The organism is Bradyrhizobium sp. Cp5.3, from assembly GCF_000426265.1.
GTDB classification, from domain to species: domain Bacteria; phylum Pseudomonadota; class Alphaproteobacteria; order Rhizobiales; family Xanthobacteraceae; genus Bradyrhizobium; species Bradyrhizobium neotropicale.
In genome coordinates this window covers 1-50,629 of record NZ_AUFA01000046.1, presented here as the reverse complement: position 1 = coordinate 50,629, position 50,629 = coordinate 1, and the positions used below count along the sequence as shown (strand labels likewise).

At 65.6% G+C, this 50,629-nt stretch carries 46 protein-coding genes and 1 pseudogene; 25 read left to right on the top strand and 22 right to left on the bottom strand.

What is annotated here, in order from left to right; all coding sequences use genetic code 11:
• Together K289_RS49380 and ubiA are read left to right on the top strand one after the other, a co-directional pair.
• Positions 1-309 (top strand): transposase (locus K289_RS49380; protein WP_198024828.1); only part of this gene is annotated, 309 nt, incomplete at its 5' end.
• Positions 310-662: 353 nt separating this feature from the next.
• The gene (ubiA, locus tag K289_RS0135220; RefSeq protein ID WP_027555746.1) at positions 663-1,577 is read left to right on the top strand and encodes a 4-hydroxybenzoate octaprenyltransferase; all 915 of its coding nucleotides are present in this window, start codon (positions 663-665) and stop codon (positions 1,575-1,577) included.
• Positions 1,578-1,609: 32 nt separating this feature from the next.
• Here the strand turns inward: ubiA and K289_RS0135215 are convergent, their stop codons facing one another.
• The 3 genes from K289_RS0135215 to K289_RS0135205 all read right to left on the bottom strand — a co-directional run bounded on the left by K289_RS0135215 (position 1,610) and on the right by K289_RS0135205 (position 2,870).
• Positions 1,610-2,005 carry a GFA family protein gene (locus K289_RS0135215; RefSeq protein ID WP_027555745.1) on the bottom strand — a complete coding sequence of 132 codons (396 nt, stop codon included), beginning with the start codon at positions 2,003-2,005 and terminating at the stop codon, positions 1,610-1,612.
• 1 nt (position 2,006) lies between these two features.
• Positions 2,007-2,375 (bottom strand): hypothetical protein, encoded by a 369-nt coding sequence (locus K289_RS0135210; protein WP_027555744.1) that lies wholly within the window; start codon positions 2,373-2,375, stop codon positions 2,007-2,009.
• A gap of 117 nt (positions 2,376-2,492) precedes the next feature.
• The gene (locus K289_RS0135205; RefSeq protein ID WP_027555743.1) at positions 2,493-2,870 is read right to left on the bottom strand and encodes a tautomerase family protein; all 378 of its coding nucleotides are present in this window, start codon (positions 2,868-2,870) and stop codon (positions 2,493-2,495) included.
• A gap of 190 nt (positions 2,871-3,060) precedes the next feature.
• Here K289_RS0135205 and K289_RS0135200 point away from each other — a divergent pair, with 190 nt between their 5' ends.
• The 5 genes from K289_RS0135200 to K289_RS0135180 all read left to right on the top strand — a co-directional run bounded on the left by K289_RS0135200 (position 3,061) and on the right by K289_RS0135180 (position 12,716).
• Entirely contained in the window at positions 3,061-3,660 is a 600-nt protein-coding gene (locus K289_RS0135200) for a TetR/AcrR family transcriptional regulator (protein WP_027555742.1), read from the top strand.
• A gap of 117 nt (positions 3,661-3,777) precedes the next feature.
• The gene (locus K289_RS0135195; RefSeq protein WP_027555741.1) at positions 3,778-5,460 is read left to right on the top strand and encodes a methyl-accepting chemotaxis protein; all 1,683 of its coding nucleotides are present in this window, start codon (positions 3,778-3,780) and stop codon (positions 5,458-5,460) included.
• A 167-nt stretch (positions 5,461-5,627) separates the two neighbouring features.
• The gene (locus K289_RS0135190; RefSeq protein WP_027555740.1) at positions 5,628-7,349 is read left to right on the top strand and encodes an AMP-binding protein; all 1,722 of its coding nucleotides are present in this window, start codon (positions 5,628-5,630) and stop codon (positions 7,347-7,349) included.
• An 11-nt stretch (positions 7,350-7,360) separates the two neighbouring features.
• Positions 7,361-10,663 carry a carboxyl transferase domain-containing protein gene (locus K289_RS0135185; RefSeq protein ID WP_027555739.1) on the top strand — a complete coding sequence of 1,101 codons (3,303 nt, stop codon included), beginning with the start codon at positions 7,361-7,363 and terminating at the stop codon, positions 10,661-10,663.
• A gap of 184 nt (positions 10,664-10,847) precedes the next feature.
• Positions 10,848-12,716 carry a sigma-54-dependent Fis family transcriptional regulator gene (locus K289_RS0135180; protein WP_027555738.1) on the top strand — a complete coding sequence of 623 codons (1,869 nt, stop codon included), beginning with the start codon at positions 10,848-10,850 and terminating at the stop codon, positions 12,714-12,716.
• A 181-nt stretch (positions 12,717-12,897) separates the two neighbouring features.
• Here the strand turns inward: K289_RS0135180 and K289_RS0135175 are convergent, their stop codons facing one another.
• The gene (locus K289_RS0135175; protein WP_027555737.1) at positions 12,898-13,452 is read right to left on the bottom strand and encodes a flavin reductase family protein; all 555 of its coding nucleotides are present in this window, start codon (positions 13,450-13,452) and stop codon (positions 12,898-12,900) included.
• Between the two features lie 57 nt (positions 13,453-13,509).
• Entirely contained in the window at positions 13,510-14,607 is a 1,098-nt protein-coding gene (locus K289_RS0135170) for an LLM class flavin-dependent oxidoreductase (RefSeq protein ID WP_027555736.1), read from the bottom strand.
• Between the two features lie 215 nt (positions 14,608-14,822).
• On the opposite strand from K289_RS0135170, the gene K289_RS0135165 reads away from it, so the two are divergent.
• The 3 genes from K289_RS0135165 to poxB all read left to right on the top strand — a co-directional run bounded on the left by K289_RS0135165 (position 14,823) and on the right by poxB (position 18,200).
• Positions 14,823-15,737 (top strand): 2-dehydro-3-deoxygalactonokinase, encoded by a 915-nt coding sequence (locus K289_RS0135165; RefSeq protein WP_027555735.1) that lies wholly within the window; start codon positions 14,823-14,825, stop codon positions 15,735-15,737.
• A gap of 13 nt (positions 15,738-15,750) precedes the next feature.
• Complete coding sequence (locus tag K289_RS0135160; RefSeq protein ID WP_027555734.1) at positions 15,751-16,383, top strand: 2-dehydro-3-deoxy-6-phosphogalactonate aldolase; 633 nt, start codon at positions 15,751-15,753, stop codon at positions 16,381-16,383.
• Between the two features lie 80 nt (positions 16,384-16,463).
• A complete protein-coding gene (gene poxB, locus K289_RS0135155) occupies positions 16,464-18,200 on the top strand; it encodes a ubiquinone-dependent pyruvate dehydrogenase (protein WP_027555733.1) in 1,737 nt (578 codons plus the stop codon).
• Here poxB and K289_RS0135150 read toward each other — a convergent pair.
• Entirely contained in the window at positions 18,197-18,562 is a 366-nt protein-coding gene (locus K289_RS0135150; protein WP_027555732.1) for a hypothetical protein, read from the bottom strand. The genes poxB and K289_RS0135150 overlap by 4 nt on opposite strands.
• Positions 18,563-18,668: 106 nt before the next feature.
• Complete coding sequence (locus K289_RS0135145; RefSeq protein WP_027555731.1) at positions 18,669-19,580, bottom strand: PaaI family thioesterase; 912 nt, start codon at positions 19,578-19,580, stop codon at positions 18,669-18,671.
• Between the two features lie 147 nt (positions 19,581-19,727).
• On the opposite strand from K289_RS0135145, the gene K289_RS0135140 reads away from it, so the two are divergent.
• Positions 19,728-20,045: a hypothetical protein gene (locus K289_RS0135140; protein ID WP_027555730.1), complete on the top strand. Its 318-nt coding sequence runs from the start codon at positions 19,728-19,730 to the stop codon at positions 20,043-20,045.
• 40 nt (positions 20,046-20,085) lie between these two features.
• Here K289_RS0135140 and K289_RS0135135 read toward each other — a convergent pair whose 3' ends face one another.
• On the bottom strand, positions 20,086-21,555 hold the full coding sequence (locus tag K289_RS0135135) for an amidase (protein ID WP_027555729.1): 1,470 nt from the start codon (positions 21,553-21,555) through the stop codon (positions 20,086-20,088).
• Between the two features lie 485 nt (positions 21,556-22,040).
• On the opposite strand from K289_RS0135135, the gene K289_RS0135130 reads away from it, so the two are divergent.
• The 4 genes from K289_RS0135130 to K289_RS0135115 all read left to right on the top strand — a co-directional run bounded on the left by K289_RS0135130 (position 22,041) and on the right by K289_RS0135115 (position 27,150).
• Positions 22,041-24,377 carry a Tex family protein gene (locus K289_RS0135130; RefSeq protein WP_027555728.1) on the top strand — a complete coding sequence of 779 codons (2,337 nt, stop codon included), beginning with the start codon at positions 22,041-22,043 and terminating at the stop codon, positions 24,375-24,377.
• Positions 24,378-24,724: 347 nt separating this feature from the next.
• The gene (locus K289_RS0135125) at positions 24,725-25,297 is read left to right on the top strand and encodes a hypothetical protein (protein WP_027555727.1); all 573 of its coding nucleotides are present in this window, start codon (positions 24,725-24,727) and stop codon (positions 25,295-25,297) included.
• Positions 25,298-25,394: 97 nt separating this feature from the next.
• Complete coding sequence (locus tag K289_RS0135120; RefSeq protein WP_027555726.1) at positions 25,395-26,087, top strand: response regulator transcription factor; 693 nt, start codon at positions 25,395-25,397, stop codon at positions 26,085-26,087.
• Positions 26,074-27,150 (top strand): HAMP domain-containing sensor histidine kinase, encoded by a 1,077-nt coding sequence (locus tag K289_RS0135115; RefSeq protein ID WP_027555725.1) that lies wholly within the window; start codon positions 26,074-26,076, stop codon positions 27,148-27,150. The genes K289_RS0135120 and K289_RS0135115 overlap by 14 nt, the downstream gene beginning before the upstream one ends.
• 12 nt (positions 27,151-27,162) lie before the next feature.
• Here K289_RS0135115 and K289_RS0135110 read toward each other — a convergent pair whose 3' ends face one another.
• Both K289_RS0135110 and K289_RS0135105 read right to left on the bottom strand, forming a co-directional pair.
• Positions 27,163-27,534 (bottom strand): response regulator transcription factor, encoded by a 372-nt coding sequence (locus K289_RS0135110; protein WP_027555724.1) that lies wholly within the window; start codon positions 27,532-27,534, stop codon positions 27,163-27,165.
• On the bottom strand, positions 27,531-28,397 hold the full coding sequence (locus tag K289_RS0135105; RefSeq protein ID WP_027555723.1) for a S1C family serine protease: 867 nt from the start codon (positions 28,395-28,397) through the stop codon (positions 27,531-27,533). The genes K289_RS0135110 and K289_RS0135105 overlap by 4 nt, the downstream gene beginning before the upstream one ends.
• Before the next feature lie 197 nt (positions 28,398-28,594).
• On the opposite strand from K289_RS0135105, the gene K289_RS0135100 reads away from it, so the two are divergent.
• From K289_RS0135100 to K289_RS0135090, 3 genes are all read left to right on the top strand, one after another.
• On the top strand, positions 28,595-29,560 hold the full coding sequence (locus K289_RS0135100) for a VOC family protein (RefSeq protein ID WP_027555722.1): 966 nt from the start codon (positions 28,595-28,597) through the stop codon (positions 29,558-29,560).
• Between the two features lie 63 nt (positions 29,561-29,623).
• Complete coding sequence (locus K289_RS0135095) at positions 29,624-30,499, top strand: dihydrodipicolinate synthase family protein (RefSeq protein ID WP_027555721.1); 876 nt, start codon at positions 29,624-29,626, stop codon at positions 30,497-30,499.
• A gap of 216 nt (positions 30,500-30,715) precedes the next feature.
• Entirely contained in the window at positions 30,716-33,037 is a 2,322-nt protein-coding gene (locus K289_RS0135090; RefSeq protein WP_027555720.1) for a xanthine dehydrogenase family protein molybdopterin-binding subunit, read from the top strand.
• Positions 33,038-33,117: 80 nt separating this feature from the next.
• On the opposite strand, the gene K289_RS0135085 is transcribed toward K289_RS0135090, so the two are convergent.
• The 4 genes from K289_RS0135085 to K289_RS0135070 form a co-directional block, all read right to left on the bottom strand.
• Positions 33,118-34,314 carry an acyl-CoA dehydrogenase family protein gene (locus K289_RS0135085; protein WP_027555719.1) on the bottom strand — a complete coding sequence of 399 codons (1,197 nt, stop codon included), beginning with the start codon at positions 34,312-34,314 and terminating at the stop codon, positions 33,118-33,120.
• Between the two features lie 12 nt (positions 34,315-34,326).
• Positions 34,327-34,551, bottom strand: a complete 225-nt coding sequence (locus tag K289_RS0135080) for a hypothetical protein (protein WP_035686967.1) — start codon at positions 34,549-34,551, stop codon at positions 34,327-34,329.
• A 109-nt stretch (positions 34,552-34,660) separates the two neighbouring features.
• Complete coding sequence (locus K289_RS0135075; RefSeq protein ID WP_027555717.1) at positions 34,661-35,821, bottom strand: acyl-CoA dehydrogenase family protein; 1,161 nt, start codon at positions 35,819-35,821, stop codon at positions 34,661-34,663.
• A gap of 5 nt (positions 35,822-35,826) precedes the next feature.
• On the bottom strand, positions 35,827-36,681 hold the full coding sequence (locus K289_RS0135070; RefSeq protein ID WP_027555716.1) for an enoyl-CoA hydratase: 855 nt from the start codon (positions 36,679-36,681) through the stop codon (positions 35,827-35,829).
• Between the two features lie 168 nt (positions 36,682-36,849).
• Between K289_RS0135070 and K289_RS0135065 the strand changes: the two genes are divergently transcribed.
• The 3 genes from K289_RS0135065 to K289_RS0135055 all read left to right on the top strand — a co-directional run bounded on the left by K289_RS0135065 (position 36,850) and on the right by K289_RS0135055 (position 39,020).
• Positions 36,850-37,458: a LemA family protein gene (locus tag K289_RS0135065; RefSeq protein ID WP_027555715.1), complete on the top strand. Its 609-nt coding sequence runs from the start codon at positions 36,850-36,852 to the stop codon at positions 37,456-37,458.
• Positions 37,459-37,596: 138 nt separating this feature from the next.
• Positions 37,597-38,520, top strand: a complete 924-nt coding sequence (locus tag K289_RS0135060) for a YgcG family protein (protein WP_035686964.1) — start codon at positions 37,597-37,599, stop codon at positions 38,518-38,520.
• A 2-nt stretch (positions 38,521-38,522) separates the two neighbouring features.
• Entirely contained in the window at positions 38,523-39,020 is a 498-nt protein-coding gene (locus K289_RS0135055; RefSeq protein WP_027555713.1) for a TPM domain-containing protein, read from the top strand.
• Positions 39,021-39,134: 114 nt separating this feature from the next.
• Here K289_RS0135055 and K289_RS0135050 read toward each other — a convergent pair whose 3' ends face one another.
• Entirely contained in the window at positions 39,135-39,947 is an 813-nt protein-coding gene (locus tag K289_RS0135050) for an MBL fold metallo-hydrolase (RefSeq protein WP_027555712.1), read from the bottom strand.
• Entirely contained in the window at positions 39,944-40,315 is a 372-nt protein-coding gene (locus K289_RS0135045; protein WP_027555711.1) for a Crp/Fnr family transcriptional regulator, read from the bottom strand. Before K289_RS0135045 ends, K289_RS0135050 begins: the two co-directional genes overlap by 4 nt.
• Before the next feature lie 290 nt (positions 40,316-40,605).
• Here K289_RS0135045 and K289_RS0135035 point away from each other — a divergent pair, with 290 nt between their 5' ends.
• The 3 genes from K289_RS0135035 (at position 40,606) to K289_RS51875 (ending at position 43,433) form a co-directional block, all read left to right on the top strand.
• Positions 40,606-41,595 carry a hypothetical protein gene (locus tag K289_RS0135035; RefSeq protein ID WP_027555710.1) on the top strand — a complete coding sequence of 330 codons (990 nt, stop codon included), beginning with the start codon at positions 40,606-40,608 and terminating at the stop codon, positions 41,593-41,595.
• 93 nt (positions 41,596-41,688) lie between these two features.
• On the top strand, positions 41,689-43,239 hold the full coding sequence (locus K289_RS0135030; RefSeq protein WP_027555709.1) for a hypothetical protein: 1,551 nt from the start codon (positions 41,689-41,691) through the stop codon (positions 43,237-43,239).
• 26 nt (positions 43,240-43,265) lie between these two features.
• A complete protein-coding gene (locus K289_RS51875; protein WP_198024827.1) occupies positions 43,266-43,433 on the top strand; it encodes a hypothetical protein in 168 nt (55 codons plus the stop codon).
• Positions 43,434-43,628: 195 nt separating this feature from the next.
• On the opposite strand, the gene K289_RS0135020 is transcribed toward K289_RS51875, so the two are convergent.
• From K289_RS0135020 to putA, 3 genes are all read right to left on the bottom strand, one after another.
• Positions 43,629-44,276, bottom strand: a complete 648-nt coding sequence (locus K289_RS0135020; RefSeq protein WP_027555708.1) for a glutathione S-transferase family protein — start codon at positions 44,274-44,276, stop codon at positions 43,629-43,631.
• 225 nt (positions 44,277-44,501) lie between these two features.
• Entirely contained in the window at positions 44,502-45,707 is a 1,206-nt protein-coding gene (locus tag K289_RS0135015) for a CaiB/BaiF CoA-transferase family protein (protein WP_027555707.1), read from the bottom strand.
• Between the two features lie 111 nt (positions 45,708-45,818).
• Positions 45,819-48,818, bottom strand: a complete 3,000-nt coding sequence (gene putA, locus K289_RS0135010) for a bifunctional proline dehydrogenase/L-glutamate gamma-semialdehyde dehydrogenase PutA (protein ID WP_027555706.1) — start codon at positions 48,816-48,818, stop codon at positions 45,819-45,821.
• A gap of 113 nt (positions 48,819-48,931) precedes the next feature.
• On the opposite strand from putA, the gene K289_RS0135005 reads away from it, so the two are divergent.
• A complete protein-coding gene (locus tag K289_RS0135005; protein ID WP_027555705.1) occupies positions 48,932-49,393 on the top strand; it encodes an Lrp/AsnC ligand binding domain-containing protein in 462 nt (153 codons plus the stop codon).
• 171 nt (positions 49,394-49,564) lie between these two features.
• On the opposite strand, the gene K289_RS0135000 is transcribed toward K289_RS0135005, so the two are convergent.
• From K289_RS0135000 to K289_RS46220, 3 genes and pseudogenes are all read right to left on the bottom strand, one after another.
• A complete protein-coding gene (locus K289_RS0135000) occupies positions 49,565-49,765 on the bottom strand; it encodes a cold-shock protein (protein ID WP_027527932.1) in 201 nt (66 codons plus the stop codon).
• 208 nt (positions 49,766-49,973) lie between these two features.
• The gene (locus K289_RS0134995; protein WP_027555704.1) at positions 49,974-50,297 is read right to left on the bottom strand and encodes a cytochrome c; all 324 of its coding nucleotides are present in this window, start codon (positions 50,295-50,297) and stop codon (positions 49,974-49,976) included.
• A gap of 12 nt (positions 50,298-50,309) precedes the next feature.
• Positions 50,310-50,629: pseudogene (locus K289_RS46220) on the bottom strand (oxidase); the annotation flags it as partial.

Here is a 50,629-nt window from a genome sequence, read left to right as displayed (position 1 = left end):
CCCGGCGCCCTCTACCAGGCCTTTGCGCCCGCTGAGGCCCGCCGTATCCTGCGTCGCCTCGAGTTCCACTACACCCCGAAACATGCCAGTTGGCTTAACATGGTCGAGATCGAGATCGGCGTTCTCCAAGGGCAGTGTCTCAGCCGCCGAATCGACGATCCAAAACACCTCAGAAATGAGATCGCAGCATGGGAGCGGCAGCGAAACAAAGCTCGCGCCCGCATCAACTGGATGTTCACAACAGACAAAGCTCGCGCCAAACTGGGCCGCGCCTATCCAGATACGTCCAAAGAGTCAAAATCACGGTGACGAGCCACTAGTGGGTAATCCACGATCTCAACGTCGGCACCTGCGTCAGTCCATCTGAACGCGATCTGCCATTGATCGTTGATACGGATCGAGTGCTTGCGTGCCAAACGCCCTTGAAAGCTTCAGGGACAGCGCATTGTTAGCGGCGATGCGCTCCCCAATCTCCACCCGCAACCCATTCCCGTGCACCGCCGCGCGACGGCCACTGTGCATGCCTGTCTGGCGTCATGCCGAGCGTTTGGCGATCGTGCTGCTGCGCTGTAAGCTCGTCCCCGAGACCAAGCGCCGTGTCACGTCGGCAAGGCGGGCATCGCATGCGCCCTGATTTGCGTCCGTATTCCGGAATTCGTCCCATGACCGCATTGAGCCGCCCCGATCTCAGCGACATCCATCCCGGCGACTGGGTGGACCGGCGCTTACCACTGCCATGGCGCCCCTACGCAAGGCTTGCGCGCCTCGACCGGCCCGTCGGGATATGGCTCACGCTGTTTCCGTGCCTCGCCGCGCTGATCCAGGCCTCGCATGGATTTCCTGCGGTCTGGCAATTGATCGTCTTCTCGCTCGGTGCGCTTTTGATGAGGAGCGCGGGTTCGACTGTCAACGATATCGCGGATCGCAAGTTTGATGCGCATGTCGAGCGGACGCGCTTTCGACCGCTCGCCAGCAGTCAGCTCGAACTCCATCAAGCCATCGCTTTCCTGATTGCCGAACTCGGGCTTGCGGCGTCACTCCTGATCTTCTTGAACTCCTACACGCGCCAGATGGCAATAGGCGTGCTGCCGCTCGTGTTCATCTATCCGTTCTGCAAGCGCTTCACCTACTGGCCGCAGGCCGTGCTGGGCGCGGCCTTCAATTGGGGAATGCTGATGGTTTGGGCCGAGGCGGCCGGTCACATCCCGCCCGGCGCCATCGTGATGTGGATCGGCGCCATCACATGGCAGATCGGCTATGACACCGTCTACGCTTATGTCGACGTCAAGGACGACGTTCGTCTCGGCCTGAAGTCGACGGCAATCCTGTTCGGCGAGAAGGGACAAGCCTGTATCGGCCTGTTCTACGCCCTTACGGTCGCATCCTGGTCGCTGGGTGGCTGGCTGCTGGGCATGTCGTCGTCTTACGCCGTCGGAATGGTGGTGATCGCCGCACATCTTGGCTGGCAGGCCTGGCGCATCGACCTCGCGCGTCCGCAGTTGAGCTTCAGCCTGTTCTTGTCGAATGTTCTGACCGGCGCGCTCCTGACAATCGCGGCGCTCATCGGGACCTGGTGAGCGCTCGCGTCGCACGCGTGCCCGTCTGCGCCTCAGTCCTTCACCGGCAGTCCGTCCCCATGCACATACCATTGCGCGCGTGACGACCACTGTGCGTGCCGATCCGGCGTCGCGCCGAGCGGCTCGTCGAACGCACCGGCATGCACGATTGCCTCGCGGCCGCTGCGGGTGAGGTGAGGCATGGGGCTGCCGCAGACCTTGCAGAACGCGGTGGCAAAGCTCCGCGCCGTCGGCAGGTCGTATCGCGCGACCGAGGCCTCGCCACGCAGCCATCGCAGCGCCGCGGCCCGCACGATCACCTCGCATGAATGCGACGACCCCGATGCCTTCCGGCAGCGCGAGCAGTGGCAGTTCAGGAAGCGATCGAACGGGCCCTCGATCTCGAAGGCGACTTCGCCGCACAGGCAGCTTCCGCGGAATGCAGTCACTTCACTCCCCCTCTGGCTCGGCCGGTCTCTCGGCAGTCTCTTCCGCCTGCACCTGCGGAGCGCCTTGCGCGCCGCGCAGACGGATCATCGTGTCGATCACGTCGACGTCGATCTTGAGCATGTCGAGATCGCGGGTCATCTCGCGCACTTCCTGGCCCTTGCGCGCCAGCTCCTCCGAGACATCGACCGCCTTGCGCTCGGTCACGTTGCCCGGCGTGTTGACGAACAGTTTGGCGCGCATCCATTCGAGCCGTGCCCGCTGGGTGTCGCGCTCGAATTTCTTCTCGGCATAGCGGCGGCGGGCCTCGGCATAGGCGCCGATCAGCGCGGTTTCCGGCAGGCTCCACAATTGCTCGACCGACATGGTCATGCCGCTTCGGGTCCCAGGGCTTCGGAGGGTTTACTCTACCTCCGCCATCAGAGCCTTCCAGCGGTCAATTCTCAAGGGGGCACGTCGGACGTACGGTGGCATAGTGCGATAGGGGCCTCACGCGAACTGTGCCAGTCCGTGTCCGACGGACCAGTTCTCCTTGGGAGCATCGAGAACGTTCACGAACACGTCCTCGGAGCGGATGCCCGGCCTTTCGCCGAGCAGGTCCGCGATCCGCCGGTACAGCGCTTTCTTCTGCTCGGCGGTGCGGGTGTCGAACACGGTGATCTGGATCAGCACCGCGTCGTCGCTGCGCGTGACACCGTAGGCGTTGCCGCAGCGGAAGTTCGCTGGCTCGAGCTCGGTGATGGTCATGAACTCGTCGCCCTCGGGCACTTGAAGTGCTTCGCGCATGGCGCGGTAGAGGCTGTCGAGGATCGCCTGCCGGTAGGCCGCCGGTTTTCCGGCACGCAGCGAGATGTGAAGGAGAGGCATCGGTGGATTCCTTTCCATACCGGCCTGAACCGCCGCGGCGCTGGCCGAATGGCCGCCGAGCGTATTGACGAAACCGGTTATCGGGTCCAATTAGTTTTCGACACGCTGTCAAGAAATCACGTTGTTGACATCGCGTCAAATACTTTTGTGCCGCCCCGGCGAAGCGGGCGACATCGAGGAGAAGACAGACTTGAGGCCGCGCGAGTTCAACCATGACGATGTCCTGCGCATCGCCTTCGATCAGTTCTGGCGCAAGGGAGTGCGGGGCACGTCGCTGTCGGACATCGCGCGCGATGCCGGCGTTCAGCGCGGCAGTCTCTACAATGCCTTCGGCAGCAAGGAAGCCCTGTTTCTCCTCGCTTACGAGCGCTACGCGGGCGACTATCTCGGCGCCGTGCAGACGGCGCTCGGTACCGGCACCTTGCGCAAGCGCCTCACGGCCTTCTTCGATCTGACCATCACGAACTTCCGTTCCGGGACGCCGCCTCGAGGATGTCCGACCACGCGCGGGCTGATGGAGCTTGGGTCAGCTCAAGGCGAGGGGCTGGACGAGGATGCACGCCGGGCTTTTGCGGACCTGGTGATGCGCATCACCATCCTGGTTGAGGACGCGCTGTCGGCCGGCGCCAAAAGGGGTGAGTTCAGCGGTGCGTCCGGGGCCGCAGCATTGCACATCATCACGGTGACGCGCGGCCTTGCCGTGCTCGAACGCGCCTTCGGCGACGAGGCTCAGCTTCGCAAGATCGCCGCCCACACCATCGATCTCGTGCTCGGTGCGACCAAGCGCTAGGCGGGCCGTGCCGACTCGCCTTGCGCGCAGAGGCGCGGCCGAACCCGAATTCTTAATTCTCTGCTAAGGCGTTCGGGATAAGTTGGCATATCAGCATTGCCAATTTTGCGAGCACCGATGATCTTCTCCCGCATCAGTTTCAAGCTGGTTCTGATCGTTGCCATCAGTCTCCTCGGCATGATCGCGCTGGCGCCGATCGCGCTCTCGACGCTGCGCGCGCAGATGGTCGCCGACCGCCAGGCCAAGACACAGCAGATGGTCGACGTCGGCTACGGCATCCTGGCGCATTACCAGAAGCTCGAAGGCGAGGGAAAGCTGACGCGCGAGCAGGCGCAAGCGGCGGCTCAGGCGGAGATCAAGAGCCTGCGCTACGACAAGGTCGAGTACTTCTGGATCAACGACATGACCCCCAAGATGGTCATGCATCCGATCAAGCCCGAGCTGGACGGCAAGGATCTCTCCGCGATGAAGGATCCCGCAGGCAATGCGCTATTCGTGGGCTTCGTCAATGTCGTGAACAAGCAGGGCGCCGGCTTCTACGGCTATCTCTGGCCGAAGCCCGGCTTCGAGCAGCCCGTGCCGAAGATTTCCTACGTGAGGGGCTTTGCGCCCTGGGGCTGGATCATCGGTACCGGCATCTATCTCGATGACGTCGACGCCGTGTTCCGTCAGAACGCCGTGACATTCGGCCTCGTGTGCCTCGTGGTGCTGGTGCTGGTGCTCGGTGCGTCCTTCGTGATCGGCCGCAGCGTCACCCGGCCGCTCGCCGGGATCACGGCGCTGACCGAGCGCCTCGCTTCCGGCGACAGCGCATTCGAGGTGCCCTACATCAGCCGCCGCGATGAGGTCGGCGGGCTCGCCAAGGCGCTCGCGGTGTTCAAGGACAACGCCTCGGCGGTGCGCCAGATGCATGCCGAGCAGCAGGAGCTGAAGCACAAGGCCGACGACGAGAAGCGCAAGGCGATGGCCGATCTCGCCGGCAAGTTCGAGGCGAGCGTCCAGGCCGTCGTGCGCGAGGTCTTCAACGAGGCTCGCGAGATGCAGCAGGCCGCCCAGGGCATGTCGGAGACCGCCAACCGCGCCAGCGAGCGCGCCTCCTTCGTCGCGACCGCCTGCCAGCAGGCCTCGAGCAACGTGCAAACGGTGGCCTCCGCAGCCGGCCAGCTATCCTCCTCGATCACCGAAATCAGCCAGCGCGTCGCACAGGCGGCCCACGTCGCCGACCAGGCCGCTGCCGACGGCCAGCGCACCAACGACACCGTGCAGGGGCTTGCGTCCGCCGCGCACAAGATCGGCGAGGTCATCGACCTCATCAACCAGATCGCCTCCCAGACCAACCTGCTCGCGCTCAACGCCACGATCGAAGCGGCGCGCGCCGGCGAAGCCGGCAAGGGCTTTGCGGTGGTCGCAAGCGAGGTGAAGTCGCTGGCGAGCCAGACCGCCAAGGCCACCGACGAGATCGGCGCGCAGATCTCGGCGATCCAGGCCGAGACCCATCAGGTCGTCGGCAACATCGAGAGCATCCGCACGACCATCATGGAGGTCAACGAGATCTCCTCGTCGATCGCGGCCGCCGTCGAGGAGCAGGGCGCGGCCACGCAGGCGATCGCGCACAGCGTGCAGGAGGCGGCGTCCGGCACCAATCAGGTCTCGCAGAACATCTCCGGCGTCACCGACGCAACCTCGGAGACCGGCCATGCCGCCGGCCTCGTGCTGCAATCGAGCGGCCGGCTCACGCACAAGCTGCAGTCGCTGCAGGACGAAGTCAGCGCCTTCGTCGCCGGCGTGCGCGCGGCATAACAGAGGCGCTTGCCGCAACTCGTTGCTTTTTCCGCGTCACGGCATCGGCCGTGATGCGGAAACACTGTTTTTCTTGACATGAAGTCTGCCGTGCTCGACCTGTAACGACGTCTATCGAGGGTGCGCGCGTGCCTTCGCGAAAAGAAAAACAGCACGGGAAAAACGTCATGAGCGCAGGCCTCAACGAGAAGGACTACCTCGCCACCTTGCGCGGTCTGTGGGACAAGGCCTGGCCGAAGGGTATGCCGCGTTCGCCGGACTATCTGCACGGCGAAGTTCCCCTGACGGAATATCTGCGCGCCTGGGCGAAGCGCAGCCCCGAGCGTCCTGCGGTGATCTTCTATGGTCATGTCACGACCTATGCGGACCTCGACCGGCAGAGCGACCGCTTTGCTGCCCTGTTGCAGGCGAGGGGCGTGCGCAAGGGCGACCGCGTCGCCGTCTTCCTGCCGAACTGCCCGCAGTTCCATATCGTCTTCTTCGGCATCCTGAAGCTCGGCGCAATCCATGTGCCCGTGAGCCCGCTGTCGCGTGCGTTCGAGCTGTCCTACGAGCTTAACGATACCCAGGCCGAAGTGATCGTGGCGCTCGACCAGCTCATGCCAGTCGTCGAGCAGGTGAGGAGCGAGGTGCGCCTGCGCGAGATCATCGTCACGAGCTTTGCCGATGTCGTGCCGGCAATGCCGTCGTTCCCCACACCGGACTCGATCCGCACGCCGCGCGTCGCGGTGCCCGGCGCCACTGATCTGCTACCTGCGCTTGCCGCGATGCCCGCGCCGACGCCGTTGCCATCGCCGGGCCTCGATGAGGTCGCGGCGCTCAACTACACCGGCGGCACGACGGGCATGCCCAAAGGCTGCGTTCACACCCATCGCGACATGGTCTACACGGCTGCCGCCAATTACGGCATCTCCGTCCTGTCGGACGAGAGCAGCGTGTTCCTGTCGTTCTTCCCGGAATTCTGGATCGCCGGCGAGAATTTCGGCCTGATCTTCCCGCTGTTCTCCGGCGCGACGCTGGTTTTGCTGGCGCGCTGGGATGCCGTCGGCGCGATGGCGGCGATCGACAAGTACAAGGTCACGATCACGGCGATGCCGGTCGACGGCGCGGTCGAGCTAATGGATCATCCGCGCTGGAGCGAGTTCGACCTGTCGTCGCTGAAGCAGGTGCGCGTCGTTTCCTTCGTCAAGAAGCTCAACGCGGATTATCGCAAGCGCTGGAAGGATCTCACCGGCACCATCCTGATGGAGGCGGCCTGGGGCATGACGGAGACCCACACCTCCAACACCTTCACCGCCGGCTTCCAGGACGGCGATTTCGATCTCAACAATCAGCCGATCTTCGTCGGGCTGCCGGTCCCCGGTGCCGAGTTCAAGATCACAGATTTCGAGACCGGCGCGCTGTTGCCGCTCGGCGCGGAAGGCGAGATCCGCGTGCGCACGCCGTCGCTACTCAAGAGCTACTGGAACAAGCCGGAGGCGACCGCGGAGTCGCTGATCGATGGCTGGCTGCGCACCGGCGACATCGGCACCATCGACCGGGACGGCTTCCTCCACTTCCTCGGTCGCCGCAAGGAGATGCTGAAGGTCAAGGGCATGAGCGTGTTTCCGCCGGAGATCGAGGCACTGCTCGGACAGCATCCGAAGGTGCTGGGCTCCGGCGTGGTCGGGCGCGATGATCCCGACAAGGGGCAGGTGCCGGTGGCCTATATCCAGCTCAAGCCGGAGGCGGTCGGCACCATCTCCGCTGAGGACCTGCGTGCCTGGTGCGCCGAGCGCATGGCCGTCTACAAGATTCCGGAGGTCCGCATCATCGAAGCTTTGCCCCTGACGGCGACGGGCAAGGTGAAGAAGCAGGACCTCGATCCCAACTTGCCTGCTGCAGTCTGAGTGAGAGATCGATGTCGTTCAAAAAGCTCCTGATCGCCAATCGCGGCGAGATCGCCATTCGCATCGCGCGCGCCGCGGCCGACGCCGGCATCGCAACGGTCGCGATCCATCCCGCCGACGACGCGCTGTCGTTGCATGTCCGCGTCGTCGACGAGGCGATCGAAATTCCGGGCCGCGGCGCTCGGGCCTATCTCGATATCGACGGCGTAGTGAAAGCGGCCAAAGCGGCCGGCTGCGATGCGGTGCATCCCGGCTACGGCTTCCTCAGCGAGAACGCCGCGTTCGCGAAGGCCTGCGCTGACGCCGGCATCACCTTCGTCGGACCGAAGATCGCTGCGCTCGAACTGTTCGGCGACAAGGTTGCGGCGCGCCAGCTCGCCAAACGCTGCGGCGTGCCGATCATCGCCGGCACCAGCGGCCCATCGTCGCTGGAGGAGATCACGGCGTTCTTTGCGTCGCTCGGCAGCAATGCGGCGATCGTGATCAAGGCGATGGCCGGCGGCGGTGGCCGCGGCATGCGGGTCGTGGAGAAAGCCGACGATCTCGCGGAAGCCTATGCGCGCTGTCAGTCCGAGGCCAAGGCCGCCTTCGGCTTCGACGGTGTCTATGCCGAGCGGCTGATCCGGCAGGCACGCCATATCGAGGTGCAGATCATCGGCGACCGCCACGGCGCCATCTCCCATCTCTGGGAGCGCGAATGCACGATCCAGCGCCGGCACCAGAAGCTGATCGAGGTGGCGCCGAGCCCCTCGCTGAGCGAGCCCCTGCGCGGCCGCATCATCGAGGCGGCGAAGCAGCTCGCGGCCGCTGCTTCCTACGACAATCTCGGCACGTTCGAATTCCTGGTCGACGGCAGCGCCGACGACAGTTTTGCTTTCATCGAGGCCAATCCGCGGCTCCAGGTCGAGCACACCGTGACGGAAGAGGTGCTCGGGATCGACCTCGTCCGCGCCCAGCTCGCGGTCGCCGCCGGCGCCTCACTGGCCTCGCTCGGCCTGTTGCAAGATGCGATCCCGAAGCCGCGCGGCCATGCCATGCAGCTTCGCGTCAACATGGAGACGCTGGACGAGACTGGCGCGACGCATCCGACCGGCGGCGTGCTCGCGGTGTTCGAGCCGCCGTCAGGCCCGGGCGTCCGTGTCGATAGCTTTGGCTATGCCGGCTACAAGACCAGCGCCGCCTTCGACTCGCTACTGGCAAAGGTCATCGTGCACACGCCGGGCGAGGCCTGGCACGACGTGGTCGCAAAAGCCTCGCGGAGCTTGCGCGAGTTTCGGATCGATGGCGTTGTCACCAACATCGCCTTCCTTCAGGCGGTGCTGGCGCATCCCGATTTCAGGACCAACCGCATCGCGACCGATTTCATCGATCGCAATATCGGCAAGCTCGTCGAAGAGGCCGATGGCGCGGCAAGGCCGCTCTACTTCGCTGCAACCGAGCGAAGCGGCGCCGGCACTGAGGCGCACATCGCGCAGGAGGTGCCCGAAGGGACGGTCATGGTCGCCGCGCCCTTGCAGGGCACGATCGTCACCATCCAGGTGAAGCAAGGCGAGGTCGTACGCCCCGGCCAGCAGCTCGCCGTGATCGAATCCATGAAGATGGAGCATCTGGTGATGGCCGAGCAGGGCGGCCGCGTCATGACGCTCGTCGCCGGCGATGGCGTCACGCTGCTGCATGGCGAGCCGATCATGTATCTCGAGCCGCTCGACGTCGCGGCCGACGCGTCGTCGGCGGAAGCCGATGTCGATCTCGACCACATCCGCCCTGATCTCGCCGAGCTGATCGCGCGCCAGGCCAACACGCTCGATGAAAATCGCCCGGCCTCGGTCGAGCGTCGTCGCAACACCAACCAGCGCTCCGCGCGCGAGAACGTCGCCCAGCTCGTCGATGATGGCTCGTTCATGGAATATGGCAGCCTTGCCATCGCAGCCCAGCGCCGCCGCCGCAAGCTCGACGACCTCATCAAGAACACCCCGGCCGACGGCCTGATCATGGGCGTTGCCACCGTCAATGCCGAAAAGTTCGGTGCGGACGGCGGGCGCTGCATCGTCGTGGCCTATGACTACACCGTGCTCGCGGGCACGCAGGGCCACATGAACCACAAGAAGATCGACCGCATGCTGACGCTGGCGGAAGACTGGCGCGTCCCGCTGGTGTTTTATGCCGAAGGCGGCGGCGGTCGGCCCGGCGACACCGACCGGCTCGGCATGACCGGGCTCGATGGTCCGTCCTTCGTGCAGTTCGCAAGGCTCTCCGGCCTCGTGCCTGTCATCGGCGTCGTCTCGGGCTATTGCTTCGCCGGCAACGCCGCGATGCTCGGCTGCTGCGACGTCATCATCGCGACGAAAAACGCCTCGATCGGCATGGGCGGCCCCGCGATGATCGAAGGCGGCGGCCTCGGCGTCTATCATCCCGCCGAAGTCGGCCCGGTCTCGTTCCAGGCGCAGAACGGCGTCATCGACGTCCTCGTCGAGGACGAGGAGGAGGCGACGCGGGTCGCGCAGAAATACCTGTCCTATTTCCAGGGCGCGGTGACGGACTGGCAGGCGGCCGACCAGCGCCTCTTGCGCCGGGCGATCCCGGAGAACCGCCTGCGCGTCTACGACATTCGCAGCGTGATCGATCTCGTCGCGGACAAGGATTCCGTGCTGGAACTGCGCCGCGACTACGGCGTCGGCATGATCACGGCGCTGATCCGCATCGAGGGCAGGCCGTTCGGCCTGATCGCCAACAATCCGCGCCATCTCGGTGGCGCGATCGATGCCGACGCCGGCGACAAGGCCGCGCGCTTCCTCCAGCTCTGCGACGCCTTCGATCTGCCCATCGTCTCGCTCTGCGATACGCCCGGCTTCATGGTCGGCCCGGAAGCGGAGAAGACCGCGATCGTGCGCCACGTCTCGCGCATGTTCGTCACTGGTGCAAGCCTCACTGTGCCGCTGTTCGGCATCGTGTTGCGCAAGGGCTATGGGCTAGGCGCGCAGTCGATGATCGGCGGCGGCTTCCATGCCTCGTTCTTCACCGCGGCCTGGCCGACTGGCGAGTTCGGCGGCATGGGCTTAGAGGGCTATGTCCGCCTCGGCTTCCGCAAGGAGATGGAGGCGATCGCCGATCCGGCCGAGCGCGAGACCTATTATCGCAACAAGGTCGCTGAGCTCTATGCCAACGGCAAGGCGGTCTCGATCGCCTCCGTGTTCGAGATCGACAACGTCATCGACCCCGCCGAGACGCGCCGCTGGATCATGGCGGGCCTGCGCTCCGTACCGAAGCCGCCGCAGCGGACGGAGAAGAAGCGGCCGTGCATCGATACGTGGTGAGGGCGGTGCAGCAATTCAGGCGCTGAGTAGCAGGCAATCTGCTTCCGCATCGTCATGCCCGGGACAAGCCCGGCCACGATGGCGCTGAGTAGCGCGCGCTCCCCACCGTGTTCCCGGTTCCCGATTGACATCCCCGCCTGCGGTGCCAGACTTTGCACAATAATACAGGGTGGAGACGTCCGCGATGGCCAGCCTTTCGGCCTCGAACCATGTCGCCCGTGTCTTGTCCGTCGCCAATCATGTGGCCGACGTCGATGCCTCCTCGCGCATCGCCAACTCCTGGCGGCGCTGCCTGATCAGCCACAAGCTCGACCCCGCCCGGCAGGGCCCGCCGCAGACCCTCACCGAAGCCGAGGTCCGCCACGTCGCCGAGCCGATGGAGAAGACGATCCGGCTCCTTACCCCCGAGCTCGACGACCTCGCTCGCGTGCTGCGCGACGCGGGCTATTGTGTCAATCTGGCTGACACGAACGCGACCATGCTGTTCAGCCGTCTGCCGGGCGAGGCCGACGCAAGGATGTTCCTGGACTGGAAGATCTACACCGGCTCGAACTTCGCCGAAGCCTTTGAGGGCACCAACGGTCTCGGCACCGCGCTTGCCGAGGAGAAGCCGATCCTGGTGCACCGCGACGAGCATTTTCGCGAGCAGTGGCACATGTTCTCCTGCGCCGTGGCGCCGCTGTTCGACCAGGCCGGGCGCCTCGCCGGTGCCGTCAACATCACCTCCTGCCGGCGAGATATCGAGCGCGCGGCGCATCAGCTCGCGCTCGCGGTGACGATGGAGGCGACGCGGCGGATGGAGGGCGCGATCTTCCGCGATCATTTCCGCAACGCCTGGATCGCGACCGTGCCGGGTGACGGCGGCAGCGGCCTCATCGCCTATGACGAGGACCGCCGCATCGTCGGCGCCTGCCGGTCGGCGCGCGCGATGCTGAGCCTCACCGATGGCATGATCGCATCCGGCATCGACGCAACGCGCTACATCAAGTTCGATCATCAGGCGGCGCGCAGCGCCGACGAGATCGTCGCGCTGCGCCGCGCCGATGGCAGCCTGTTGGGACAGGCCCATGTCGCGCCGCCGCTGCGCGCAAGGTCATCCGCGCGTGCGCCGGTCAAGGGCCGCGGGACTCCTGTCGACCGGTTCGATACGCTGTACCGGCTTGCCGGTCGCGATCCCGGCCTGGTCAAGAGCGTGAAACGGCTCAGAAGGATCGGCGATCACAATCTTCCAGTGCTGCTGCATGGCGAGACCGGCGTCGGCAAGGACGTGTTCGCGCGCGCCATTCATGCCGCGAGCAGCCGCGCGCGCAACAACTATGTCGCGCTGAACTGCGCGGCGATGCCGGAGAGCCTGATCGATGCCGAGCTGTTCGGCTACGAGGCCGGCGCCTTCACCGGCGCGCGGCGTGAAGGCTCGAAGGGCCTGATCGTGCAGGCCGATGGCGGCACGCTGTTCCTCGACGAGATCGGCGACATGCCGATCGCGCTGCAGACGCGTCTGCTGCGCGTCCTGGAAAACCGCGAGGTCTGGCCGCTCGGTGCGCTCAGGCCGGTGCCCGTCGACATCCGCCTGATCATTGCCACCCATCGCGATCTCGGCCGCATGGCGGAGGAGGGCGCCTTCCGCGCCGACCTCTACTTCCGACTGCGCGGCATCGAGGTGCGGCTGCCGGCCCTGCGCGAGCGCGCCGACCGGGACGATGTCATCCGCCAGATCGCGCGCGAGGAGGCGCCGAACTGCCGCTTGTCGGAGGAGGCTTGGTCGCTGCTGTCGGCGTATCTGTTCCCCGGCAACATGCGCCAGCTCCGCCACGTGCTGCGGCTCGCCGGCTGCACGGCGGAGGACGGGGTCATCACAGACGCCGACCTCGATCTGCCGCCGTTTGGCGGCCGGGCGGCCGAGCCCGATCTCGCCGCGGCCGAGCGCGCGACGATCGTCGAGGCGCTGCGCAAGCACGGCGGTCGCGTCACCGAAGCCGCGCGTGCGCTGAAACTCAGCCGCGCCACGCTCTATCGCAAGATCAAGGCGATGAAGATCGAGACAGCGCAGTAGTCGTTGTCGATGTGTTGAGGAGCGAGCCGCTGGTTTCGCCTCTCCCCGCGTGCGGGGAGAGGCCGACGCGCGAAGCGCGGCGGGTGAGGGGGAGCCTCCGCGAGTCCAGCTGTTATCGTGATTGCGGCGCCAGCCCCTCACCCCAATCCTCTCCCCGTAAGAACGGGGAGAGGGAACGGCCTTACGAAAAATCCGTCCAGCTCAGATGCCGTGCATCGAGGTCGCCGAGCGAAATCGTTTCGCGGATCTCCTGCGGGGTATGGAAATGGCCGCGCAGATACACCAGCGGAGCGGCCGTCGCCGCATGCGACACGCCGCGCACCTCGCCGACGAAGATCGAATGCGTCCTGGTCTCGAATTCCTGCGCCAGCACGCAGTCGAACGCGGCGACCGCATCAATCAGCACCGGCGCGCCGGTCGCTCCGCGCTTCCATTCGCCGAAGGCGAAACGATCATCACCATTGACGCCCTTTTGACCGCTGAAGGTCAGCGCCAGCAGCGCGTGCCCCTCGTGCAGGAAGTTGATCGCGAAGGCGCCTTCCTCGCGGATGCGGGTATGCGCGCTGGCATTGCGGTTGACGCAGACGATCAGGGAGGGCGGTGAGTCCGACAGCGAGCAGGCCGAGGTCACCGTCAGCCCCGTGCGCGTGCCGTGCTCGGCGCCCACCGTGACCAGCGCAACGGCGCCGGCGCATTGCCGCATCGCCTGCTTGAAGTCCGTTGCGTCGACGCTCACGCCGAAATCTCCGAAATTGAGGCGGGTGCGGCACGATCGCGCCGCACCCGCTGCCGGTCAAGCCGCCTTCTTCGCGGAGCCGAGATGCGTCAGGCGCGGCATTACCTCGTTCTTGAGCAGCGAGAGCGAGTGGTGCCAGGCTTCAGCCTTGTGTTTGTAGTCGAAGCCGAACACCAGGAGCACGCCGAAGCCGCCGACCTCGTCGTAGATCTTCTCGATCTTCTCGGCCACGGTCGACGGCGAGCCGACGATCCAGTTCCGCTTGGCGCAATATTCGACGGTGACGTCGCTGTCGGGTACGTCGGGCGCGTGCTTCAGATAATCCTTGAAGCCGAAATGGCCGAGCAGCGGCAGGAAGTACTCGTGCATCATCCGGCCCATCATGTCGCCGGTCGAGAGCTTCCAGGCTTCCTCATCGGTATCCGCGACGAACACCTCGCGCACCAGCCGCCAGTCCTGCCGGTTCGGCTTGCGACCGGTTTTGGCCGCGCCGATCTCGACCGAGTCCCAATGGCTGCCGACATAAGCCGGATTGAGGTTGAGGCTCATCGGAATGAAGCCGCGCTCGCCGGCAAGCTTCAGCGTGTCCGAGTTCTTCGACAGGCCGGCGACGCCGATCGGCGGATGCGGCGCCTGCAACGGCTTGATGTGCGGTTTCAGGAAGTCGAACATCGTGTCCGGCTTGGTCACCGTCCAGTACTTGCCCTTGTGGGTGAAGGGCGCCGGCTCCATCCATAGCTTCAGGATGATCTCCAGCGCCTCGCGGGTCATGTCGCGGTTCTGCCCGCTCATGCCGTCGACGTTGAACATCGCCCAGTCGCTCGGCAGACCTGAGGCGGCGACGCCGAAATTGAGCCGGCCCTCGGACATGTGGTCGAGCATCGCGACGCGGTTGGCGAGCTCGGCCGGGTGGTGATAGGGGAGCAGGAAGCCGCCCGGCCCGATGCGCAGCTTCTTGGTCTGCATCAGCGCCTGCGCGATTAGGAGATCCGGCGTGGGATTGGGTTCCCAGGGCGCGGTGTGATGCTCGCCGACCCAGGCCTCCTGGTAGCCGAGCTCGTCGAGCCAGCGCATGACCTGGAGGTCCCAGTCGTTCCCTTCCTTCAGGCCGCACTCCGGCGGATGCGAAGGCATCGTGAAATAGCCGATCTCCATGTGTTTCCTCATCTGATGTTGACGCGTCTTGTTGCGCGTTGATGGACTCCAGTAGCGAAGTATCAGCAAGCGGTGTGCCAGCGCACAGGAGACTTGGATCAGTGAAAAAAGGCTGGTTTGCCCGCGCAATAGCCGGTATCTCGACGCAGATGCGCAAGGCGTCGTCTCATTGTCGTGAGACAGCGTCTTGCCGGTGAGACGAGGACAGATTCGATATGAACGAGCCCGCCTATGTCGCGGTGGACTGGGGCACCAGCAGCTTCCGGCTCTGGCTGATCGACCGCACCGGCACGGTTCTGGCCGAACGTCGCAGCGGCGAGGGCATGCTGGCGGCAGCCAAGGCCGGGTTCGCGTCCGTGCTGCAATCGCATCTCGCCGCGATCGAGGCGCCCGATCATCTCCCGGTTCTCGTCTGCGGCATGGCGGGTGCGCGGCAAGGCTGGGTCGAGGCTGGCTATGTCGACACGCCGGCGCCGCTGCCTGCGATTTTGAAGCAGGCCGCGCCCGTGCCCGGCGAGGCCCGCGACATCCGGATCCTGCCGGGCATCGCGCAGCGCGACGCGAAGTCGCCGGACGTGATGCGCGGCGAGGAGACCCAATTGCTCGGCGCGCTCAGTCTCGACGCCGCAGGCGAGGCGCTGGTCTGCATGCCCGGCACGCATTCGAAATGGGTGCGGGTGAAAGACGGCACCGTCGAACATTTCTCCACCTTCATGACCGGCGAGCTCTTCAGCGTGGTCTCGCGCGAGACGATCCTGTCGCTCGCGGTCGCCGGCGCCGAAGACGCCGAGGACGTCGCGAGCTTCAAGGCGGCCGTTATCGCTGCGTACAAGGCGCCGGCCTTCGCTGCCAATCTTCTGTTCGGTGTGCGGTCGCGCCAGCTCTTGTTCGGCGGCACGCCGGCCGCGGCGCGCGAGACACTTTCCGGCACGTTGATCGGCGTCGAGTTGGCGGCGGGACTCTCCGGTGCCGCGCCAAAGCAGGGCATCACGCTGATTGCCTCGGGACGGCTCGCGATGCTGTATCGGCTTGCCTTCGACGCGCTGTCGGTGTCCGTTGCGCCGGTCGATGCGGACGAGGCGGTCCGCCGCGGCTTGTCGATGGCGGCCGCCGCGATCTGGACGAAGTAGAAGGAATCTTGAGATGAGCGTTCCCTTTCCCTCGATGAAGCGACCGCTGGTCGCGATCTTGCGTGGTGTGAAGCCCGAGGAGACAGAAGCCATCGTCGGCGTTCTGATCGAGGCCGGCATGACCGCGATCGAGATTCCCCTGAACTCGCCGGATCCGTTCCGCTCCATCGCCACCGCGGTAAAGCTCGCGCCTGCCGGCGTGCTGATCGGCGCGGGCACGGTGTTGACGCCCGAGAATGTCGACCGCCTCCATGACGTCGGTGGCAAGCTGATGGTCTCGCCGAATGTCGACACCGAGGTGCTGGCGCGCGCGCATCAGCACGGCATGGTGACGATGCCCGGCGTGTTCTCGCCGACCGAAGCGCTGCTCGCGGCGCGGTCGGGCGCATCGAGCCTGAAATTCTTCCCCGCGAGCGTGCTCGGCGCGTCCGGCATTGCCGCGATCCGCGCCGTGCTGCCGGCCGGCGTCATGATCGCCGCGGTCGGCGGCGTCTCCGACCAGAATTTCGCGGAGTACATCAAAGGCGGCGTGACCGCATTCGGGCTCGGCAGCAACCTCTACAAGCCCGGCATGACCGCGGCCGATGTCGCGGTTCGCGCCAAGGCGACGGTCACGGCCTACGATCGGGCGATTTCGAAAGGCTGAGCCGGCAATAAACCAGCCGTGATCCCGTCACAGCCGGTTTGTATCCTATCCTGCTGCACCAGCGAGATCAGGAGGCCGACATGGCGATCAACAACGTAGCCGACCTGTTCGTGGCAACGCTCGAGCAGGCGGCCGTCAAGCGGATCTATGGCATCGTCGGCGACAGCTTGAACGGTCTGACCGAAGCGCTGCGGCGCCGTGGCACCATTGAATGGGTGCATGTCCGGCACGAGGAGGTTGCGGCGTTCGCCGCCGCCGGCGAAGCCGAGATGACCGGCAGCCTCGCCGTGTGCGCGGGCTCCTGTGGACCTGGTAATCTGCATCTCATCAATGGATTGTTCGATGCCCATCGCAGCCGCGTTCCTGTGCTCGCGATCGCGGCGCAGATTCCGTCGGCCGAGATTGGCGGCGGCTATTTCCAGGAGACGCATCCGCAAAATCTCTTCCGCGAGTGCAGCCATTATTGCGAGCTGATCTCGGACGCGAGCCAGCTGCCATACGTGCTCGAAAACGCCATCCGCGCGGCAGTTGGCTTGCGCGGCGTCGCCGTCGTCGCCATGCCCGGTGACGTCGCCTTCCGCGCGCCGCCCAAGCGCGCGCTGTCCGCAACACGCGGGCTCGCGCTGTCGGCGCCGAAGGTCGTGCCGGATGCCGATGAGCTGAAGGCGCTAGCGGATCTCCTGAACGGCGCCGAGCGCGTCACGCTGTTCTGCGGCCGCGGCTGTGCTGGCGCGCATGCACTGTTGATGCAGCTCGCGGAGACCCTGAAGAGCCCGATCGTGCATGCGCTCGGCGGCAAGGAGCACGTCGAGTACGAGAATCCCTACGACGTCGGCATGACCGGCTTCATCGGTTACTCCTCGGGCTACGCGGCCATGCATGCCTGCGATGCCCTCGTGATGCTCGGCACCGATTTTCCCTACAAGCAGTTCTTCCCGACCGACTGCCAGGTCGCGCAGGTCGATATCAGGCCGGAAAACCTCGGCCGGCGCTGCAAGCTCGATCTCGGCCTTGTCGGCGACGTCAGGCTGACCATCGAGGCGCTGCTGCCGTTGTTGAAGACCAAGACGCAGCGGAGGCATCTCGACGATGCGATCGCGCACTACAAGAAAGCGCGCGAAGGCCTCGACTCCCTCGCCAAGGGCACGCCGGGCAGCAAGCCGATCCATCCGCAATTTCTCGCCAAGGTCGTCAGCGACCATGCGACTGATGATGCGGTGTTCACCGCCGACGTCGGCACGCCGACGGTGTGGGCCGCGCGCTATCTCAAGATGAACGGCCGCCGCCGGCTAATCGGCTCCTTCACGCACGGCTCGATGGCCAACGCCATGCCGCAGGCGATCGGCGTGCAGGCCGCGCAGCCCGGCCGCCAGGTGATCTCGCTGTCGGGCGATGGCGGCTTCACCATGCTGATGGGCGATCTGATCACGCTGACGCAGATGAAGCTGCCGGTGAAGGTCGTCGTCTTCAACAACGGCGTGCTCGGCTTCGTCGCGCTGGAGATGAAGGCGGCCGGCTTCGTCGACACCAATGTCGACCTGGAGAACCCGGATTTCGCGGCAATGGCGCGGGCGATGGGCATCTTTGCCAAACGCGTGGAGGACCCCGGCGAGCTCCCCGGCGCGATGAAGGAGATGCTGTCGCACAATGGGCCGGCGCTGCTCGACGTCGTCACCGCCAAGCAGGAGCTGTCGATGCCGCCGACCATCACGCCCGAGCAGATCAAGGGTTTCAGCCTCTGGGTCCTGCGCGCCGTGATGAACGGCCGCGGCGACGAGGTCCTGGATCTAGCCAAGACCAACCTGCTGCCGCGCTAGCCCCGCTTGATCGAGGGCCAGGCGAACCGCTCGTGACGGCGCTGGAAACGCTGCCAGTGCAGGACGAGGCCGACCAGCAGCGCCGGCACGAAGCCGAGCACGATCAGGAAGTGCGGCAGCGGCATCGGCGAGATGAAGCCGATGGCGATGTCCGAGATCAGCCATAGCGCGGAGAACATCACCGCGAAATCCGTGCGCGGACAGCGCAGATAATAGAACACGGCGGTAATGACGATGGCAGGCCCGATCGCGATACCGATCATGACCGCCGTCAGCTCCTTCGGCGTCACCGCGTCGAGCACCATCGACGCCAGCAGCCAGAGGGCGGCGAACATAGCGACGATGTCGATCGGATGCCGCAATCCAATACCTCTCGCGGGGAATGCGCTATCGTTGTGGCCCAAACCTTGGCCGTCAAGCCTACCTCAAGCCTTGGACGTCAAGCCTTGGCCGTCAAGTAAAATACACCTATTCCTCGTCGTTCCCGGGCGTCGGCCGCAGCATGAAATGGCCGAAAGCAGTGGCGATAGGCTTGGCGGGATCGTCCTGCCAGGCCCGCGCCTCGAAGGCGACGATGCGCCGGCCCTGTTTCACGATCGAAACATTGGCAAAACTGTCGAGCGCGCGGCCGGAGCGCAGGTAATTGATCGTGAGGCCGATCGGCTTGGGCAATGCAGCTATGCCGAGCTCGCGCGTCACGCCGACGATCGCGGTGGTCTCGAGGAAGGCGCCGGTCATGCCGCCATGGATCGCGGGGAGGATCGGGTTGCCGATGATCTTTGGCGAGAACGGCATCGTCAGCGTGCCGTCGTCGTTGACGCGGATGCGGAGGCATCGCGCGAATGGGCTGCTTGCGAACGGGCCCGCGGGATCGTCCGGCGCCTCCAGCGTGGGGATGGCGCGCGTATCCACCCTGCGGTCGGCGAGCATGTTGGTGCGGTTGGCGCCGATCATGAAGCAGGCGGTGGCGGTCGCGACCGGATCGTCCTCGGATTCCTGATAGGCCGTGGAGCGCACGAAGGCGATCGAGCGGGTGGTGCGATAGCAGACCGAATGCGCCTTGATGTCGAGGCCGGGCGTCGCCGGCTTCTGGTAGTCGATGCGCAGATCCAGCGTCGCGATCGCGCGCGTGCCGTCGAGCGCGAGCTGCACCGCCATGCCGCAGCTCTCGTCCAGCATCGCCGTGACGACCCCGCCATGCAGCACACCGGTCTCGGTGTCGCCGACGAAGACGGGACGATAGGGCAGGCTGGACCAGGCCTCACCGGGCGCAAATCGGTCGAGCTGGAGCCCGCTGATGTGGCCGTAGTCGGAGCGGCGACCTTTGATGGCCTCGGCAAGTTCCTCGAACGGCAACCCGATGGTCTGTGAAGTCGACATGGCGACGTTCTAGACCAGTGGCGCCCATCGTGCAAAACCTCGCAAAGCGCCCTAGCGGGGCGGGGCTGCCGGCCGGTTTGGCCTCGACATGGCCGTGCGAAGCGCCGATGGTGGCCCTCCGTTTGTCCACTGCCTGCAGGAGTGCCCATGGCCGACCCCGAAACGTCCGTCACCAACCAGGGGCCCGTCACCATTTCGACTTCCAGCGCCGAACGCGCTCCGGTCATCTATTTCGACGGCGCGTCGTGCTTCGGCCATCACAACGGTGCAATCCAGATCGAGCTCGCCGCGAATCTCTTGATGCCGATCGGCGCTGCCGTCAGGGTTGACGTGGTGCAGACCGCGCATCTGCGTTGCAGTCCGGGCGCGGCGCTGGCGCTGCGTGAAGCGCTCGACAAGGCGCTCGCCATGTATCAGCAGGGTCAGCAGCACCCCCCCGAGACGATTCCGACCGTGAAGAACTGAAGCCGATCGCGCGATCGCAGATCGATGCGATCGCCGTGCCTCAGCCGACGTGCACCTTCGGCTTCTTGCCGCCGTTCCACTTGCCGTCGATGGCGCGCTCGATCTGCGCAGCGAGTTGCAGGAGCAGGCCGTCATTGGCCTGCTTGGCGATCGCCTGGATGCCGAGCGGCAGCCCGTGCTCGTGCGTGGCCATCGGCATCGAGATCGCGGGCATGCCACAGAGATTGGCCAGCGGCGTGAAGGCGAAATTGCGCCAAAGATTGCCGAACCAGTCGAGGACGGCCGGATTGTCGGATATGGTGAGATATTCTTTCGTGCCGACCTTCGGCGTCGGCAGCGCGGTGACCGGCGTTAGGATGACGTCCCATTGCTCGAAGAACGCGCCGAAACCGCGCGACGTCGTGTTGAACACCGCCTGCATCTTCGCCCGCTCGGCGAAGCTCGTGTGCCGCCCGGCTTCCCAGATCCGGATGTTGACGGGCTCGACCAGATCCTCCGGCGGCCGCTCCAGCCCACGCGCGGCGAGCATATTGGAGATCACCACGGCAAAGTTGCTGATGTAGCAGGTGGTCTGCGCGTCGAAGGCAGCGCGGAAGTCGAGCTCCGGCAGCGCGTGGTCGACGTGGTGGCCGAGGCCTTCGAGGAAGCGGCCGGCTTTCTCCAGCTCGGCGGCGATGTGCGACGTTGCGGTGTAGTCGCCCCAATGATGCGATAGCGCGATCCTCAGCTTGCCCGGATCGCGCTTGATCATCTCGCCGTAGGGCTGGGCGGTGGTCCAGAATGGCATGAATTCGCCGGGCGCCGGCCCGCGGGCATGGTCGACGAAGGCGGCGGTGTCGCGTACGGAGCGCGACTGGCAGCCCTGGATCGAGACGAGGCCACTGAGATCGGACAGATGCGGCGCGAGCGAGAACACGCCGCGCGAGACCTTCAGCCCGATATTGCCGTTGACGCCGGCGGGAATGCGGATCGAGCCGCCGCCGTCGGTCGCATGCGCGATCGGCACCACGCCGGCCGCGACCATCGCGGCACTGCCGGCCGAGGAGCCACAGGTGGTGTAGTCGGTGTCCCAGGGATTGCGCGTCACATAGACCGCCGGATTGTCCGCCGAGCTGCACACGCCGAACTCCGGCGTCGTGGTCCGTCCGATCAGATTGAGTCCCGCCTGGCGAAACTTGCCGGTCAGGAAGGTATCGGCCGCCGCGCGGTTGCCGCGCATCAAAAGTGAGCCCATCTCCTGAAGCCGGCCCTTCATGGTCGGGCCGAGATCCTTCATCAGGAAGGGCAGGCCGGCGAACGGTCCGGACAGATTGGCGCCGTCCTTGGCGGGCTCGGCTATGACGTCGTCGAACAGCTCGACCACGCCGGACAGCGCCGGATTGACCTTGGCAACGCCGGCCCCGGCCTGGCGCGCCAGTTCCTTGGGCGTCAGCTCACCGTTGCGGACGCGCGCCGCCAGCGCCACGCCATCGTGCTGCGCCCATTCACTCCAGCTCATCGGCAAAGTCATGCGATTCAATCCCTCTCGTGGCCACCTTCCTTTCGCAAGGAACCGCGCGAATCAACCGAGACGGCGCGAAGAGCAGGGTTGCGTCGAATGGAGAGGTCGATGGCTCCCAAAGTCTGGACCGGATCGCGGCGCAGCATGAAGGGGGGCGCCATGATTGTGAACGCGGCGAAGCAATACGGAGTTTCACCATGGCGCGGCAGTCTGGATTGCTTCGTCGCTGCGCTCCTCGCAATGACCGTTTGACGTGGTCGCGCCCGATATCGCCCTGGCTTTCGCCGGGACGACAATGGGATAGAGTGTTCGCATCGTCAGCGGCCCGCCGTCACACCCCGCACGAATGTGGCGAGATCGCATCGGTTCGACAAAAAATGCTCTGTCGACTGTTCCGCACCGCACCTTGATGAATCAACCCCGGTTGGTTCATAAGCGGCGTCCCGCGACCGGTGGTTCGGTTCTGGTCGCGTGCTTGGAAGAGGGATTCTCGCGTGGCAAATATCAACCAGAAGATTGCGCAGGAGCTTGGGGTTCGGGCGGAGCAGGTCGAGGCGGCGGTGACGCTGCTCGACGGCGGCGCCACGGTTCCCTTCATCGCCCGCTACCGCAAGGAGGCGACCGGCGCGCTCGATGATACGCAACTGCGCACGCTGGAAGAACGCCTCGTCTACCTGCGCGAGCTCGAAGACCGCCGCAAGGCCATCCTCGAATCGGTCCGCGAGCAGGGCAAGCTCGATGCCGCACTCGAAGCCACCATCCTCGCCGCCGACAGCAAGGCGCGCCTGGAAGACATCTATCTGCCGTTCAAGCCGAAGCGCCGCACCAAGGCCGAGATCGCCAAGGAAGCCGGCCTCGAGCCGCTCGCCAATCAATTGATGGCCGAGCCCGGCAACGATCCGAAGGTCGTGGCAGAAGCGTTCGTCAACGCCGAGAAGGGCGTCGCCGATGCCGCCGCTGCGCTCGACGGCGCCCGCGCCATCCTGGTCGAACGCTTCGACGAGGACGCCGACCTGATCGGAAGCTTGCGCGAGGAGATGTGGACCAACGCGCGCATGGCCTCCAAGGTGCGCGAGGGCAAGAAGACCGAGGGCGAAAAGTTCGCCGATTATTTCGAGTTCTCCGAGCCGCTGACGAAACTGCCGTCGCACCGCATCCTCGCGATGTTCCGCGGCGAGAAGGAGGAGATTCTCGATCTCCAGATTCAGGCCGAAGCCGAAGCGCCGCCGCCGGGCGTGCCGAGCGCTTATGAACTGAAGATCATGAAGCGGTTCGGCATTGCCGACCTCAAGCGCGCGGGCGACCGCTGGCTGATCGACACCGTGCGCTGGGCCTGGCGGACAAAGATCCAGGTGCATCTCAACATCGATCTGCGCATGCGGCTGTGGAACGCGGCCGAGACCGAGGCCGTGCGTGTGTTCGCCTCGAACCTGCGCGACCTCTTGCTGGCCGCGCCGGCCGGCACCCGCGTCACCATGGGGCTCGATCCCGGCTACCGCACCGGCGTCAAGGTCGCCGTCATCGACGCGACCGGCAAGGTGGTCGATACCACCGCGATCTATCCGCACGAGCCGCAGCGGCAGTGGAACGAGTCGCTCGCGATCCTCGGCAGGCTCGCGCTGAAGCATCGCGTCGAGCTGATCGCGATCGGCAACGGCACCGCCTCGCGCGAGACCGACAAGCTCGCGACCGATCTGGTGAAGGGCCTTGCTGAACTGAAGATGACCAAGATCGTGGTGTCGGAAGCCGGCGCGTCGGTCTATTCGGCCTCCGCCTTTGCCTCGCAGGAGCTGCCCGGGCTGGACGTCACCCTGCGCGGTGCGGTCTCGATCGCCCGCCGCCTGCAGGATCCGCTCGCCGAGCTCGTCAAGATCGAGCCCAAGGCGATCGGCGTCGGGCAGTACCAGCACGATCTCGGCCAGGCCAAGCTCGCCAAGTCGCTCGATGCCGTGGTCGAAGACTGCGTGAACGCGGTCGGCGTCGACGTCAATACCGCCTCGGCGCCGTTGCTCGCGCGGGTGTCGGGCGTGGGCGCCGGGCTGGCACAGAGCATCGTGCAGCATCGCGACGCCAACGGCCCGTTCAAGTCGCGCAAGGCGCTGAAGGAGGTGCCGCGGCTCGGGCCGAAGGCGTTCGAGCAGTGTGCGGGCTTCCTGCGCGTCCTCGGCGGCGAGGACCCGCTCGATGCGTCCGGCGTGCATCCGGAGGCCTATCCGGTGGTGCGGCGGATCCTCGCGGCGACCAAGAGCGATATCAAGGCGCTGATCGGCAACAGCGATGTCATGCGTACGCTGAAGCCGAAGGATTATGTCGACGAGACCTTCGGTCTGCCGACCGTCACCGACATCCTGCGCGAACTGGAAAAGCCGGGCCGCGACCCGCGCCCGGCGTTCAAGGCGGCGGTGTTCAAGGAAGGCGTCGAGGAGATCAAGGATCTCCAGAAGGGCATGATCCTCGAGGGCACGGTGACCAACGTCGCCGCCTTCGGCGCCTTTGTCGACATTGGCGTGCACCAGGACGGCCTCGTGCACATCTCGGCGATGTCAAAGACCTTCATCAAGGACCCGCGCGAGGTGGTGAAGCCCGGCGACATCGTCAAGGTGAAGGTTCTGGATTTCGAGGTTGCGCGCAAGCGCATCTCGCTGACCCTGCGTCTTGACGACGAGGTCGGCGCGAAGAAGGATGCCCCGGGCATGCAGCGCGACAATTCGCGCAACACTGGCCGCATGACCTCGTCGGCGCCGCGCAAGCAGGAATCCTCCGGTGGCGGCGCGCTCGCCGAGGCACTGCGCCGTGCGGCCGAGAAGAGCGGACGCGGCAAGCCGGCGTGAGGCGATCTTCAACCTCTCCCCGCGCTTCAGCGGGGAGAGGTCGGATCGCTTCAGCGATCCGGGTGAGGGGCAAGGCAGTCCCCGAGCCACATCAATAATCTCTCCGACTCGTACACGATTGCGTGTCGCGAGAGTATTCTGCCTCCAATTCAAAATCGCGATCGCGGAAGCAGCCCCTCACCCCACCCTCTCCCCGTAAGAACGGGGAGAGGGTGTGAGGGAGCGCGCGTTCCTGACTTTGGCGTCAGAATCTGGCGCATTTGTAAGTTGATGGGGACAGCGCATTCGCTTCTCCTGATCCCCCTCGTGCAGCGAGACGACCGCTGCACCGTAAGGAGGATTATCCGATGAACAACAGGCTTCTCACAGGGCTCGTCGCGGCGGCACTTGCTGCGACGCTGGCGGTCGCGTCGCCCGTTCTCGCGCGCGGTGGTGGCGGCGGTGGCGGACATGGCGGAGGCGGCTTTGGCGGCGGCGGCCATGGCGGGTTCGGAGGCGGGCATTTCGGCGGTGGCGGTATGCATGTCGGCGGTATGGGTGGCGGTATGCATGTCGGCGGCATGGGTGGAGCTCATTTCGGTGGCGCCCGCTTCGGCGGCGCGCCGATGGCGCGTGCGGCCTTTGCGCCGCGCTTCGCAGGTTCGCCGATGGCTGCCCACGCCATGATCGGGCCGCGCTTTGCCGGTGCACCGTTCGCGACCCGTGCCGCCTTCGGGCCGCGGTTTGCGGGCGCGGGCTGGCGCGGTCGGCCCTTCGTTGGCCGCCACGCCTTCTTCTTCCGGCATCATCGCTTCCACCGGTTCGCCTTCTTCGGCGCGCCCTTCGTCTACGCCAACTATTACGACGACGGCTGCTGGCAAAGGAGCTGGACGGCCTATGGCTGGCAATGGGTCAATGTGTGCGGATACAATTGGTACTAGCATTGCCGTACCGCACCATTGTCGCGATCGCCACCGGGCGGTTCCGCTCAGCCCCGGAACGGGATAGTCTGGTGGCGACCGTCGCGCGGAGTTCGTCATGACCGGAGGTCACCGTCGCATCCTGGTCGTCGAGGACGACCCGGAAACCGCAGGCCAGCTCGCCGAGGAGCTGACGACCTCGGGCTATGAGGTCGATCTTGCGGCGACCGGGCGCGAGGCCCTGAGCCACGGCGTCGCGCGCGACTATGCCGTGATCACCATCGACCGCATGCTGCCCGACATCGACGGCATCGCCGTGATGCGGCAATTGCGCGACGACGGCATTGCCGCACCCTTCCTGATCATCTCCGCGCTCGGCGAGGTCGACGACCGCGTGCGGGGCCTGCGTGCCGGCGGCGACGACTATCTGGTCAAGCCTTTCTCCTTCGTCGAACTGCTGGCGAGGCTCGAGGCGCTCGGCCGCCGCAGCGAGACCATCGCCAAGGAAACGATCTTGCGGGTCGGCGACCTCGCCATCGATCTGATCGCGCGCAGCGCCAGCCGACGCGGCCGCAAGATCCCGCTACTGCCGCGCGAGTTCCAGCTGCTCGAATATCTTGTCCGCAACGAGGGCCGCGTCGTCTCCCGCGCGATGCTGCTGCAGCATGTCTGGGACCTCCACTTCGATCCTTCCACCAACATCATCGACGTCTATGTCGGCCGCGTCCGCCGCAAGGTCGACGACAGCCAGGCCTATCCGCTGATCCACACCATCCGCGGCATCGGATATTGCCTCCGTGCTCCTGGCTAACACGTTACGCTCTTCGACGTTCAGACTGGCGCTGATCGCGATCGCCGCGTTCGGACTGATCGTCGCGGCGATCATGGCCTATGTCTATTTCGGGACGCTTGGCTATGTGCGGAGCAGGCTCGGCGACGTCGGCGATCACGACGGCTTCACGAGGATGATCGAGCTCGCGATGGTGGCGGTCGCCGTGCTGCTCCTGGCGCTGGCCGGGCTCGCCGCCGTGCTGGTGACGCGGCGTACCGTCGGGCGGATCGAGGAGATCAATGCGACGAGCCGTGCCATCATGCTCGCCGGCCTCGACCGGCGCATCCCCCTGCGCGGCAGTCATGACGAATGGGACCGCGTTGCGGAGAACCTCAACCTGATGCTCGATCGCATCGAGACGCTGATGGGTGAGGTCAAGCAGGTCAGCGACAACGTCGCCCACGATCTGCGCACGCCGCTCACGCGCATGCGCGGCCGGCTGGAAAAGGCCTATCACACCCCGCGCAACAGCGAGGCCGACGCGACGCTGATCGGTCACACCATCGCCGATCTCGATGCCGTGCTCGGCATGTTCGCCTCGATCACGCGTATATCCGAGATCGAGACCCGCGCCCGCCGCAGCGCCTTTCGCGCGCTCAACCTCGCCGAGATCGCCGGCGAGGTCGTCGAGCTCTACGACGCTGCAGCCGAACAGGTCGCGACCCGTCTGAGCCTGAACGGAGAGCGCGAGGTGCCGGTGACCGGCGATCGCGACCTCCTGTTCGACGCTATCGCCAATCTCGTCGACAACGCGATCAAGCATGGCCGCGCGGGCGGGCAGGTGACCGTGACCTGCCAGCGCGCCGATGGCGGCGCGGTGATTGCGATCACCGATGACGGACCCGGCATTCCCGTGGAGCAGCGCGATCACGTGTTCAAACGCTTCTACCGGCTCGAGCAGAGCCGCTACACGCCGGGCAACGGCCTCGGCCTGAGCCTCGTTGCCGCGATCACGCGCCTGCACAGCGCCGAGATCGCGCTGCGCGACAACGCACCCGGGCTGACGATCGAGCTTCGATTTCCTGCGCTCTCGCCGCAATAGCTCCGGATGGGCCTATAAATTGATCACGCCGCGGCGCGCCGCATGCGCGACGGCATCGGTGCGGCCGGTGGCGTCGAGCTTGTCGAGCAGCGAGCCGACATGGAATTTCACCGTGTGAACGGAGATCCCGAGCTGACGCGCGATCATCTTGTTGGAAGCGCCCTCCGCCATCAGCGCGAGCACGTCGAGCTCGCGCTGCGTCAGCGCGAAGTCGCCGGCAATGCCGCGCGCGGCTTGCGCGACGACGGTCGCGGTGGCCTGCTCTCCGGGGGCGGCGAGCCGCAGCCCCGCGACGCCGCCGAGCAGTGCGGCGATGCGATCGGCGAGGGCGGGATCGTCGATCTCAAGCGCGAGCACGATCTCGGGGGCGATGTCCTCGCTCACGCCTCGGGCCTCTCGCCGATCGTGACCTTGAAGCTGACCGGCTCGCCGCCGCGGCGCACCGCGACATCGACCACCGAACCGACGCTCGCCGGCCCCAGCGTCCGCGACAGCGCACGCACGCTGGACAGCTTCTGGTCGTTGACGGCCACGATCACGTCGCCCTGGCGAATGCCGGCTGCCGCGGAAGGCCCGGCCTTGTCGACATTCATCACCATCGCGCCGATGCCGTCGTCGAGCCGCACCGGCTGGAGCCCCAGGCCGAGATAGCCGCGGGCGATGCGGCCGCGCGTCTCGAGCTGCGCGGCGACGCGCTCGATCGTCGCGGTCGGGATCACCAGCACGCGTCGCGGGCCGAGCACGGCCATGCCGAACGCCTCGCCGGCCGCATTGAGCGCAAGCCCGCCTTCCTGGCCGGGGCGCAGGCGAACATCGAGCTCGATCCGCGCGTCGATGTCGCCGCCGCGCAGGCTGCGCCAGCTCTGGCCTGCGGCCGACACCACGCCGAGACCCGCCGAAGGCGCACCGCGGTCGGTCGCGACCACGATCGAGAGCGCGCCGAGCGCCGGGACGGTGGCGGCGAGCTTGACCGGAGCGATGTCGGTATTGGCGCGAAGTAGCGCGATATCGGTCGTATGGTCGCGGCCGACGATGGTCGCGGCCACCGCGTTGCCGTCGGCCAGCGTGATTTCGACCTCGCCCTCGTCGGCGAGTGCCTCATCGGCGGTAATGATGAGGCCGGGTTTCCAGACGAAGCCGGACGCGCGAGAACGATGCGAATGCACGGCGACGAGGGAAGGCGCGGTGCGCGCCACGACATCCGCGAGCGCGGACGATAGCGCGGAAAGGGGGGCGAGGTCGGTCATGGACGACTCCTGTCTGTTGTCCCCAATCTGGGATGTCGCGACCGATCTGGAAACTGGCCGGATGGCCAGGACTTCCGTGACCGCCCACCGTATTGTCCCGGCCGACGCAGTTGTGATTGGGACCCGCTCACGGGACCGTGTAGCAATCCGCCCAGCATTGCGCCTTACGGCCCCAAGTTTATGGCGAGCCCAGACCCATGACCATCGATCTCACCCGCCGAACCCTGCTGCAACTCGCCGGCGCAACCTCGCTTGCAGCCGCCGCTGCGGCCGCGGCGCGCGCCGAGGGCACTCCGCAAGGCGGCGGGCCGACCTATGCCAGCCGTACGCCGATGCGCGTGGGCATGGTGACATTGCGGGTGAAGAATCTCGATGTGGTCGCGGACTATTACCGCGACGTGCTCGGGCTCACCGTGATGGAGCGCTCGGCGACATCGGCGAAGCTCGGCACGGGCGGGATCGCGCTGCTGGTGCTGGAGGCCCGTCCCGAGGCCGCGACCGAGCCGCGCAATGCGGCGGGTCTCTACCACACCGCCTTCCTGATGCCGACGCGCAAGGATCTGGCGCGCTGGCTGGTGCATGCCGCCTCGCATCGCGTGCAGCTGTCGGGCTTTGCCGATCATCTCGTCAGCGAGTCCGTCTATCTCGACGATCCCGAAGGCAACGGCATCGAGGTCTATGCGGACCGCGATCCCTCGCAATGGCAGTGGAGCGAGGGCAGCGTGAAGATGGCGACCGACGAGCTCAACATCCCTGATCTCCTGTCGCTGACCAATCCGCGCGTCAGCGACTATCCGAAGGCGCCGGATGGCCTGCGCATCGGCCACATGCATTTGCGCGTCGGCGATCTCGCGCAGGCCGAGAGCTTCTATCACGGCACGGTTGGGCTCGACCCGACCCGCCGCCGCAACGGCGCTTCGTTCCTGTCGTCGGGCCGCTATCACCACCATCTCGGCATGAACGTCTGGCAGAGCCAGGGCGCCGGCCGTCGCGACGACAGCACGACGGGCCTTGCCTGGTTCTCGCTGGTGACGGAGAAGCAGGAGCTGCTCGCCGCGCAGGAGGAACGCCTGCGCAAGGGCGGTGCGCAGGTCACGGCGCTTGCGAATGGCGTGGAGGCCGTCGATCCCTGGGGCACGCGGGTGCGGCTGATCAAGGTTTGATCGAAGGCGCGGGCATTGCTAATACCCGGAGAGCGCAACTGATTTCCCGGGATACTCTCCGACATGCCCGACTTTCACGGCGTCTTCCCCTATCTCGTTTCGCCCGTCGATGCCGACGGTGCGGTGCGCACGAACGTGCTCGGCAGGCTCTGCGACGATCTGATCGGCGCCGGCGTGCACGGGCTGACGCCGCTGGGCTCGACCGGCGAGTTCGCCTATCTCAATGCCGCGCAGCGCGCGACGGTTGTGCAAACCACGATCGAGGCCGCGAAGGGCCGCGTGCCCGTGGTGGCCGGCGTTGCCTCGACCTCGATCGCGGATGCGGTCGCGCAGGCGAAGGCCTATCAGAAGTTCGGTGCCGACGGCATTCTGGCGATCCTGGAGGCTTATTTTCCACTCTCCGACGCCCAGGTCGAATCCTACTTCCGCAGCATCGCTGATGCCGTCGATATTCCCGTGGTCATCTACACCAATCCGCAATTCCAGCGTTCCGATCTGACGCTCGACGTCATCGCGCGTCTCGCCGAGCATCCGCGCATCGGCTACATCAAGGATGCCTCGACCAACACCGGACGGCTGCTCTCGATCATGAACCGCTGCGGCGATGCCTTGCGCGTGTTCTCGGCCTCGGCGCACATTCCGGCGGCCGTGATGCTGATCGGTGGCCTCGGCTGGATGGCAGGGCCGGCCTGCATCATCCCGCGCCAGAGCGTCGCGCTCTACGACCTCTGCAAGAAGGGCCGCTGGGACGAGGCCATGGCGCTGCAGCGAAGGCTGTGGCGGATCAACGAAGCCTTCGCCCGCTTCAACCTCGCCGCCTGCATCAAGGCAGGGCTTGCGATCCAGGGCTATGACGTCGGCGACCCCATTCCGCCGCAGGCCGCGCTTGACGCCGAGCAGCGCAAGGTTGTGGAAGGGGCGCTGCGGGAGCTGGCGTAGTCGTCATTCCGCGGCGCGCGAAGCGCGAGCCCGGAATCCATTTAGCGGCAGATTCTGATGGATTCCGGGCTCGATGCCGCGCATCGCCCCGGCATGGCAAACGCGGGGCGACATGACGAAATTGGGGATATCCCGCCCAAAACCGCGGCTGGCCTGCCCCGGATCGATCCGCTAAAAGGCCCCCGCAGTTTCGATAAGATCCAAGGGACCTTTGGAATGAACATTCTTCCCGGCAGTTTGCGTTTCGGAGCGGGGCAGCCCGTCAAGCGTTTGGAAGACCAGCGGCTGCTCACCGGGAAGGGGCAGTTCATCGACGACAAGCCGGAGGACGGCGCGCTGTGGCTGCATGTACTGCGCTCACCGCATGCCCACGCGAAGATTGTCTCGATCGACACCAGCGCGGCCGCCGCGATGCCCGGCGTCACGGCCATCTATACCGGCGCCGACCTCGTCAAGGACGACATCGGCAGCATCCCGACCCTCAACATATTCAAGCGCCCCGACGGCAAGCCGATGACGGTGCCGCCGCGCCGCCTGCTCGCCCATGAGGTCGTGCGCTACACCGGTGAGGCGGTGGCGGCGGTGGTGGCCTCCTCGCGCGTCGCGGCGCAGAGCGCGGCGGAGGCGGTCGTCGTCGAGTACGACGTACGGCCCGCGGTGGTCGACCCTGTCGAGGCCGTGAAGCCCGGCGCGCCTGTGGTGTGGCCCGAGGCGCCCGACAACATCGTCGGCGCCATGAGCTATGGCGATGCCGCCAAGGTCGATGAAGCCTTCGCCAAGGCCGCACATACGGTCGAGCTCGACATCGTCAGCCAGCGCCTTGTGCCCTCCGCCATGGAGCCGCGTTCGACCATTGCCGAGATCGACAAGAAGTCCGGCCGCCTCCTTCTGCACGTGCAGTCGCAGACGCCGGCCTCGACCCGTGATCTTCTGGCAGAAGCGATCCTCAAGCGTCCCAAGGACAGTGTCCGCGTGCTGGTCGGCGACATCGGCGGCGGTTTTGGCCAGAAGACCAGCCTTTATCCGGAGGACGGCATCGTCGCCTACGCCGCGACCAAGCTGAACAAGAAGATCCGCTGGCGCGGCGACCGCACCGACGAGTTCGTCAGCGGCACCCACGGCCGCGATCTCACCTCGACCGCCTCCTTCGCGCTGGACGAGAAGGGGCGCGTGCTCGCCTATCGCGTCAGGTCGATCGGCTGCACCGGCGCCTATTCCTCGGGCACGGGCAATATCATTCCGCTGGTGCTCGGGCCTTTCGTGCAGACCGGCGTCTATGACCTGCCGCTGGTGCATTTCGAGGTGAAGACGGTGATGACCCACACCGCACCGGTCGGCGCCTATCGCGGCGCGGGCCGTCCCGAGGCCGTGTTCATCGTCGAGCGTCTGTTCGACGCCGCCGCGCGAAAGATCGGCATGGATCCGCGCGCGATCCGCAAAGCGAACTACATCAAGCCGGCGCAGCTGCCCTACACGAACGCGGCCGGCCAGGTCTACGATTCCGGCGCTTTCGCACACATGCTCGACCGCGCCACCAAGCTCGCCGACTGGGACGGCTTTGCCGCACGCAAAAAGGCGGCGAAGAAGAAGGGCCTGCTCTACGGTCGCGGGCTCACCTCCTACATCGAATGGACCGGCGGCCGCGCGCACACCGAAAAGGTCAGCCTGCATGCGACCTCGCAGGGCCGCGTCATCCTGCACTCCGGCACCATGGCGATGGGGCAGGGGCTTCAGACCACCTACACCCAGATGATCTCCGACACGCTCGGCATTCCCATGGACAAGATCGACGTCGTCCAGGGCGACACTGATCTGGCGACGGGCTTTGGCAGCGTCGGCTCGCGCTCGCTATTCGTCGGCGGCACCGCGGTCGCGGTCTCCTCCAACGACCTGATCCAGAAGGCGCGCGAGAAGGCGGCGAATGTGCTGGAGACCTCGGTCGAGGACATCGAATATCAGGGCGGCATGCTCACCGTCGTCGGCACCGACCGCCGCATCAGCCTGTTCGAGCTCGCCGAGAAAGAAGGCGGTGCCAAGCTCAGCGTCGATTCCGAAGGCGAGGTCGATGGTCCGAGCTGGCCGAACGGCACGCATATCTGCGAGGTCGAGATCGATCCCGAGACCGGCGTCTCCCGCGTCGTGCGCTACACCACGGTCGACGACGTCGGCGTCGCCGTGAACCCGATGCTGGTCTCGGGCCAGATCCACGGCGGTGTCGCGCAGGGCATCGGCCAGGCGCTGTATGAAGGCGTGTCCTATGATCCGGACGGCCAGCTTCTCACCGCGAGCTACCAGGACTACTGCATCCCGCGTGCCGACGACGTTCCGCCGATCGTGGTGACGCTCGATGATTCCGCGCCCTGCCGCACCAATCCGCTCGGCGCCAAGGGCTGCGGCGAATCCGGCGCGATCGGCGGCCCGCCCTGCGTCACCAACGGCGTGATGGACGCGCTCGCCGAGCTCGGTATCGCCCAGCTCAACACCCCGCTCACGCCGCAGAAGATCTGGCAGGCGATCAGGGACGCGAAGGCGGGTTAGCACTCCGCCGCCACCCCAAAGTCAGCTCGTCGTCCCGGCGAAGGCCGGGACGACATCGGAGTGTGTTGCACCAACTCGGGCTAAATCCCCAGCATCATCTTCGCGATGATGTCGCGCTGGATCTCCGAGGTGCCGCCGAAGATCGTGTAGGCGCGGCCGTTGAGATATTCCGGCACGACGGTCAGCATGTCCTCGGGCGTCGCGGGCGTGTGATTGAGCTTGTAGAGCGGGCGCATCGGCTCGACGGCGAGGGCATCGTGGCCGATGACGTCGGCGCCCAGCCGGGTCACGGCCTGCCGGATTTCGCTGTTGCGCAGCTTCAGGATTGACGACACCGCGCCGGGGTTTTGCCCGGTCTGGAGCGCGGACAGCACGCGCAGCTCCGTCATCTCGAGCGCATCGATGTCGACCTCGACCTCGGAGATGCGCATGGCGATGTCGGGGCTGTCGATCGCACGTCCCGTGAGATCGGACTCCGCGAGCTCCGCGATCGCCTTGAGCCCCTCGCGCAGCTTCGCCGAGGCAATGCCGGAGCCGCGCTCGAACTCGAGCAGATATTTGCCGTAGGTCCAGCCCTTGCCTTCCTCGCCGACGCGGTTGGCGACGGGCACCCGCACGTCGTCGAAGAACACCTGGTTGACCTCGTGGTCGCCGCCGATGGTGAGAATCGGGCGCGTGGTGATGCCTGGCGTCTTCATGTCGATCAGGATGAAGCTGATGCCGTCCTGTTGTCGCGGCCCGTCGCTGGTGCGGACCAGCGCAAACATGCGGTTGGCATGGTGCGCATGCGTGGTCCAGATCTTCGTGCCGTTGATGATGTAGTCGTCGCCGTCGCGTACCGCGCGCGTTTTCAGTGACGAGAGATCGGAGCCGGAGCCCGGCTCGGAATAGCCCTGGCACCAATAGTCCTCGCCGGAGAGGATGCGCGGAAGATAGAAGTTCTTCTGCGCGTCGCTGCCGAAGCCGATGATGACGGGCCCGACCATCTTCACGCCCATCACGTTGACGTTGGGCACGCCGGCGCGCGCGCATTCCGTCTCGAAAATCCAGCGCTGCGCCGGCGTCCAGTCCGGCCCGCCATGCTCCACCGGCCAGCCCGGTGCGCCCCAGCCTTGGCGGTGCAGTGCGCGCTGCCAGGCCATGCCGATATCGGGATCGGAGAAAACCGACGGCGTCAGCGCGGTCGCGCGCTTCATCTCGTCGCTGAGATTTTTCGCAATGAAGCCGCGCACCTCGTCCTGGAAGGCGCGCTCTTCAGCATTGAACGACAGGTCCATGATGCGCGTTCCCTAGTTTATCGGACGCCAGGCCGAAATGAAGAACAGAGCGACGGCCATCGCCACCCAAAGTACGGTTGCGACGATGGCGGGCCTCGTGTCTCTCCGGACCGCTTCTATCTCCGCCAACGATTCCTTCGACAGGAATCTCGCAAAATCCTCACAACGATAGAGCTGCGTCGCCAGACCCGGCGTTTGAAACTGGGTTGAGAACCAGTAGTAGCCGAGGTCTTTCACCCGATCTCCAAGCCGCCTGTACAAACCATAGACCTTCCAATGCCAATATGCAGCGGCCAAGATTGGGATTGGCAAGGAACAGAGAAGTAGGGTTGCAGCAATAGGCATTTCAGTCGTCGACCAGCCCGTCGACTTGTCGTCTGCCGAGCATGGCGTGCCTGCGGTAGTGATGCGCGCTGCCGCCAAACAGCGTGTCGAAGGCGATGAGCCGCTTGAAATAGGCGCCGACCTCGAGCTCCTCGGTGACGCCCATTCCGCCGTGAAGCTGGATCGATTGCTCGCCGACGAAGCGCGCGCATTTGCCGATCTTCGCCTTTGCTCCCGAGGCGGCCCGCGCGCGCTCGACCGGCGCTGCATCGACCTTCAGCGCGGCGCGCAGAGCCATCGAACGTGCCTCGTCGACCTGCATCGCCATGTCGGCAAGGCGGTGGCGGATCACCTGGTTGGCGGACAGCGGCCGGCCGAACTGCTTGCGGATCTTGGTGTACTCCAGCGTCGTTTCCAGCAGCGTCTGCATGATGCCGACGGCCTCCGCGTCGAGTGCGGCCATGGCGCGGTCAACCGCCCATTCGATCGCGGGCAGCGCGCCGTCGCCGTCGCCGAGCAGGGCATCCTCCGGCAGATGCAGATCGGACAGCTCGATGTTGCAGGCGCGCCCGCCGCCGAGGCGCGGATAGTCTGCGATCGCGAGGCTCGGCGTCCGCGCCGGCACCACAAACAGGCCGATCCGTCCCGATGGACCGCGATGATCATGGATATGCGCGGACACGATGATCTCGTCGGCGGCATGGCCGTCGAGCACCGCGATCTTGCTGCCGGCAAGGCGCCAGCCCTGCGCCGTCTTGTTCGCGATAGTCGTGACCCTGGCGAGATCGAACCGCGCCGCGCGTTCGGAATGCGCAAGGGCGAGCTTCAACGATCCGTCCGCGATCTTCGGCAGCCGCGCCCGCTTCTGCGCGGTGCTGCCGCATCTGTCGATCAGTGCAGCGCCCAGCACGACGGTCGCGACATAAGGCTCGGACACCAGCCCGCGGCCAAAGGCCTCCATCAAGATGCCGATCTCGACCGCGCCGCCGCCGAGCCCGCCAAACTCTTCCGCGATCGGCAGCGCCAGCCAGCCGAGCTCGCCAAACTGCTTCCAGACCACCGGGCTGAAGCCGAGCGGATCGTTCGCCATCTTGCGGCGATGGTCGGCATCATAGCTTTCGGTCACGAAGCGCTCTGCGCTCTCGCGCAGCAGCTTTTGTTCATCACTGAGATTGAGATCCATCGTCTCTACTCCGCGGCCGCCGGTGGCTTGCGCACCGAGGGATGCAGGCCGGATGGATCGACCACCATGCCGAACTCTTGCAGATTGTGGGCATGGCAGAGCTGATGCAGCGCGAAGGCCTGGTCGATCGCGGCCGGCTGACCCATCACATCGACCGAGCGGTTGACGGCCTCCTTGGTCAGCTTCAGCGCGAATGACGGTTTTGTGGCGATGCAGCGCGCCAAGGCCAGCACGGCGGTCGACAATTCCGCGCGCGGCACGACCCGGTTGACCATGCCGAGCTGATGCGCCTCCTGCGCGCTCCAGCTGTCGGCCGTGAACAAGAATTCCTTGGCCTTGCGTGGACCGAGCTCCCAGGGATGCACGAACCATTCGACACCACAGACGCCCATGGTGACGACAGGGTCGCAGAACTGGGCATCGTCGCTGGCGACGATGAGGTCGCAGGCCCAGGCCAGCATCAGGCCGCCGGCGATGCATTTGCCGTGCACCTCGGCGATGGTCGGCTTGGCAAGGTTGCGCCAGCGCCGGGTGATCTGGAGATAGATTTCCTGCTCGCGCGCGAAGCGGCCATGGGCGCCAGCTTCAGCGAAGCCGCCCCAATTTCCGATCGGCGGAAAATCGACGCCTGCGGCATTCCTGCCACCCGGGCGCAGGTCATGACCGGAGGAGAAGTGCGGACCATTGCCGGCGAGGATGATCACCTTGACCGCATCGTCCTGCACCGCCGCATCGAAGGCGGCGTTGAGGTCGTAGGTCATTTGCAGGTTCTGCGCGTTACGCGCCTCGGGCCGGTTCATCACGATCCGGGTAATCGCCGGCTCCGGCCGCTCCACGAGGATGGTCTCGAACGAGGACATGGCGTTCCCCTGGCGTTTTTCGTCTTGTTGCTCCGAGTTGACTATGTCGCCCGGTGATAGGCAAGAGGCTTGCGTCAGTCGGCTGCTTTTCGCGCCATGGGTGCAAGACGTCTGGCGTCCCGCGTGCTCAATCTGATAGTTTGCCTGGATTCCACCGGGAGAAATTTGATGCGCAAGATCCTGACAGTGCTGGCGGCGCTGGCCTCGCTGAGCCTGACCAATTGCGGCTACAACGCGATCCAGAGCCAGGATGAGCAGATCAAGGCCAACTGGTCGGAGGTCGTGAATCAGTACCAGCGCCGCGCCGATCTCGTACCCAATCTCGTCAACTCGGTGAAGGGCTTTGCCCAGCAGGAGAAGGACGTGCTGCTCGGGGTCACCAATGCGCGCGCCAAGGTCGGCAGCATCCAGGCGACGCCCGAGGTGCTCAACGATCCTGCAGCCTTCCAGAAATTCCAGGCTGCTCAGGGTGAGCTCTCCAGCGCGCTGTCTCGCCTGCTGGTCGTCACCGAGAATTACCCGCAGCTCAAATCGGACGCCCTGTTCAAGGACTTGATGTCGCAGCTCGAAGGTACCGAGAACCGCATCACGGTGGCGCGCAACCGTTACATCAAGGCGGTGCAGGACTACAACGTCACCATCCGCTCGTTCCCGACCAACTTCACGGCGATGGCGTTCGGCTACAAGGAGAAGCCGAACTTCTCGGTCGACAACGAGAAGGAGATCTCGACTGCGCCGAAGGTGGATTTCAATCCGGCACCGGCGCCGTCGAAGTAAACGCGTTCGATTTTGCGGATGCGCGTTATCCCACCCACCGGCGTCATTCCCCGCGAAAGCGGGGAATGCAGTACGCCGCGGCTTCTCCGTATCCTGCCGGCGTCTCTGGAATACTTCATCGCCCGGTCGAGCCGGGCGATGACAGCGAGATTGTTGCGCGCTTGTTCCGTCTTCTTGTCGCGGGACATCCTTCTGCTTGCGCTGTTCCTCACCTTTACCTTTGCCGCCGCAGCCGACGTCGCCGTGCCGCAACTCACGGGGCGCGTCGTCGACCAGACCGGTACGCTGTCGAGCGGCGCCATCGCTTCGCTCGACCAGAAGCTCAGGGATTTCGAGGCGAAGAAGGGTAGCCAGATTGCTGTCCTGATCGTGCCCACGACACAGCCGGAGACGATCGAGCAGTATTCGATCCGCGTTGCGGACGCCTGGAAGATCGGACGGAAGAAGGTCGACGACGGCGCGATCCTGCTGATCGCCAAGAACGACCGCCATTTGCGCATCGAGGTCGGCTACGGCCTCGAAGGCGCGCTGACCGACGTCAACTCGCGGCGGATCATCGACGAGGTCATCACGCCGAAGTTCAGGACAGGCGACTTCGCCGGCGGCATCTCTGACGGCGTCGATCGCATGATTCGCGTTATCGACGGTGAGCCGTTGCCGGCGCCCGCGCGCAGCACGAACTTCAGCAGCGATCTGAACGATTTCGGACCTGTCATTCCCTTCGCTTTGTTCGCTTCGTTGTTCGTCGGAGGAATCCTGCGCACGATGCTCGGGCGATTGCTCGGCTCGGTCGCGACCGGTGGCGTGCTCGCGGCGCTCGCCTGGTTCATGGTCGGCTCCGCCGGCATCGCGCTGGCCGTCGGCGTCATCGCCTTCATCCTCGCTTTCATCGCCGATCTCTTTCCGATGGCGACGGGGCCAGGCACGGGCTCGTCGCGCGGCGGCTCCTGGTCGAGCGGTTCGGGCGGCGGCTGGAGCAGCGGCTCCTCGTCGAGCGACAGCGGCAGCTTCAGCGGCGGGGGCGGCAGCTTTGGCGGCGGCGGCGCCTCGGGGAGCTGGTAGTCATGAGCATAGGGCGTATCACCCGGCATCTCTTCCAGCACCATTGGCGCGCCAAGCAGGTGTTCACACCAGCCGTGCTCGACCGCATCGAGCAGGCGATCAAACGCTGTGAAGCCACCCATGCCGGCCAGGTCCGCTTCGTCGTCGAGGGCGCGCTCGACGGCGCGGCGCTGTTCCGCGACCAACCGGCACGCGCGCGCGCGCTCGACGTGTTCTCGCATTTGCGGATCTGGGACACCGCGCACAACAACGGCGTCCTGATCTATCTCCTGCTCGCCGATCGCGACGTCGAGATCATCGCCGACCGCGGTATCGATGCGGAGGTTGGGGCTGAGGGCTGGGAAAAGATCTGCCGTGCGATGGAGGCCGAGTTCAGGTCCGGCCAGTTCGAGCGCGGCGCCATCGGCGGCATCGAGGCGGTGTCGCGGGAGCTGGCGAAGCATTTTCCGCCGAGGGGGCCGCATCCGAACGAGCTGCCGGACAGGCCGGTGGTGATGTGAATTCAGCCAAGTGGGGGGCAAGGCGAACCCCGATGTCGTCTGGCGAAAGCCAGGACGACATCGTGGAGGCGTCGAGCATCCCCTCGTGCACGGACGCTCGACGCGAAGTGCCGGCTAATCATCCAGCTTGTTCAAATCCCGCACCGACTGCATGATCGGCTCGAAATTCGAACGCGCATCGAGTGCATCGAACAGTTGCGCGGTGTCCTCCAGCAGGCCGTGCGAGCGTGCGATCGCAATGCGCACATCTTCCTGCGGCGTATCTGACAGCCTGCCGTGGCCCGAAAGCAGGATCTTCGAATCCAGCCCCTTCAGCCGTTCGAGCGACTGGATGTAGTCGGCGATGCTGCCGGAGCCGAACACGCCGCCCATCACGCCGCCGGGCATCAAGGTGTCGGCGGCGAACAACAGGCCCTTGTCCTGGTCGAACAGCGTGATGCAGGCCGAGGTGTGGCCCGGCGTGTGCATCACGTTGAGGCGGAAATTGCCGAGGTCGATCAGATTGCCTTCCTCGAGCCAGATGTCGATGTTGATCGGCACGTTCGGCTCGTTGAACATCTTGCGCAGCATCGAGAAGTCGTCGCGCAGCATGATCTTGTTGGCGGCGAGGCGATGGGCGGCGATGAAGGTACGGCGCTCGTTGAAATGCCAGGCGGCGCCGATGTGGTCGAGATGCTCGTGGCTCAGCACCACCATGTCGATCTTCTCGGGCGGACACTCGGCGAAGTTCAGGCATTCCACCATCGCCGGAAAGTTGGTGGAGAGCCCGACGTCGATCAGGATGGTGCGCGCCGAGCCGCGCACCAGATAGGCGTTGGCGGCGCGATTGGAAAAGCGGATCTGATAGACGTCCTCCGCCGCCTGGATCAGCGAGCAGGTGTCGTTCTTCATCAGGATCGGGAAGGCCGTCGGCTTGCGGTCGCTCATGGCTGCGCTGCTCTGTAGGTGACGGCGTTGGAGGCGCGCAGGCGCTTGGAGAGCGCGTCCATCACCATCAGCGCGAAGGCCGGCTGCTGGCTGACGAGATAGACGAAACGGGCGTGGTTGATCTTCATCACCCGCGTATTCGGCGCCGCCGCGATCGCGGTTGCCGAGCGCGCCGAGCCGTCGATCACGGCCATCTCGCCGAAGAACTCGCCCTTGCCGAGGGTGATGATGGTGGTCTTGGTAATGCCGGCGACCTTGGCAATCTCGACCTCGCCGTCGAGCACGACGAACAGCTCGCGGCCGGTCGAGCCTTCCTCGAAGATGACGTCACCGACACCAAACTCGTTGATGCACTTCTCGATCGTCATTGTGCCTCCCCTTGGCACCCCTGGCCTTCTGGCTGACGGGACGTGCCATGTTAGCCGCGGACAAAGGTCCGGCAAACAAGCCGTTCGACGGAGACGGCGCATGCCGCAAGGCAGCATCGGCTGACAATTTGTTTCCCGGCCGCCACGCCGGTTCCACTTTCCCGGCCAAATTCGGCCTCGGATGAGTTCCTAAAATTTCGGTAAGCGGGTCCGAAGGTAAGGATTTCGCAAGCAATGAAAGTTACCAAAAGGTCAATCTTGACTGGAGTATTTGAGCCGTGAGCGAAGCAATGCCCGAAGGCCAGGAGACTGGCGCCCTTGATGCCGCTGCCGCGCCGCAGGCCGTCGAGGCTGGCGCCGGCATCGAGGCCCCCTCGATCGCCCCCGACCATGAGGCGCCCCCTCAGCCGGACGAGGCGAAGGTCGAGGCGCCGCGGATCGTGGTGCCGAAGCTCAGCGCAAGCCAGGAGGCCGAACCCAAGATCGAGGCCAAGGCTGAAGCCAAGCCCGAGACGAAGCCCGGCAAGCTCATTGTCATGGCACCCTCGGACCGCTCCTGGGAGCGTGAGGGTTTCGCCCCGCATGTGAAGGCTGAGGAGCCGCGCGAGGCCGGCGGCAAGCGGCGCATGTCGGCGATGGCCGCGGTGATCGCGCTCGCCGCCTGCGTCGGTGCGGTCAGCGGCGCGCTGGCGACCGCCGGTGTGATGCATTTCGCCGCCAGCCCGGCCCCGGCGCCGGCCCAGGTGGCCGACACCAGCGCGCTGGAGAGCTCGGTCGCCCGGATCGATGCCGACGTCGTCGCGCTCAAGGCCAGTGTCGAGCACACCTCGAAGACCGGCCTCAGCCAGTTCAACCGGACCAACGACCGTCTCGACAAGATCGAGAAGGCGCAGGCCGAGCCGATGGCCAAGCTGGCAAAGCTGTCCGAGACCGTCGATAAGCTCCGCGCCACGCCGCCCGCCGCGCCCGCGCAGGCCGCAGCCGCGGCACCCGCGAAGGAGACCACCGGCTCGATCGCTCCGACCCAGGTTGCCACCGCCGCAGCTGGGCCGGCCCCAGTGCCCGCCGCGCCCAAGACCGAGGTCGGCCGGCTGCCGACGATCGAAGGTTGGGTGCTGCGCGACGTCGCCAATGGCGGCGCGCTGATCGAAGGCCGGGGAGGCCTCTACGAGGTCTATGCCGGCGATCCCTTGCCCGGCCTTGGCCGCGTCGACGCGATCCGCCGCCAGGATGGCCGTTGGGTGGTCGTCACCAGCAAGGGCCTGATCGTCGCGCGCTGAGCCGCCGATATCCGACTTTCAAAGAGGCGCTTCACCACCATGTGAAGCGCCTTTTTGCTTGAATAGGCGGACCAGCGCGGTGTTAGTGGAGACATGAGCCGCGCGTTGCGAATTCTCGTTGCTGCCGTCGTGCTGTTCGGCGGCCTCATTTCGCTATCGGCGGCGGAGAATGCGCCGCTCGAACGCGGCACCGCGATCACCGATCCCGATTTACTGCGCAAGCTCGATCAGAGCGATACGCTCACGATCTCGCGCCTGTTGTGGCCGGAGCGGAACGCGGATTTTCCGTTGACGACGGACCTCCTGTTCTCATCGCTGCCGCAGCTCAAGGAGATTCCGTCGGCGATCGACGCGGAGTTCGACCGCTATGTCGCGCAATACAGGGCGGCGTCGCCGACCGAGAGCATTGGCGTCGGCGAAGGCTTTGACGTCCATCTGTTCAACCGCGCCTTCCTGAAATCCCGCGACACCCGCTTCGTGCTCGCCGGTATCGTCAACCGCATGGACCGCGCCTACGTTTCGGAAGACTCCTGCGGCGAGATCCGCCTGATCTACCGGCTGACGCGCTTCGACGGCAATCCCGACGGCGGCAAGACCGCGACGCGCCTGCCGATGACGCTCAACCTGGTGATGAAGGCGAGGGACGCGCGCCAGACCGATTCAAACGGCAAGCCGATCACTTGCGCCGAGGTCGCGCGGCGCTGGCTCGACAATGGCGATTGGCAGGGGCTGATCGGCAGCGTTTCTTTTCCCTACGATGCGATGATCGACCGGATCGAGACCAACATCCAGATCTCGATCGCGCCGAAGTCGGCGCTGCACGATTTCCGCTCGGACTATCTTCTCAAGGTCTTCAGGTACAACCACGACACAAAACTGTTCGTGGAATCGACGCTGGAGAACCAGATCGACCGCGACAGGATCCTCGCCGACGATGCGCTCCGACGCGGCTTCAAGGCGTGGCTGCTCGACCCCGAAAATCTTCGCGAGTTCGATCGCGGCACGGTGCTGATCCCCGAAAAGTTCCTGGCCAAGGCCGCGGTGGCGCCGACGCCCGCCGGCGTCGATGCCTCGGCGTTGCAGCCGGAGTTCGGCATGATGCAGGGAGAGGGGAAAGGCGAGGGCAAGGCCGAACCGGTCTTCACCGACAATGACGTGGTCGGCGCGCTGCAACAGGCGGCCGCGCGCGGCATCACCATGGAGAACATCCGCTCCGTCGCTGGCTTCCAGCGCCGCCTCAACGACGTCACCTGCGCCGGCTGCCATCAGACCCGCGGCATCGGCGGTTTCCATTTTCCGGGCGTGGATTGGCTCGCGGACAAGCCGTCCAATTCCACCATCGTGCCGGCCTCGCCGCACTTCTTCGGCGACCAGATCCGCCGCCGCGATATCCTGACCGCGTTCGCCGAAGGCAAGCGTCCTGATTTGTCACGCGGATTTGCCAGCCGGCCGCAGACCCGCGGCAGCCGGGAGCTGGCGGGCACCGAATATCAGGACGGCTGGGGCGCGCACTGTTCCCTGCAAAATGCGGGATCGGGAACGGCTGACAAGAGTTTTACGTCATGGACCTGTGCTACAGGTCTCACCTGTCAGGCTGCTTCGGCATCGAGCCGCATCGGCATGTGTTTCATCAAGACGCGTTAAGCCGGCAACAGCGATTTGGATGACCCATGACGGATACCAGCGAGGCCAACAAGGAGCGCAATCGCGAGATTGCGCGCAATGAGGAAGCCAAACAGGTCACTGGCAGCATCCGCGTCAGCACCTGGGCGGTCGCGGTCGTCGTCATCGTCGGCGGGATCTTGTTTACGCTCGGCTGGCTGGCGCTGCGGTCGTAGCAGCTTCTTCAGTTGAATCTCAGAACGAGCCGCAGGTTCACCTCGCCCCGCTTGCGGGGAGAGGTCGGATTGCATCGAAGATGCAATCCGGGTGAGGGGGAGCTTCCGCGAGTCTAACTGTCACCATTTTCGTGGAGACGGCCCCTCACCCCAACCCTCTCCTCGTAAGAACGGGGAGAGGGAAAAGGAAGGCCTTCACTTTGCGTAATGCGTCAGACGCTTACCGGGCAGCAAGTCGTAGGCCGACTTCCAGCCCGGCAACGCGGCGAGGCGGCCGAGCCAGGTGTGAATGGCCGGATGGCTCGCGGCGAAATCATAGCCGTGCTCGTCGCTCGGATAGTGCAGATAGGCCATCATCGAGATATCGGCGACCGTCGGCTTGGCGCCGATCGCGAATGCGTTGTGCTGAAGGTGTCTCTCCAAAACGCCGAGGAAATCGTCCAGCCGACGCTGAAAATGCTTCAGCACTTGCGGATCGCCGTTCGGGATGAAGGTCCGCATGAAGCGGTACGTCGCCATGTAGCCGGTGAGCTTGTGGTTGTCCCAGAACAGCCAACGGAGCAGCTCGAACTTCTCCTCCGCGGTTTCACCGGCGAAGCGGCCATATTGTTCGGCGAGCTTGAGCAGGATCGGCGCGGTCTGCGTCATCTTCACACCGTCGACCTCGAGCACGGGAATCTCGCCCATCTCGTTCACGTTTTTGCGCCACTCCGGCGTGCGTGTGACGCCGCCGCCAAAGTCGGTCCACATCGGTTCGAACGTCTCCCCGCACAGCGTCAGCATCAGCGCCAGCTTGTAGCTGTTGCCGGATTCGGGGAAGTAGTGCAGGCGGTAGCTGGGCATGGGACCCTCACGAGGCGATGGGCGATGTTGTCGGTGAGGCTACATCGTCCCGTATCGTCATTGCGAGCGCAGCGAAGCAATCCAGAAATGCATCCGCGGAGGGATTCTGGATTGCTTCGCTGCGCTCGCAATGACGGGAGCTTGTTGGGGCAGGCTGCCTCCCCCTCGTCGTCCCGGGCTCGCGCTACGCGCGCCCCGGGACGACGACGGCAGACCTGCCGCCCCTTATCCCACCGCCCCCGACGACCGCAGCTGCTTGATCGCCGCTTCGTCGTATCCGGCCCCGCGCAAAATCTCGTCACTGTGCTCGCCGATGGCGGGCGGCTTGCGCGGCTGCACCTTCTTGGCGCCATCGATCCATATCGGGCTGTTGATGGTGAGCATGGTGTCGTTCTCGAACGGCACCAGCACCTCGTTGTCGAGCATCTGCTTGTCGTTCGGGATGTCGTCGAGAATGCCGACGACGCCGAACACAAGCCCGTTGCCGTCGAGGATCTTGCGCCATTCGGCGAGATCCCTGGTGGCAAACACCTCGTCAAAAATCTTGATCAACTCGACCGAGCGGGCGTGGCGATCGGGTTTGGTGATGAAGCGCGGGTCGTCGATGAGATCTTCGCGCCCCATGCAGCGCGCCAGCGTCGGCCATTGCCGGTCCTCGTTCAGCAGCGACAGGATGATCCAGCGGCCGTCCTTGCACTGATAGTGGTTGGTCACCGCGTTGAGCGCGCGCTCACGCGGCCGCCGCTCGCCGAACTTGGCGCCACAGAGTTTTGCCTGCGCCAGCACGCTCGCCGCCCACACGCCGTTCGCCATCAGGTTGGAGGCGACATGCGAGCCCTTGCCGGTCTTCTCGCGCTGATACAGTGCGGTGACGATGGCGCCATAGAACGCCATGGCGCAGGGGTGATCGCCCATGCCGGCGATCGAGCGGGCCGGCGTCGTGTTGGTGTCGGCGCGGACGAGGTCCATCAGGCCGGAGCGCGCCCAATAGGCGTTGCTGTCGAAGCCGGGCTTGTTGGCCTCCTCGCCTTTCTCGCCATAGCCGGTGAAGGAGGCGTAGATCAGCCGGTCGTTGAGATGGGCGAGGTGATCATAGGTGATGCCGAGCTTGGTGCGCACCGGCGGCGGCATGTTGGTGATGAAGACGTCGGCCTCTTCCACGAGCTTGTAGAGCACGGCCTGCGCCTCCGGCTTAGAGAGGTCGAGCGCGATGCTCTTCTTGTTGCGGGCCTCCAGCAGCCAGGCGAAATTGTGCTCGCCGGTCGGGTAGCCCGGCAGGTTCGGCAGATTGCGGTAGGGGTCGCCGGCGCCGGGCGGCTCGATCTTGATGACGTCGGCGCCGAAATCCGACAGCACGGTCGCGGCGGCGGGCGCCGCGATGAAGCTCGCGCAGTCCAGAACCTTCAGGCCCGCAAAAATGCCCTTTTCCATCGTGGCGTTGCTCCCTCGCTCTTGTTGTTTCCCGCGCGCTGGAATTAGCGCGGCGACATCATGGGAGCATTAGACCGATGTTCTGGCGGGATGCAACGCTCCTGCCCGTGCCTACTCCTCGCCCGCAAGCAGGGCAGCGTTGCCGCCGGCCGCCGCCGTGTTGATGGTCACGGTCTGCTCGGTGGCGAAGCGCGCGAGGTAGTGCGGGCCGCCGGCCTTCGGGCCGGTTCCTGACAGTCCGTTGCCGCCGAACGGCTGTACGCCGACCACGGCGCCGATCATGTTGCGGTTGACGTAGATGTTGCCGACCTGAACGCGGTCGATGATCGCCTCGACCGTATCGTCGATACGGGAATGGATGCCGAGCGTCAGCCCGTAGCCGGTGCGATCGATCGCGGCCAGCGCCTGTCCGAGCCTCTCCGCCGGATAGCGGACGACGTGGAGGATTGGGCCGAACACCTCCTGGGTGAGCTGGCCGGCATCCCGGAGCTCGAAGATATGCGGGGCGACGAAGCAGCCCTCCGGCGCGGTCCCAGCAAAGTGCAGCCCTGCCTCTTTCTTCATCCGCGCGATGTGCGCATCCAGCCGCTGCTTGGCCTCCTCATCGATCACCGGCCCGACATGGGTCGCGACATCGCGCGCATCGCCGATCCTCAATTCGCGCGCAGCGCCCGCGATCATCTCGATCATGCGGTCGGCGACGTCCTCCTGCACGAACAGCAGCCGCAGGGCAGAGCAGCGCTGGCCGGCGGAACGGAACGCGGACGTCACGACGTCGTCGGCGACCTGTTCGGGCAGCGCCGTTGCATCCGCAATCATGGCATTGATGCCACCGGTCTCTGCAATCAGCGGCACGATCGGGCCGTCCTTCGCGGCAAGCGTCCGGTTGATCGCGCGCGCGACCTCGGTCGAGCCGGTGAAGACGACGCCGGCGATATCGGGATGCGCGGTCAGCACCGCTCCGGTGCGGCCGTCGCCGGTGACGAGGCGCAGTACATCGGCGGGGATGCCGGCCTCGTGCAGCAGCCGCACTGCCTCGACCGCGATGCACGGCGTCTGCTCGGCGGGTTTTGCCACCACGCAGTTGCTGGCCATCAGCGCCGCCGTGACCTGACCAAGGAAGATCGCGAGCGGAAAGTTCCAGGGCGAGATTGCCACGAATACGCCGCGGCCGCGCAAGCCCAGTGCGTTGCTTTCGCCGGTCGGGCCCGGCATCGCCGTCTCGCTGCCGAACAGTTTTCGGCCTTGCGCCGCATAATAGCGGCAGAAGTCCGCGGCTTCACGCACCTCCGACAGCGCATCGTCCAGTGTCTTGCCGCCCTCGCGCTGCAAGAGCGCGATGAAATGAGCGCGGCGACTCTCCAGGAGATGCGCGGCCTGCTCGAGCGATGCCGCGCGCGAAGCCGCAGGCGTCCGGCTCCAGGCCGCAAAGCCCGCGTGCGCTGCTGAGACCGCGGCGTTGACCTGATCGGGCGTCGCATCAGTGACCGGCTTGAGCTCGAACGTCTCGTCCCTGATGTCGGTGAGCAGCCGTTCCAGAGCGGCGCGCTCGCCGAATTCGATGCCGCGCGAATTGCGCCGCTCCGGTGCAAAGAGATCGCACGGCAGTGGAATTTTGGCATGCGAGGCCTGCTGCGGCCGGGCGATGGCGTCGGCCGGACGCTGCAGCAGCGCCGGGACCGGCACGCGATAATCGGCGGCCTGGGCAACGAAGGAAGAGTTGGCACCGTTTTCCAGCAGCCGCCGCACCAGATAGGCGAGCAGGTCGCGATGGCTGCCGACCGGCGCATAGGTACGGGAGGCGATGTCAGGATGATCCTTGGCAAGCTGCTCGTAGAGCGCTTCGCCCATGCCGTGCAGGCGCTGGAATTCGAAGCCGCCGCTGCCCCCGGCAAGCTCCAGCACGGTCGCGACCGTCAGCGCGTTGTGGGTGGCGAATTGCGGGAAGATGCGCGGCCGCAAGGCGAGAAGCTTTCGCGCGCAGGCGACGAAGTTCAGGTCCGTCATCGCCTTGCGGGTGAACACCGGGTAGCCGTCGAGCCCGCGCTCCTGCGCGCGCTTGATCTCGGTGTCCCAATAGGCGCCCTTGACCAGCCGCACCGTCAGCTTGCGGTCATGTGCGCGCGCAAGCTCGTCGATATAGTCGATCACCGCGTTGGCGCGCTTCTGATAGGCCTGGATCGCGAGCCCGAAGCCGTCCCAGCCGGCCAGCGAGGCATCGGCGAGCGTCGCCGCGATCACGTCGAGCGACAGCTCGAGCCGGTCGGCTTCCTCGGCGTCGACGGTGAAGTTCAGGTCGTAGCTCTTGGCGCGCCGCGCAAGATCAAGCAGCAGCGGCACCAGCTCGCGCATCACGCGCTCGCGGCTGACCGCCTCGAAGCGCGGATGCAGCGCGGAGAGCTTGACAGAGATGCCTGGCCGGTCGGGCAGGGCTTGGTCGCCCGCCGCCTTGCCGATGGTTAGAATCGCGCTCGCATAGGCGTCGAAATAGCGCTTCGCATCGGCGGCCGTGCGCGCAGCCTCGCCGAGCATGTCGAAGGAATAGCGGGGTTGTTGTCCGGAGCGCGGCCCGCCCCGCTCCAGCGCCTGCTCGATGGTCTCGCCGAGCACGAAATGATTGCCCATCAGCCGCATCGCCTGGCGCGTGGCGGCGCGCACCGCCGGCGCCCCGAGCCGCTTCACCAGCCGGCCGATGGTGCCGTCGGGTGTCTCGCCGGGCTGGATCACCCGCGCCGACAGGCCGAGCGCCCAGGCCGAGGCGTTGACCAGGAAGGCTGTGGACTTGGTCTCGTGATGGATGAAGTCGCCTTCACCGAGCTTGTCCTCGATGAACTGGTCGGCGGTGCGGGCGTCTGGCACGCGCAGCAGCGCCTCGGCCAGCACCATCAGCGCCAGCCCTTCCTTGGTCGAGAGCGCGAACTCCCGCAGCATGTCCTCGACCCCGCCGAGGCGATCGTCGCGCTTGCGGATCGCCTCGATCAGCCGCGTGGCGGTGCGGTCGATCCGCGCCTCCTGCGCCGGGCTGAGGTGTCCCGCCGGCAGAAGGCGCGCCGCGATGTCGGCGTCGTCGGGCGCGTAGGGGGCGGTGAAGGGGGAAGGAATGCTCGGCATGGCAATGTCCTGTGATCCGAATAAGGTAATCCGCTCATCGCCGCAGTTCGATAGACAAATGCGTCTGTTTGCCTTAGAAAATAAAGCAAGATTGATATTCAGCCGTAGAGAATATGGGACTCGATCGAATCGACCGTAAAATCCTCTCCATTTTACAGGAGGATGGGCGCATCGCCAATGTCGAGCTCGCCGAGCGCATCGGCCTGTCGCCGACCTCGGTCGGCGAGCGGCTGAAGCGGCTGCAGCGCGAAGGCTTCGTCGAGGGCTATGGCGCAAGGCTCAACCCGCACCGGCTCGGCCTCGGGCTCCTGGTGTTCGTCGAGGTGTTGCTCGACAAGACCACGCCGGAGAACTTCGATCGCTTTGCGCGGGCGGTGAAACTCGCGCCCGAGGTTCTGGAATGTCACATGGTTGCCGGCGGCTTCGATTATCTTGTGAAGGCGCGCTTGGCCGACATGACCGCATACCGGCGCTTCCTCGGCGAGACCTTGCTGTCGATGCCGGGCGTGCGCGAGACGCGCACCTATGCGGTGATGGAGGAGATCAAGCGCGACGCACCGTTGCCGGTGGGCTGAGGAGTGCCGTCGCGATTGTCATTGCCGTGGCGTTGAACAAGCGGTCTTCGCAGACAAAATAGCTATCCGTGCGCAATCGCAACGCCTGTCGTCGAATGCACTGACCGTCTTCTGAAATTTTTTTGGCCTCACTCCCGAAAGACGTCCGGGAGGCAGCAAAGGCTGGCGGGCTTATACTTTGAGGTTTTCTGCGGAGGTCTTGCCCCGGTTTGCGATCTCTTCATATTCCACCGTCTGTCCCTCGTTGAGCGTGGACAAACCGGCCTTCTGCACCGCCGAGATATGCACGAACACATCCTTGCCGCCCGACGCAGGCTGGATAAATCCATAACCCTTCGTCGGGTTGAACCACTTGACCGTACCTTTGGGCATCACGTCTTCTCCGCGGGTCTTCCTCCGAGATCGCGAACCGCCAGTCCCCGCCAACCGGCCGGTTCGGTCCTAATAGGATACGCAAAATGTTGCGGGCTTGATAGCTCAAACCGCACGGGCGTTTCGGCGAAAACCGCTCAACTTCGCGGCGTTTTTACCGGTTTTGCCCGTTTAGCGGTCATTTGGCCCGCACGCATGCCGCGACCAGTCAATAAGTCGCGGCCAGATAGTCGACGATCTTGCCGATATCGGCGTCGTCGATCGGCGCGCCGTAAACCTTGATCATCTTGGTCACCTCGGCCTGCCAGAAGGCCTTCCTGTCCTTCATCGGCGGCTGCGTGTTGATGTAATCGGACGAGTGGCAGGCCGTGCAATTGCCCTGGACGACCTCGAGATTGGGGCCGGGTTTGAAGGCCGCAGTCTCGTCCGGGATCTTGTAGTTGACGGGCGCGGCGGTCACCGAGCCGGGGCCGGTCGCAAACCAGCCAAGGCCGGCGGCGGCTGCGATGGCGAGGAGAACGGTGCGTTGCATGGTTATCCTCCTTCAGGCCACGGTCACGCGGACGGTTTCGACGACGTTGCGCAAATAGCCCGCCGGGTTCCAGCGGGGCGTGTTCGGCTGCGTCTCGCCACCATTGCCGGTCGCGCGGACCTTGAGATCGTAGGCGCCGGCCGCGAGCTTCACCGGCAGCTTCCATTCGCGGAAGGAATATTTGCCGAGATCCTTGCCGAGCTTCGCACTGGTCCAGGTCTTGCCGCCGTCGGTGGAGACCGCGACCTCCTTGATGCCCTTGCCGCCGTCGAAGGCGATGCCGCGCAGGGTCGTAGCTCCCACCTTCAGCTTGGCGCCATCGGGCACGCTGG

Bases quoted from the DNA above. Each gene is read 5' to 3' on its own strand.
- K289_RS0135160 (WP_027555734.1), top strand. From the start codon at position 15,751: ATGAGCGTTCCCTTTCCCTCGATGAAGCGACCGCTGGTCGCGATCTTG.
- K289_RS0135075 (WP_027555717.1), bottom strand. From the start codon at position 35,821: ATGGATCTCAATCTCAGTGATGAACAAAAGCTGCTGCGCGAGAGCGCA.
- K289_RS0135095 (WP_027555721.1), top strand. From the start codon at position 29,624: ATGCCCGACTTTCACGGCGTCTTCCCCTATCTCGTTTCGCCCGTCGAT.
- K289_RS0135090 (WP_027555720.1), top strand. From the start codon at position 30,716: ATGAACATTCTTCCCGGCAGTTTGCGTTTCGGAGCGGGGCAGCCCGTC.
- K289_RS0135030 (WP_027555709.1), top strand. From the start codon at position 41,689: ATGAGCCGCGCGTTGCGAATTCTCGTTGCTGCCGTCGTGCTGTTCGGC.
- K289_RS0135065 (WP_027555715.1), top strand. From the start codon at position 36,850: ATGCGCAAGATCCTGACAGTGCTGGCGGCGCTGGCCTCGCTGAGCCTG.
- K289_RS0135100 (WP_027555722.1), top strand. From the start codon at position 28,595: ATGACCATCGATCTCACCCGCCGAACCCTGCTGCAACTCGCCGGCGCA.
- K289_RS0135190 (WP_027555740.1), top strand. From the start codon at position 5,628: ATGAGCGCAGGCCTCAACGAGAAGGACTACCTCGCCACCTTGCGCGGT.
- poxB (WP_027555733.1), top strand. From the start codon at position 16,464: ATGGCGATCAACAACGTAGCCGACCTGTTCGTGGCAACGCTCGAGCAG.
- K289_RS0135045 (WP_027555711.1), bottom strand. From the start codon at position 40,315: ATGACGATCGAGAAGTGCATCAACGAGTTTGGTGTCGGTGACGTCATC.
- K289_RS0135180 (WP_027555738.1), top strand. From the start codon at position 10,848: ATGGCCAGCCTTTCGGCCTCGAACCATGTCGCCCGTGTCTTGTCCGTC.
- K289_RS0135070 (WP_027555716.1), bottom strand. From the start codon at position 36,681: ATGTCCTCGTTCGAGACCATCCTCGTGGAGCGGCCGGAGCCGGCGATT.
- K289_RS0135210 (WP_027555744.1), bottom strand. From the start codon at position 2,375: ATGACCATGTCGGTCGAGCAATTGTGGAGCCTGCCGGAAACCGCGCTG.
- K289_RS0135015 (WP_027555707.1), bottom strand. From the start codon at position 45,707: ATGGAAAAGGGCATTTTTGCGGGCCTGAAGGTTCTGGACTGCGCGAGC.
- K289_RS0135055 (WP_027555713.1), top strand. From the start codon at position 38,523: ATGAGCATAGGGCGTATCACCCGGCATCTCTTCCAGCACCATTGGCGC.
- K289_RS0135060 (WP_035686964.1), top strand. From the start codon at position 37,597: ATGACAGCGAGATTGTTGCGCGCTTGTTCCGTCTTCTTGTCGCGGGAC.
- putA (WP_027555706.1), bottom strand. From the start codon at position 48,818: ATGCCGAGCATTCCTTCCCCCTTCACCGCCCCCTACGCGCCCGACGAC.
- K289_RS0135020 (WP_027555708.1), bottom strand. From the start codon at position 44,276: ATGCCCAGCTACCGCCTGCACTACTTCCCCGAATCCGGCAACAGCTAC.
- ubiA (WP_027555746.1), top strand. From the start codon at position 663: ATGACCGCATTGAGCCGCCCCGATCTCAGCGACATCCATCCCGGCGAC.
- K289_RS0135145 (WP_027555731.1), bottom strand. From the start codon at position 19,580: ATGTCGACTTCACAGACCATCGGGTTGCCGTTCGAGGAACTTGCCGAG.
- K289_RS0135170 (WP_027555736.1), bottom strand. From the start codon at position 14,607: ATGGAGATCGGCTATTTCACGATGCCTTCGCATCCGCCGGAGTGCGGC.
- K289_RS0135185 (WP_027555739.1), top strand. From the start codon at position 7,361: ATGTCGTTCAAAAAGCTCCTGATCGCCAATCGCGGCGAGATCGCCATT.
- K289_RS0135205 (WP_027555743.1), bottom strand. From the start codon at position 2,870: ATGCCTCTCCTTCACATCTCGCTGCGTGCCGGAAAACCGGCGGCCTAC.
- K289_RS0135050 (WP_027555712.1), bottom strand. From the start codon at position 39,947: ATGAGCGACCGCAAGCCGACGGCCTTCCCGATCCTGATGAAGAACGAC.
- K289_RS0135120 (WP_027555726.1), top strand. From the start codon at position 25,395: ATGACCGGAGGTCACCGTCGCATCCTGGTCGTCGAGGACGACCCGGAA.
- K289_RS0135000 (WP_027527932.1), bottom strand. From the start codon at position 49,765: ATGCCCAAAGGTACGGTCAAGTGGTTCAACCCGACGAAGGGTTATGGA.
- K289_RS0135140 (WP_027555730.1), top strand. From the start codon at position 19,728: ATGGCCGACCCCGAAACGTCCGTCACCAACCAGGGGCCCGTCACCATT.
- K289_RS0135135 (WP_027555729.1), bottom strand. From the start codon at position 21,555: ATGACTTTGCCGATGAGCTGGAGTGAATGGGCGCAGCACGATGGCGTG.
- K289_RS0135085 (WP_027555719.1), bottom strand. From the start codon at position 34,314: ATGGACCTGTCGTTCAATGCTGAAGAGCGCGCCTTCCAGGACGAGGTG.
- K289_RS0134995 (WP_027555704.1), bottom strand. From the start codon at position 50,297: ATGCAACGCACCGTTCTCCTCGCCATCGCAGCCGCCGCCGGCCTTGGC.
- K289_RS0135125 (WP_027555727.1), top strand. From the start codon at position 24,725: ATGAACAACAGGCTTCTCACAGGGCTCGTCGCGGCGGCACTTGCTGCG.
- K289_RS0135165 (WP_027555735.1), top strand. From the start codon at position 14,823: ATGAACGAGCCCGCCTATGTCGCGGTGGACTGGGGCACCAGCAGCTTC.
- K289_RS0135105 (WP_027555723.1), bottom strand. From the start codon at position 28,397: ATGACCGACCTCGCCCCCCTTTCCGCGCTATCGTCCGCGCTCGCGGAT.
- K289_RS51875 (WP_198024827.1), top strand. From the start codon at position 43,266: ATGACGGATACCAGCGAGGCCAACAAGGAGCGCAATCGCGAGATTGCG.
- K289_RS0135005 (WP_027555705.1), top strand. From the start codon at position 48,932: ATGGGACTCGATCGAATCGACCGTAAAATCCTCTCCATTTTACAGGAG.
- K289_RS0135035 (WP_027555710.1), top strand. From the start codon at position 40,606: ATGCCCGAAGGCCAGGAGACTGGCGCCCTTGATGCCGCTGCCGCGCCG.
- K289_RS0135195 (WP_027555741.1), top strand. From the start codon at position 3,778: ATGATCTTCTCCCGCATCAGTTTCAAGCTGGTTCTGATCGTTGCCATC.